Here is a 57671-nt window from a genome sequence, read left to right on the forward strand (position 1 = left end):
TTACCCGAAAATTCTCATACTTCGTAACTCGCTTGGAAAGCGGATGATCACAAGTCGGCGGATTGTTGTCATTAGCTCCATACACGCCACTGCAGCTTGCCAGCACCACCAACAATGGCAGCAGCTTTTTTCCCAATCTCATTCCCATTCCCTTCGCCTTGAGTTGCCCCGTCAATGCATTACTATAATAACATGAAATTTTAAATTTTCCTTCAATCAAAACATTTTTTTCTATTTTTTTCCCATATTCCATGGGCTTTATCGCACTTTTTTCGATAAAAAGGTGGATTTCAAGGTTTAAAATGCTAAATTTATTCCAAGAGAACAATAACAGACTAATAGCTCATTAATTGATAAAATCATAATGCCGCTCCTGCAGTCACTGTTGCGACGCTGAGCCGGCAGCCAAACGGTGACGCAGTGTTGGAAGCCCGGCGAACGGCCTGATGAACCGAATATTCCAATTCATCCTCGCGTATTGGGGAAGCAGTATCGCCGTAAGCCTGATGGAGGCAAGAAGTCCCGCTATCGCGACCAGCTTTATTTTTCGGCCATCGTTTATGTGCTCCGAACCGGGATTATTGGGAATGGCAATCCGCCGACGGTACGCAGAGCAAAGCCCCGCTCGCCTTGGAAGCTGTCGGCCCCAATCCCACGGACAGGGGAAAAAACGAGTCTGCCAGATTCTTTTCTGCCGTTTCCTTTCGGTTTCATGGTTACCACGGTTCGGTTGATCGACAAACTTCAATTGCCGCCCTGCACGACTTCCAGATTTTCCTCTCCGGAACCGCTGACATCCTTCACTTCACGGCGTCCGCCATTGACCGCTATCTTAAATGCGACGGCCGGTTTTCACGCCGGAATTCAACCAGAATATAATCTTTCAAAATGCCGGGCGGCAAGGTCAATTTCAACCAGCCTTCCGCTTCCGTCACCGGCACGGTCAGCGTTTCCGCCCCCAGGCGGTGGAAGCTGGCTTGCGGATATTTGACGGCGGCCAACGCCGCCGGTTTCCGCAGCGCGATTTCGATCGAATTTTCAATCACCGCAAACGGCGCCGGGTCATTTTCTCCGAACAATTCCTCATCCGGCTTCGCCAGCGTACCGGCGGCGTTAACCAGGTGCATGACCAGCGTTCCGGCCGGGTCGTAATAACTTGATGCCAGCAGGCCTTCCGGTGCGCTTTGCAGCCGAATGACCGAACCGTCCGGCAGCCATTCGTCCAGCCGCTCCAGCAGCTGCCGCTGTCTGACCTTGTCCGCTTCGGTCGGCAACTGAAACTCCACCCGCTTGCCGGAACCGTCCCAGGCGACACAGCGGCCGCTGTACGGCGCCAGCAGCCGGTCATATTCTTCCACTGCAATCCTCCCTCTGCCATGCGGCAAAACAGCGGGCGGCGCCGGCAATTCCGTCTCCCCAAGTCCCAACAGCTCAGCCAATACCCGCCCGGAGCGGTGACGCTCCAACGCTTCCGGGTCCTTCATGCCGCTGCCAAGCGTCCACAGCAGCGTGCCGCCGGCAGCGGCAAAACGGCCCAAATCGACGATTTCCGCATCGGTCAGGAATACCGTATCCGGCACGATCAATAATTTGATCTCCTCCAAACCGGCCACCAGCTCGGGGCCGCCCACCACCCGGAACGGCAGATTGCCATGCAGCATGCTGTGCGCCAACCCGCAGGAAAGCACATTGCCGCGCCCGTTGTATCGACTGTAGAGTTCCCGGTTCGCCGCGCTGTCGAACAGCGCCACTTCGGCATGAGGCATCAATTCATTCAACAGTTTGAAATGTTCTTTTTCAAAAGTGCGCAACCCCTTTTCCGACTCGAGCGTCAACTCACTGCCGCCCGGCGCCCCGACGCCGCCGTTCAAATATTTGTGGTTGGAATAGAGCGACATCGCCCAGGTCAGACGCTGCAGATTTTCGGTTCGCGGATACCACAGCGACATCGCCGGAATAGCACGCCGGTCGCAAATCATGCTGCGATGCCGGGCCTCGAACAGGAATTCCGGCCAGGAATAACGCACCGCGCCGCCGAAACACTCCTGGAAGCCCCAATCCAGTTCCGGCAGTTCGTCGAATACGAATCCCCACGGCGCCATCCAGGTAATCGATGTGGCGCTGTAATTCGGCCGCAATAAATCCAGATTCAGCGAACGGTAATGGGCGACCACCGCCCGATGGAAATCGAGGATGCTGTCGTGACGGAATTTTCTCCAAGCTAGATAACGCGGCGCATCGCGGTCGGCCAGAAATGCTTTCCACGCCTCCCCGTCGCCGCCGGGCGGCAGCTCGAAACCGGTCCGTTCATGAAACAATTTCCGGCAGTGCCGGCAGGCACAGGAGTCTTCACTGAGGAACTGGGCATCGTCGGTCATGATGCCGTCGACGCCGGTCGCGTAAACATCTTCCAGATATTTGAAGTAACTGCGGCGGTAATCGGGATTGTTCGTACACATCGTAAAGGCGGTATAGAAGTTATAGAACGGCTTGCCGGTCGATCCGGCATACTGCAGCAAATCCTCAAGCGGTACGCCGTCGATCCGGCTGTCCAGCGCCATATCGGCCGCATAGCCCGGCCACAGTTTGCCCTCGTTGGCCAGATGCGCCTGCCGGCCGGCTTCATCGGCGAAATTGAACAGCAGATTGCAGGAGTGGTGCTCGACCACCCGGATGCCCCGGGCGTGACAGGCGCGCACCACCTGGGCCAGCGCGTCATTGATCCGATCGAAGTGCCGCCGGAAACTCCAGCGGAAATGAGTGTTGCTGAAGGTCATCACGTGGGTGATGCCGGCATCGGCGAACTGCTGCGCCCGTTGGTCGTACCACTCCGGCTGCGCATACCAGATTTCCTGTTCGTTGAACCAGAAAAATCCCCATTGGGCATGATAAGGGCGATTTTCGAAACGCGGAATTTCCGGCCAGACGACATATCCCTCCGGCCGCTGAACCTCCCCTCCGCCCCAAGCGCCTCCGACCAGCAGCGAGCCGGCCAGCAGACCACAACACCATTTTTTGTTTCGTCTCATCAACTTCTCCGAATAGATTTGGTTATCGATTATTTTCCCCGTTCAAATCAACAAAAAAAACAACCCAGCGGCAAGCCGGATTCAGCAGCCTTGACACTGGCGGTCGCAGCAGTGTGCCAGCCGTAGCACACCATGGCCGGCGATTCAACGCCGCCGGCACGGAGCCGGATTTGCGCACCGGCCAACTCCGGAGCGGCCACGACCCACCGGCCGTCGGTACCGGCCACTTCAAAGACGGCGGTTCCGACGCCCGCAACCAGTTCTGCCGTATTATCAAAGGTCATGACCACCTGATCGCCTTCCGTCGCCGCCGTCGAGAAAATAGCTATTCCGGTCGCCGGCCGCCCGGCAGGCCTCGACGGTATTTTTCTGGATATCCCGGTAGCGGATCATCCAGTCACTCAGCGAATTGCCCTCTTCGCACCGCTGGCCGTTGCCGGAAAAGCCGTAATTGAGGAGCGGCCGGTTGAGTTTCCGGCTGAGGATGTTCGTATAGCAACTGCCCGGCCGGGAGGCGCAGCCGCCCTGGGTGATCGAAGTGCCGTAGACGATGACCGGCCGGTCGCTGACATACGGCTGCGGCGCCATATGCGGCATGAATTCGGAAATTCCCAAATCGGCCTTGAGCACCAGCTTGCGGCAGTTGGAGCGGAAACGAATCTGGCCGCCGGCAGTATGGTTGGCCAGATAATCCACCCCTTCGCTGATTTCAACCTCCGGCTTATCGGCCATATTCGGGTCGAGTTCTTCGATTTTCATCTGTTTTCTCTCGCTGCATTTTTTTGTGCGTCGAATCCGGGCCAATGATAAAATCAGCCATTCAAATAAAATGTCTACCTTCTTCCTCGCCACTTCCGGACACATGCGTTCCGGAAGCGGCAAGAATCTTTATTTGCTTATTGCAATTCGATCACCAGATGCGTCTTGAGCGTATCAGCCGGCACGGACAATGTAATCGTTTCCCCCTCGTCCTTTACCGGCAACTCCACGGTTTCACCATACAGCGAATTACCGACTGCTGAAGCAATCACCCGGTCGACCGGCTTGCGCAATGTGACGGAAAACGCCCCGATCGGCGGATACGGAACCGGATCGGTCGACCGGTAAACATCGGAATTTTCCGGATCATTGAACGTATCGACCGCATTCAACAAATGAACCGTCCAGCCGCCATTGTCCGGATTGATCAAACTTGAAATCAGCAAATTTTCCGGCACATCGGCAACAATATCCCTCGGCCCGGTCAGCAGTCCCTGCAAATAGGCGACTACCTCTTTGCGTTTGGCAATCTCTTCCGGCGTCGGCCGCTGCCAATCGGCCAATGGAATCGGCGGCGCCCAGACCACCAGCACCCGCGGGATAAAACGTACGTTCAAAGCGTCGGAATCCAGGAATACGACCTCGTTCTTGTCCGTTTCGAGCAACTGCTCCAATTGTTCCTTCGAACGGCAGGCGTAATGATCGTAGGAGCGAATCCCGGACTCGCCCAGCCACAGCAGTCTGCCGCCCCGGGCGGCAAATCGACGGAAATTCTCGATCTCCTCGTCGCGCAGGAAACGAATCTCCGGCACGATCAACACTTCGTACTGTTCCGGTAACTCCGGAGCAAAATCGCGAAAGCCGACATAGTTGAACGGTACATTTTCAAAAATCAGCGCTTCGCCGATGCCGGCGGACAGGGCGGGAAACTTCAAATCAAGATGGCGCCCCTGCGCCGAATCGTAAATGGCGATCCGGGCCGGCATCTCATAGCCGGACAACGCATCGCCGTGCGCCTTTTCGAAATCACGCATCGGACGTTCCGGAAAACTATCGTTGGCGCGGCTTTCGGCAAAAAACAGATGACCGCTGTACAGACAAAGCATCCAGGCAAATTCGGCCTGCTGCTGGTCTTCCGGATAATATAAACTCATCGTCGGCGCGTTGTTCCAACGGCCGATCATCGTCCGCTGCCGGGCATCGGTGACGTACTCCGGCCACGAATAACGGATCGCGCCGCCGCAACACTCCTGAAAGATGAAATTAAGGTCGGGATATTCATCGACGACATGCGGATTCGGACAACGCCAGGCAACGCCCCAGGCCGAATAGATCGGATCGACCAGCTGCAAGCCAAGGTCTTTGTAGGTGCGGGCGATCTTCCGGCGCGTCTCCAGGATCGAAAGATAACGGAAATGCTGCCAGGCCAGATAAAGTTCGGAATCGGTATCGGCCATCACCTCGTCCCACTGCTCAGGCGGCGGCAGCGTCAGGCCAGTCCTCTCATGGAACAGGCGGCGACAGTGTTCACAGCCGCAACCGTCGTTGTTGTAACCGAGATCGTCGGCCAACAGGCCGTTGATGCCCTCGGCGTAGAGCTGCCGCAGAAAATCAAAATAGATGCGCCGCCAATCCGGATTGTTCGGACACATGTTGAAATTATGATAAATATCAAAAAACACCGGCTCGCCGGTTCGGACGGAAACCTGCAACAGCGAGCCGAGTTCCACGCCGTGGCAGTCGGAATCCAGAGCCATGTCGCGTTCGTAATTTTTCCAATACTGAAGCGCCAAATTTTTGCCGCGTTCCGAATCGTTCTCTCTGAGCGTATAATAAAGAATGATACTGGAATGGTGCTCGGTGAAGCTGACGCCGTATTTGTTGAAAGCTTTGGCAAATTTGCCGCAGACTTCCGCCAGCTTGTCAAAATGGTTGTAATAGTTGAAAACATAATGCCAGGAGTTGAAACTCATCGCATGAGTGGTGCCGTTTTCGGCAAATCCCCGGGCAATTTTATCGAAATCCTCGTCGGTATAACTGAAAGCCTCTTCGGTAATCCAAACGAAACGCCAAGCAGCTTTGAACGGATCGGATTGAATCGGAGTAAACGCTTCGGCCCCAATCGCCCAAAGGCCTGTCAACAACATTCCGCCCGCAATTAATTTTTTCAAGATCGACATACTCTTTCTTTCTATATAATGGATATGCGAAATTCAATCTGTCTCAGACAATTTCTTCTCCGGCAGCCGCCAGTCAACAAACGAAATGCCGGGAGAACCGGCTTTTTCAAGCGGCCGCCAGTCCGGAGAGAAAGGCCTGTTGTTTTTTCCTACGGATACCACAGACCGCCGCGGGTGTCCGGGCGTGGATCGCTGAAACCGGACAGATACGGATTGCGGGAACTCGAATAAGGAAAGTTGCCGCAGGCAGTCTGTTTCGCTTCCGCATGACCATCCAGAAAAGCGGTATTGGCGACGCCGTTATGCCTCCCGTAAACCGTTCCGGCCCAGCCGGCATCCACCCAATAATGATAAATCCAGGTTGTCCGGGTGTTGCCGTCGGCACTGCCGATTGTCGTGGCATCGACGATATACACGGTAGAACTCGGCGACACCGCCGCGGACAGTTTCCGGTCGGGATGATTGCCGGCTTCCGAATTGCGGTACAGAGATTGCGGCGTTCCATAGCTGCTCGCATAGAGAAATTCACCGTTTCCGGTACATGGCGTCTGGGTCCGCAGGTGGGCCAGTGACGGGTAAGAGCCCCAGTCCTGGCTCGGACAGACGAATGCATCGATCGTCAGGCCGTCAGTCATCAACAATTCGTTCCAGTAGGCCGTCGCAGTGCCGCCGTAGCTGCCGACATCACTCAGCGGCGGAATATAATCGCCGTAATCGTTGGCATAAACCATTGTCGCCAGACCGATTTGTTTCAAATTATTGATGCAGGCGACCGCTTGCGCCTTGGCTTTCGCCTTGGCCAGGGCCGGCAGCAGCATCGAAGCAAGAATGGCAATAATCGCAATCACTACCAACAATTCTATCAGTGTAAATTTTCTATTCGCCTTCCAAACATTCCGGGATAGGCTGGAATCGATGGCTTGGTGCAACGTGGTTCTCATGTTTTCTTCCTTTCCTGTTAAAATCTTCGGTCCATGACATCAACATTAACGTTAAAGTAAATAATTTTTAAATCCGCCGTCAGCGGTGTGACAAGGGATAACAATGGTTAATTATAGCAAATTTTTCCTGCAAAGGCAAGAGGCAAAGATAAAAAAAGTGAAAATTATTTCTCCGCAAGGTCAAATCTGCGGCAGAAAATTCTTTTTGTTATTTTAACGTTAAAGTTTTTTATGACAAAAACTGCACCGGGACTTGATTTTATCAGAAAATTTTGGTATAATACTGTAAGATAATTACCGGAAGAGATCATCATAATGAACAAGCACAGTCGCAACGTGACCCTCAAGGATATCGCTCAGGTCCTGGGGCTTTCGGCCAATGCCATCTCAATGGGCCTGAACGGCACCGGCCAACTGGCGCCGCAGACCCGGGCCTTGATCCGGGAGACCGCCAAGAAGATGAATTACCGCCCCAATTCGGCGGCACGGTCGCTGGTTTTGAAAAAGAGCATGCTGATCGGTGCGGTGCTGCCGTATGTCAACCAGAGTTTTTTCTGCAAGATCGTTGCCGGCATCGAGAGCGTCGCCCAGGAGCACGGCTTCGCGCTGCTGCTGTGTAACGCCGACGGCGGCCGCGAAGGCGAAATCAGGGCGCTGGAACAGGCGGTCTGGCGCAAAGTCGACGGCATCATCACCTTCCCGACCTTCGACCTGGCGGAAATTTACAGCGAGATTGCCGATGAACAGAAAGTTCCGCTGGTGCTGCTGATGTCGTCCCTGCCGGGCTTCCGGCGCGACTGCGTCATCGTCGACAACCAGTTGGGCGGCAGCCAGGCGGCCGGTCATCTGTTGAAGCTCGGCCATCGTCATATCGGATTGATTTATCACGGCAATTCTCCGGCCTTCGCCGAACGGCGCCAGGGTTTTCTTGACGTCTGCGCGGCAACCGGCGCCCCGGTCCGCGGCGACCACCAGCGCTGCACCTCCAGCTCGCCGGAGGACGGCGAATCGGCCGCTCTGGATCTATTGACCAATTATCCGGAAATCACCGCGATCGCCGCCTGCAGCGACTATGCGGCAATCGGCGTGCTGCGCGCCGCCTTCCGACTCGGTCGCCGGGTGCCGGAGGAGCTGTCGGTCATCGGCTACGACGATCTGGACGTCGCCGGCATGCAGGCCGGCCACCCGCTGACGACGATCGCCCAGCCGCAAACCAGAATCGGCCAGACCGGCGCCGGAATGCTGATCCGGATGATTGACGGCCAGCCGGGCGAAATCGTCAAACTGAAAACTCAGTTGATCGAACGGGCGACGACCGGCGTCCCGCCGGCTGCCGGGCGCGCCGGCTGATTCGGCTTCGGTTTCACTGCAATTCCGTCTGCCAGGACGGCTCATCCGCCGTTATGGAGGCGTTTTCACCCGGGACGGCCGGGACGACCGCATTGCCGGCCAGCAGAATATTCCGGGTCGTTTCCGGGTCGCAAAGGAGACGCGGTTCCACCCACGGTGAAGCTTCCCAGCGGTTGTTCACCACCGTTACGCCATCGGCATAGGCCGCAAAAATCGCCGCCCGGTAGGGCTGATTGCGCCGGCGGGAGGTCGGGTTGCGGAAGCTGTTGCCGCGAAAGGTCACATTGGCGGCACTCGACACGTAGGCGACCAAACCGAAGGAATCGCTGAAACGATTGTTTTCGAACAGGATATCTCGAATGATCGGATAGTTGGTCCGTTCCAGCGTCGGGTCCTGTTTCAGATAGACGCCGATGTAAATATCGCGTTCTTTGCCGCCGTAGGCGGTCCCGGACGGATTGACCGTATCGAACGAGTTGCCGCGCACGACGATATTCCGCGCGCCATATCCTTCGCTCCAGAGATTGAAGGTATAACCGGTTTCGATCTTGATCGCTCCCATCTGGTTGTGGACGAAGCGGCAATTCTCGACAGTGATGTTCCGGCCGAGCAGCAGCAGGCCGCGCGCCCGGTTGTCGTGAAAAAAGCAATCCCGGATCAGGATATTCGCCGTGTCGTATTTCCAGTTGAACGCCACGAAGCCGTCCGTCGGCTGCGCCGGCAGCTCGCGGTCAAACACCAGATAAGCGCCGGTTTCGTCGCGGCGGGTGCCGGCCAGCGGCGCCCGGAATCCGGTCGGCGCATAATCGGCATGGCGCAATTCAATCGGGTCGCCGATTTGAAATTCCTCCAGCATGCCGTCACGCCACAGCTTCACTTCCCGTTCCGAATGCCGGGTGACGAAGGCGGAATTGTCATGCACGTTCAGGCAGTCGTCGCCGCCGAGGGTGAATTCGCAGCCGATCATCTTGAAATACCCCCGCGAGTTGGCGACATGGCAATGGTCGGCAGTCGAAGTGACCGGCCGGCGGCGCCCTTCCCGCGGCGGCCGCACATGGGTGCGCAGGAACTGCCAGTACTGTTGTTTGCCGCCGATCAGAAAGGCGTGCCCGGGCGCCGAATGAACCGTGACATTCTCCAGCGTCAAGTGACGGTTCTGCCACAGAACGATACCGTTCATATCATAAACGGCATGCCGCATCCGGAACAGTTGCCCGACCCGGAGCCGGTCGAGAAAACCGGGTTGTCCGGCCAGGTTCACCCGCAGCAGATTGCCCGACAGCCATCGCTTGCCAAATGCCGGACTGACACCGCGCGTCCACTCGAAGCCGGCATTCAAACCGTTCTCGACGCCGACCGACATCGTGCCGGGGTCGAGTTCCTCGAGATCGGCAACCCGGACATCGCGCCGCGGAAATTCGTCGTAATCGATAAAATGGAGATCAACCCATCCGGCTGCGGCATTCACCGCCTCCACCCGGACAAAGCTGGCCAGCGGGTCCGTTTCCCAGTCCCAGTCCACCTGGAAATCGGCCAATCTGATCCGTTCGCATTCGTCGACATGAATCAGATCTCCGGTTTTTTTATGCCAGACCAGCGTCGCCCCGTTACCGGCCAGCGTGAAATCCTTCAAGCGTTCCAGATGGATGAAGTCGTCCGACGTAAAGCGGTAGATGCCCGGCGACAACTCCAACCGCGCCGCCCCGGTCTCCCGGCAATAGGCCAGCGCCCGGTTCAAAGCGGCGACATTGTCGGCCGCCGCCGGCGAAACGCCGAAATCGGCGGCCCTGACCGTCGCCGCCGCCCCGCCGGGACAGGGCAGTTCAATTTCAAACTCCGGCGCCCCGGTCGGCAAGCCGGCCAGTTCGCCGGCAAACGGCTCGACCGGAGCCGCCGGGATCGGATACTCTATTTCACAATTTTCCATTTCCGTTATCTCGATTCGATCGATTTGCGCCAGAATTTGTTTCCTGGCATGAAGCTGCAACTGATATCCGGTGCCGTCGGCCGGGACCTCCACGGAAAACTCCAGGTGTTCCAATGGCAATTTGGTATCATAACGTACCAGGTCCGGCCGGTCCGGCTGCCGGACCAGCACCTGCAGCAGCGAATCCTCAGCCGCTTCCAGCACCCGCAGCGACAACGCCACCCGGTAACGTTTGCCGGCACTCAGAACACCGGCGGCAATCCGCCAGACGCATTGCCATTCCCGGTCGGAAGTGCGCGTATTGATTCGCAAATTCCCGTCCTCCGGATTCCGGACGGCAAACGGCGCAATACACTCCTGCATTTCATGATTGGAAGCTACGAAAGCATTTTGCTCCTGACCAGACAGTACTCCCGACCAGAATGATATAATCATTACTCCGTTCAATAACCAATGCCAGCAGTGACTTCTCACGGCAGCAGTCACCATCATTTCAGCCACATGCCTAATTGACCGGCTCCAACCCAATTATTACACGGATTAAAGCTTTCCACTTCAATCATGACCAACGGCTCCACTGCGGCTGCATGACCATCATGAAATACGGCATTGACTCGATTATTATGTCGGGCATGGGCAGCATTCTGATTCTCCATATAGCCCCAACGGGGATAAACTTTACCATAACAAAGAGCATGGCCTGTAGAAGAGCTGCCGGAGGAAATATTCTCATTGACGCTGTCGGCCACCATCACCAGTCTGCTGTCGTTGCCGAAGCCGCTGATGGCGCTGTGCTTGTTCGGGTGCCAGTTCGGCTCATTAAATAGATAGGGATTGTAACCGAAGGTGGTCATATGCATGCCGTAGGTAGCGGTAACTCCCCAGAACCAGTCACTCCACGCCTTGGAATCGTCCGGCTTGACATCGACGGCCAGCAACGGGCACTGCATCGCCTTCCAGGCAGCCAGATAACCGCCTTCATACAGCGCCACCGGCCACGGCTTCGTCCAATCTTTGCTGATATTGGCAGCCAGCGACCAGTCGTCGTTGTCGTCGGCATACATGAAACAGCCGAGTCCGACCTGTTTCAAATTGGAAATACAGTTGATGCCCTGCGCGGCGGCTTTCGCCCGGCCCAGCGCCGGCAGCAGCATGCTGGCCAGAATGGCAATGATCGCGATCACGACCAGCAGTTCGATCAAGGTGAAAACTCTTTTCATCGTTCCGTCCTTTCATTAACTTGGCGAATGAGATTGATAGTGTCGATAAAGAGTAGTATAGCAAAAATAACCGCGAAATGGAATGTATGAATATCCCTTTTTCATGTAAAAACTGGCATTTCTTTATTTTTTGCGATATATTTACCGGCGAAAGGAGCGCGGAGCGATGGATTACAGTGTCAATTTCGAGGTGATGAAGGAACTGATGGGACTGGTCGCCGGCTTGCTGCAGGTCCACATCGGCGTTTTCGGCTTGGAAGGCACCCCGCTGGACGGACTGGGGCTGCCGGGAATGTCTGAATTTTGCGAATCGAACCGGCGGCGCGATCCGGCATTCTGGGAACGCTGCACCCAATGCGACCGGGACCACCTCCAACAAGCCTGCGCCACCGGCACGGCGGTCATCTACCGCTGCCACGCCGGGCTGTACGAATGCGTCATTCCACTGCTGAACCGGCAGAACGTCTACATGGGCGCCATCACGCTGGGCCAGATGCGGCCGGCCGGGCTGGACACCGCCGGCGATCCCCTGCTGCAGCAGTTGCGTCCGACCACCGAGGAACAGATGAGGGCGATGGCGCAACTGCTGAAAATCGTCAGCGAATACGTCATCCGCCACGACCTGATTCAGTTCCGCCGCCGCAACTGGAGCGTACACGCGGAAAAATACCTCGAAGCACACTGGCGGCAGAAGATCACCCTGGCCGAGCTGGCCCGCCACCTGGGCTGTTCGGCCTCCTATTTATCCCATCATTTTTCGAGGGAATTCGGCATGCCGCTGCGCTCCTACCTGCGCAATTTGCGTCTGACCAAAGCCCGGGAGATGCTGAAGAACGGCCAGTCGGTCAAGGAAACCGCGCAGCAAGCCGGTTTTTACGATGAGTTCCATTTCGCCAAGGCGTTCAAAAAGGAGTTCGGCTTTCCTCCCGGCCGTCTCACCCGCGAAGCGCAATACTGAGCGTCCCGCTTTCAACGGTCCGGACGGACGCCCGGCGATATGAAGTGGTCGTTCTCCGGAGCGGAAACGGTATTGCAGAACAGCAGCGTCCCGGCCAGCGTAAAACCGGGCAGCAGAAAGATGGCGGCAAACGGGATCAACAGCAACAGATAGGCGGTCACCCCCAACCCGAGGACTTCCCAGCGGCAGGACTTCATGCGGCGGCGCAAGGCCGGCACGCCGATGCCGTGATTGAAGGAGCTACTGAACAAATAGGTCAGACCGAAACGATAACCGACCACCGTCACCGCCAGCAGCGGTCCGACCACCGGAACCAGCAGCCCGAGAATCCCCAGGCCGATTCCCCAGACAAGCGTGCCGGCCGAAAAGCAGACGCTTTGCAGCATGAAACGCATTCCCTGCCGCCAGCCGGGCACTTCGACCCGGTTCCGGCAATGCAGTTCCTCGAATTTTGCCGCCAACTGGTCGAAAAACAGCGAACCGAACATCTCATATACCGTACTGACCAGCAGCAGCATCAGCAGAATCACCGTCAGCAGCAACGTTCCGCCGACCAGCCAGCGCAAAACGTTGAAAAGCAACTGCAGAAAAGTGCCGGTTTCCCGCCCTTCCGGCAGCAGGGCCAGCACCTCCGGCAATCCCCAGCCGATCAAACCGGCCAGCCCGAGCGTATACAGCAACAGCAGCAATGCCATCGGCCACAGCGCATAAGGCCAGTAATGCCGGTTGCCGTAAAACAGCCGGATGCCGCGCGGCACCAGACCGGCACCTCGACGGAAACGTTCGACAGCAGAATACATGCCATTCTCCTTCGTTGCGTTCTCAAGATGTCCGGGAGATACTATACTCTCAACGGACGGGCAATGCAACGCTGTTTGTCTTTTTCGCGGAACGGAATTATAGTACTTTGCCGTTTCAACATACGAGGACAAGCTTTTGAAAACAATTCTTCAAACCGAACGATTGCGGTTACGCCAACTGGAACAGACCGATCATGCCGCGGCGGCGGCCATGCTGCAGGATATTCGCACCATGTACGCCTGGGAACGCACTTTCAGCGAGGCGGAAGTCACCGGCTGGATCGAGCGGATGCAGAACAACTACCGCCGGTACGGTTACGGCTACTGGCTGGCCGTCGAACGATCCAGCGGTCAGGCGGTCGGCCAGATCGGTCTGCTGCCGGAAACGATCGACGGCCGCCGCCACCTCGGGGTCGGCTATCTCCTCCGGCATGACTGCCGCAACCGGGGCTACGCGACCGAAGGAGCCCGGGCCTGTGTCGATTACGCATTCCGCCAACTGGCGGCCAACCGGGTCATCGCCGACATCCGGCCGGAGAATCACCCTTCCCGCCGGGTTGCCGAACGGCTCGGCATGCGGGTGATCGGTGAATACGTCAAACAGGTTTACGGCAAACCGATGCTTCACCTGATTTATGAAAAATCGACGCCGCTGGTCCGGGTGCTGCCATATGATCCGCAATGGCAAACGGATTTCCGGGCGCTGGCCGATCATCTGGCGCCGTTACTGGCGGGTTGTCCCCTCCAACTGGAACACGTCGGCAGTACCGCGGTCCCGGGCCTGGCCGCCAAACCGGTCATCGACGCCGACCTGATCCTCGCCGACTGGAGCCGGCTGCCGGAAGTCATCGCCCGGCTGCAGGAATTGGGGTTCCGCCATGTCGGCGACTACGGCCTGCCGGGCCGGGAGGCTTTCACCCGAAGCCTGCAGCTTGATTTCATGCACAACCTCTACGTCTGCCGGGCCGGCAGTCAGCCGCTGCTGAATCATCTGCGTTTCCGCGATTATCTGCGCCGGCACCCGGCGGCAGCCGGAGAATACGGCGACCTGAAACGGCAGTTGGCCCGGGAGTTTCCAGACGACATCGACGGCTACTGCCGGCGCAAATCCGATTTCATCGCCGAATGCCTGCTGAACGCCGGCCTCGACGGCGGCGACGTGGCCGAAATCCGGCAACTCAACCTGCAGCCGGCCAACTCCGCCTCCGGCGCCGGTCCGGGAGAAACACGGTGAAGCGCACCGCCATCGATCAAGGCCAACCGTTCGATTTCGGCCGTACCGCTGCCGACTATGCCCGCTACCGGGACATCTATCCGGCCAGCTTGTATGCCAGGCTGCTGCATTTCGGCATCGGGCGAGCCGGCAGCGAAGTGCTGGATCTCGGCACCGGCACCGGCGTCATCCCCCGTTTCATGGTTCAATACGGCGCCCATTTTACCGGCATCGATATTTCTCCCGAACAGATCGACGCGGCCCGGCAACTGTCGGCCGGACTGCCGATCGACTATCTGGTCACTCCGGCCGAACAAACGCCATTTGCGCCGCACGCGTTCGACGCGGCGACCGCCTGCCAGTGCTTCCATTATTTCGACCGGCCGCGTCTGCTCCGGGAATTGCAGCGCCTCCTGAAGCCGGACGGCAGATTCTGCAAAATTTTCATGGAGTGGCTGCCGCGGGAAGACCAAGTGATCGCCGCTACCGAACAACTGGTTCTGACTTACAATCCGGCCTGGAGCGGCGGCGGTTATCAAGTCGATGACTACCGCCTGCCGGATTGGACGGAGGAGGTGCTGGAATTGGAAACCCTGCACCGTTACCGTGAAACGCTGCCGTTTTCGGTCGACGGTTGGTGCGGCCGCATCCGGACCTGCCGCGGCATCGGCGCTTCGCTGCCGCCGGAAAAAGTGGCGGCCTTCGACCGGGACCTCCGGCAACTGTTGCGGCAATTCACCGCCGACACATTGCAATTGCGCCATGAAATTCAAATCGAGATCTTCCGGTTCCGGCCGTCCCCGTAAGAGTATTTCGTCCCGCCCCCCAAAAAAGGCTGCCGGAAATCGCCCCGCCAGGCGGGCGGCGTCATTTGGCCGTCTGCCCCGGCAAAAACTTTTCGACAAAAATCGACAAAAATGCCATTTTTTTTCTCCGGGGTATTGACTTTTTCCGAATTTTTCGCTATAATATCAGCAAGAAGTAATCCATATAAGAATTACAATAACAATTTCTCGAATGGGAATACCGCAATGTTTGGTGAAAATCTGGGCAGGCAAACCGAATCGATCAAACAATCGATTCTCAGTTATCTGTGGGACAACCAACTGGCCGTCGGCGACAAAATTCCGGCCCAGGCGGAGTTGTGCCGGCGTTTCAACGTCGGCTCCACATCGGTTCACCGGGCGGTTCAGGCGCTGGGGGCGGACGGCGTGCTGGAGCCCCGCCGCAATGTCGGCGTCTTCGTCAGGGAAGCCCGGCCGACCAGCCATCCCGGCCGCTCAATCGCCCTGCTGGTTCTTCAATTTGATCAGTTGTATATGTTTCACTGGACTCTGGCGCACATGCTGCAAAATATTCTGCGGCAAAACGGCTGCCTGTGCACGATGTATCCCTGCCGCCATAACTCGACTCCGCCTGAAAATTCAGATTTTTTCCCCGGCCTGAAATCAGCGATCGGCAAAGGGGCGATCGATGGAGTCATTACGCTGCTTGAACTCGATCCGAAATTGTTGGACGAGTTACGGCAAGCGGGACTTGAAGCGTTTTTTGTCGGTTCGCCGATGAAAATGCCATCCGGCGTCTTCATCGATGTCGGCGATTTTATCCGGCGGGCCCTGGAGGAGCTGCTGGACAACCAGGCCAAGCGCCTGGCGGTATTAGGCTGGATCGGCGAAGTCAATTTCCCGCTGGAAACAATCCTGCAGGAGTTCAATTCCCGCCACCGCGACCTGCCGGAAATCATGCTCTACAAGGCTTACGATTTGGAGGGCGGTCAAAAATTTGCCCGTACGCTGCTGAATTTGGCTCCGGAAGAACGTCCCGACGGCGTGGTGCTGTGTGATGACATCATGGCATTGGGATTCACCTCCGAATTGATCAGACAGCAATGGCGGCGGCAGGAATATCTGCCGCAGATCGTTGTAATGCGGAACCGGCAGATCAAAGTGAATATGCCCTATCGGGAAACCGGTATTTATGAAGTGGACATCCAGGCGTTAAGTGAGCTTGCGGTTTCCACTTTGTTACGAAAATTCCGCGACGGCGATCACTCCGATCACACGATCTGGCTTCATACGGAAAGACTGAAATCCCAGGAAACAAACGAATTCCTGATTTTTTAACCATCAACCATCGAAAGGAAACAAACGATGAAAAAACACAAATTCACATTGATTGAATTGCTGGTCGTAATTGCGATTATTGCTATTCTTGCCAGCATGCTGCTGCCGGCGCTGGGCAAAGCGAAAGCCGCCGCCCAGGGAATCAAATGCATTTCCAATTTAAAACAGATCGGACTGGCCGCCCGTTTTTATTCCAACGATTTTGACGACTACGTCATGCCGGTACTGTGTCCGGTCACCTGGTCGTACTGCATCGGGCCGGGGGCTCCCGGCGATAACGCCTCCTACCTGCAGGGATATGTCGGGTACGAGGTCCTGTTCTGTCCGAGCGCTCCGATGAATTACGCCACCATCTGGGAGGCGATCGACGCCTGGAACCCGACTTACGGCATCAATCACTGTTCCGTCGGCATGGGAGAAGGCTTCGGCAATCCCTGCTATCGGAAAGAGTCCGAGTTCATCAATGCCGGCGGACAACTTTCCCAATTGATCAATTTTGCCGATTCCACGAAACAATTGTTCGTTTCGGTCTGGGGCGGCGTTGATCCGCAGGCTCCCGGTACGGCGCCGGAACAGGCGGTCGGAGCCCGTCACAATCTGCGCGCCAACGCGGTCATGTTCGACGGCCACGCCGAAGCGCTCAATGCCGGAGAATTTGCCAGTTGGACCGACGACGATCCGAATTATCACTGGGTGCCGTGGTCCGGCGACGGTTACTCGCGGCCGCTCTTCCTGACCCGGTGGTGGTAAGCGATGAAGAAACTGTTGATGCTCGGTTTGTCCCTGTGCTGTACCACCGGTTTGCTCGCCGCCGTCGAATTCAGCACTGAAAAGTTGAAACTCGAATTCGCCGCACCGGAAGCCGGCATGGGCCTCACCGGCGTTACCGATCTGGCCTCCGGCCAGAAATTCTTTCCGGCGCCGGCGGCAAACGCCCCGTTGTGGCAACTGGAATTCGCCGGCGGCGAACCGGCGGCAATCAGGCCGCATTCCCACACCGCAGCGGTCACGCTGGCCGTCGACAATCACACCCCGGCGGTTTGCAGCAGCCGGGAAACGGCAATCGACGGCCGGCGCGGCCTGGAGTTGGTCTGGGACCAGATTGACCTCGGTCCGGAAAAAGACGCGCTGCAGGTCGTCTGCCGGATTCGGGAAACCGATGACGGCGAAGTGGAAATGACGCTGCACCCCACGTTGAAGAGCAAAGTGCACACCTTCAATTCCCAGTTCTTCCCGCGCTTCGCCAACGCCCTGGCGACACCAGAAGACGAAGTGCTCTTCCCGCGCGGCACCTTCGGCAGCCGGCTGGTCAGGTCAGCGGAACACGGCACTTATCCATCCGTGGAGTCGCAACTGCAATTTTTCGGCTTCTACCGCGACGGCGCCGGGCTTTACCTCGGCATCCATGACGGCGGGGCGGCCTGCAAATATTTCAAGCTGGACGACGACGGCAGTTTGCAGGTGCAGACCTATGCGGAAAATACGCTGCTGCCGGGCCAGTCGCGCCTGCCCGCCTTCGCCGTGCAACTGGCCGGCAGTCCGACGCCGTGGCACGCCACCCGGCGCTACCGGCAATGGGCGCTGCGGCAGCCGTGGACCCGCAAAGGCAAGCTCAAGGAGCGCCGGGACGTTCCCGCCGCCGCCCGAAACATCGCGTTGTGGGTCTTGATCTGGGGCGATCCGGAGGCGGTCGCCGCCGGCTTCCAGGCTGAACAGCAACATCAGGAGGGAACCCTGGCGCTGCACTGGTATTTGTGGAACCGTTATCCGTTTGATCACCATTATCCCGAATATTTTCCGGTCAAGGACCGCTTCACCGACACGGTGGAGCAATTGCAGCAGGACGGCGATATCGTCATGCCGTACATCAACGGGCGGCTCTGGGATACGACGCTGCCCAGCTACGCCGCCACCGGCCGGCGGGAAGTGACCGTACAGGCGGACGGCACGCCGCGCGAGGAGGATTACAATTCCGGCATCCGGCTCGGCGCCGTCTGCCCGACCCAGCCGAATTTCCGCCGGCTGATCCGGGAGACTTTTGCAACGCTGGTCGAACAGCACAAGGTCAAAGCCGTCTATCTGGATCAGATTGCCGCCAGTGCGCCGGTATTGTGCTTCAATCCGGAGCACGGCCATCCGCTCGGCGGCGGCACCTGGTGGGTGGAGGCCTACCGCGAAATGCTTGAACCGCTGGTCGCCGCCTACGGCGCGGATACGCTGATCACCAGCGAATGCGCCGCCGAACCTTATCTGGATGTCATCAGCGGCTACCTGACCTGGTTTCCGGCCTACAGCAACGATTTCCCGTCGCTGATGGGAACTTACCAGCAATACGCCATCTATTTCTGCTCGCCGGTCACCGCCGAAGATCCCCTGCCCACCTTCCGGGCCGCCGTCAGCCGCTGTTTGCTGTGGAACATCCAACCCGGCTGGCTCGGCTGGCTGCATGGCAATCCGGCCACCGTCGACGACAACCCGGAACGCCGCGGCTATCTCAGCCGGGTGATCGCCTGGCGGCGCGCCGCGGCCGATTTCATCCTGGACGGCGAGCTGCTCGATGCCGTTACGTTTACGCCGGCTTCACCGGAACTGGAGCTGGCATTTCAAACGCCCGGCTACCTGTCGTCACTGCCGCCGGATAAAGTCGGAAAACATCCCGCTTATTACGGGACGCTGTGGCGTTCGGAGAACGGGCAACGGCTGGCGGCGGCCATTGCGAATGTCGCCGACCAGGATTACCGGACCACTTTCCGCTTCAATGCCGAAGCATATGAGGTTATGCCGGAAGGCAAAAACGTCTACGAGCTGAACCAGGACGGCAGTAAAAGGCTGCTGGGGCCGGCCGCAGCTCCGGTCGAACTGGAACTGCCGGGCGGGTGCCTGAAGGTTTTTGTCCTGGAATAACCAGAGCGGCAGCCCGGCGGTGCGCCGGGCTGCTTTTGTTTTATTCTTCTACAACTTCAGGCTGAATCCCGAACGTTTGCATAGGATCGTCACCCCGCAAAGCAATATCGTCACGACAACCGACAGCAACGCGGAACTCCACATCGACATATAAGCCGGATTGTGGCGGAACACCCCGACGCCGATCGTCGTCAGCACCGCAAAGAACAGAAACTGGAAAAGATAGGCGGTCAGCGAAACCGAACCCAGTTCGCGCAGCCAGCGGATCAGGATGAAATCACTGTTGCGAATATCGCAGAGATAATAAAACGGCGCCCACAGCAGGGCAAAAATCGCACCGGTCATGAACATCCACCCCAGCGTGGCGACATTCTTGTTCAAGCCGAACAGGAAACAATAATCGGAATATTCCTTGAGTCTGGCGAACTCTTCCGGATTCCGCTCCAGGCCGCAAATCGGCGTCAGCAGGCAGGTGCACAACGCGCAGAGCAGAAAGAAATGCAGCGTCATTTTCAACATCGCCTTATGATCGCCGCGCCGCGCCAGCATCATCACCCCGACACCGACGCCCAGCAGCGTGATGATCGAACAGCCGCCGACGAATCCGTAATATTCATTGACGATCGGAATCGCGCTCAAATGGCCGGCCCGGCCGACCAGCGTCAGGGCGATCATCGCAAACAGCGCCAGATAGATCATTTCCGGATACTTGCGCAGCCACAGGTAAATCAGACCGGCGCTCATGTAGGCCCACCCCAGCAAACCGATGATCTCCCACCAGCCGGGCGTCAGCCAGCCGCCGTCACTGTTCCGGAAAATCGCCATATAGGCAATCAGGATGGCCGCACCGAGCAACCGCAACAGCAGCGACAAATATTTCGGCGCCTTCTCGTTGCGGATGGTTTGAAACAGCAGGATGATGCCGATCATCACCACCACCCGCCACGTCGCCCAGGCCCCTTCCCCCGGTGCCACGCCGAGCCAATTCCAGAAACCGTGCAGCAGACCGAAATCCCCCATCCTGCCGCCGTCCGGCCCGTTGATCAGCAGGACGCCGATAAACAACATCGAACAGCCGCGCAACAGAATATGCCACAGCAGCCTGAGCCTGCCCTGCGGCATCGCATCGTACTTGCGGAACGCCAGCGGAATGGAAATGCCGATCAGCAGCAGGAACATCGGAAAAATGAAATCGACGTAAGTCACGCCGAAAAATGCGTCATACGGATAAAAATGCCGCATATACCACGGCGCGTCCATGAAACCGAAATTGGCGAAAATCATCAGAACCATCGTCAAGCCGCGCAGCAGGTCGATTGATTCCACCCTCGGCAGTTTCGCCGAACTTTTCTTCTCCTTACTCATTGAACTCCCTCCTCCTTGCACTGTTGAATTTCACGGTGCGCAAAGGCGCCGGTTCCGGCGCCTTTGCCAATTATGCCACTCACCTATTTCCGGCACTGTCCCGCTTCAAAATAACGAACCAGCGCTTCCGGCAGCGGCGGAATGTCCCGCCGGCCGTTGTCGGTACGCATCGAATCATGGGCGAGCACGCCGACCGCCACGACATTGCGGGCCGCCACCGGCGAAACGTTGGTCGGTTTGCCGTCGCGGACGAAATCGATGAAATTCTGCACCGCCTCCGGGTCGGAACCGCCGTGATTGCCGCTCTTTTCCTTGAGATTGTAAATGATATCCGGCGTCGAGCGAGGCCCGCGCCGCGTCCAGACATGCACCTGGCAATTGCCGCTGTCGCCGATGTTTTCCACCCGGCCCCGCGTGCCGATAAACGTGTAGTTCCGCTCGGCATCCGGCGCATAATGGCATTGCAGGTAAGCCGCCTGCGCGCCGCTGGCCAACTGCATCAAGACCATGTTGTGGTCTTCAACGTCGATGACCGGCGACATCTCGGTCTGCGCCAGCGGCGGCCAGTTCTCATCCGACCACTGGGCGCAGCCGGGCTGGTCCGGGGAACGGCGCTGACATTTGTCATAAACGGACAATGAACCCATGCCGACCACCGATTGAGTGTAAGAACCCATCAGCCAGTGCATGACATCCATGTCGTGCGCCCCCTTCTGCAGCAGCAGCCCGGTGGTATTGCGCCGTTCCGAATGCCAGTCATGGAAATAGGCGTCGCCGCCGTAATTGATGAAATGACGGCACCAGCCGGCCCGGATTTCACCGATCAGACCGGAATCGATGATCTCTTTCATCTGCAGCACGACCGGGAAATAACGCATATTGTGGCCGACGAACAGCTTCGCGCCGGTCGCCATCGCCGTCTCCAGCAGCCGGTCGCACCCTTCGATCGTAATCGCCATCGGTTTTTCCAGATAAAGCGCTTTCCCGGCATTCAACACCGCCAGGCCGTGTTCCTCATGCAGGAAATCCGGCGACATGACGAAAACCGCATCCAGCGGCAGCGCCAGCATCTCCTGATAATGCTCGAATGCCTGCGCATCCGGAAATTTTTCCCGGAAAGCGGCAAGCGCCTTTGAACTGACATCCGCTCCGGCGACAATTTCCACGCCCTGTTCCGGATGGTGCGCGTTGAATGCGTGCGCGCCGCGGCCGCCGACACCGATGATGCCGATCTTCATCGTTTTCATTTCTGCTGTTTTTCCTTTGCGTTTTCTTTCAATGATATTTTTCATGACGATTGGTCAAACATCCGTCTTTCAAACCGCCGTCACTGCCCCGGCGGCAGCCATTGCAGCACCCCGTCGACATCGCCGGCGCCGATCACCGCGATCACCAGCGGCCGGGCCGGTTCGTCCAGCAGCCGGGCGGCCACCGCCGGCCAGTCATTCGACACCGCCTGCGCCTTGCCGCCGATCGCTTCGGCCAACTGCCGGCTGTCCAGCGGACCGCTTTCGGTCCAGGCGGCAAAGACCGGGGCGATCAGGCAACTGTCGCAATCCCGGCGCAATACTTCGGCAAACTCCCCGAAATACTGTTGCAGTCGGGCAAAGCGGTGCGGCTGGAACAAAATTCGCAGGTGATGCGCCGGATACCGTTGCCGCAACCAGGCCAGCGAAGCCGCCAGTTCGACCGGATGATGGGCGTAATCCTCGATGACCGCCAGCGCACCGCTTTCAAAATGGCATGTCATCCGGCGGGCGACGCCGGGAAAATCCCGCAACGCCGATGCCGCCGTTTCCGGAGGAATGCCCAGCTCCAGCGCGGCGGACAGCGCCAGACCGGCGTTCCAGGCCTGAAAGCCGGCAAATTTTCCGGCCAATCCCAATTCCGCGACCAGTTGTTCACACCGCTCCGGCCGCAATACCAGCCGGTTGGGATGTCCGGCAAACAACCGGGCAGTCAACGCCGATTCCAGGCAGATCAACCGGCCGGCCCGGCCGGCAAAGGTTTGAAAATTGCGATGCAGCGCCTCCACCCCGCCGACGCTCCAGGCATGATCGCTGTCGACGTTGCTGACGATGCCGATTGCCGCCCGGAAACAGGTATGGGTTCCGTCGCTTTCATCCCCCTCGGTGACGAAAATATCGCCATTGCCGGCCGGGGAAGCCGGCGCCGAGGCGTCATGCAACGCCCCGCCGATCAGATAACCGGCCCCGTCGCCGTAAACTTGGCGGACGATCCAACTCAATTGCGCCGTGATGCTCGTCTTGCCGTGCGCGCCGGAGATTGCCACCGGCCGCCGGTACCAGCGGCCGATTTCTCCAAGAAATTCACCGCGCCGCAGACAACGCAGGCGGCGCCGGCGCGCCAACGCCAACTCCGGGTTATCGGCCGTCACCGCCGAGGAATAGACCGCCAAACCGGCATCGGCCGGCAAGTTTCCGGCGGCGTGCCCCGGCGGAGCGATTGCCGCGCCATGCCGTCTCAAATGGCGCGTTTTTTCGTTTTCGACCAAATCCGAGCCGCTGACCGCCGCACCGCGGGCCAGGCAGATTTCCGCCAGCGGCGCCATCCCGGCGCCGCCGATGCCGATAAAGTGAATCTGTTGTTCGCTGAGCGCTTCCATTTTTTCGTCACTGTTGCTGAAATATCTTCCATATACCTAAATAACATACATGACCGCCGCCGATTTAAAAGCGCCCGCCGTGAGGAAAACAGCAAAAAAAGTCAAAGCCGGCCAACCGCCCCCGATCCATATTTCACCTTAAAAATACCTTTTGCCCGGTTGAAAACCGATGAACCGCTGGCTACATTTATTCCGATGATTTGTCAATGACTCATTCACGAGGAAAAAACATGAATAGAATTTTCAAGTTCTTCGCCGCCTGGCTCGCCGTCCTGACCCTGGTACCAGCGGCAATCGCGGCGGACGAAACGACCGCCTGCTGGGCAACGCCGCTGGCCAACGATCCGATCAAAGCGCAAATTTACCGGCTGCCGAACGGTTTGACCGTCTGTCTCTCCGTCAACAAGGAGACGCCGAACCTTTACACCTATATCGGCGTCAGGACCGGCTCGATGAACGATCCGCTGGATAAAACCGGCCTGGCCCACTATCTGGAGCATCTGTTGTTCAAAGGTTCCAACGACCTCGGCACCATCGACTATGCGATGGAAAAACCGCTGCTCGACCAGATCGACGCGCTTTACGACCGGCATGAAGCCACCGCCGATCCGGCCGAACGCGAAGCGATTTACACCGAAATCGACCAACTCTCCGGCGAAGCCGCCCGGTTCATCATCCAGAGCGAATTCGATCAGGCGCTGAATCAGATGGGCGCCACCGAAATCAACGCCTACACCAGCCTGGACCGCACCGTCTACCTGACCAGTTTGCCGGGCAATCAACTGGAAAAGTTTCTCAAACTGCAGTACGACCGGTTCCGCTCACCGGTTTTCCGCGGCTTCCATACCGAGCTGGAAACCGTTTTCGAAGAATTCAATATGGCGGCCGACCGCCCCGGCTCCCGCTTTTACAGCCTGATCGCCGACAAGCTTTATGCCGGCCATCCTTACGCCCGGCCGGTCATCGGCCTGCCGGAACACCTGAAAAATCCGTCGCCGCGCCGGGTGATGGAGTTTTACCGCCAATGGTACGTCCCGAACAATATGGTCATCGTCCTGGCCGGCGACTTCAATCCGGAACAGGCCCTGAAATGGATCGAGGAAACGTTCGGACAATTCGAAGCCAAGCCGCTGCCGGACCGGAATATTCCGATGCCGCCGCCGATCCGGGGCGAAACGGTCACCACGCTGACCGCGCCGGATTACGAAATGTGCGTGCTGGCCTGGCGAATCGACCGGCCGGACCAGCATCAACTCGACCTGCTGTCGATGGTCAATCAGATTTTGTCCAACGGTTCCGCCGGTTTGCTGGACCAGGATATCACCATCCCGCAAAAAGCGGCCGGCGCCTTCGCCTCCGCCGACGGCAAACCCGGTCTGTTCGGCACTCTGATGGTCGGCGCCGTGCCCAATTCCGATATGACGCCGGAAGCGGTCAAAACCCTGCTCGACGCCGAACTGACCAAACTGAAAAACGGCGATTTTCCGGACTGGCTGCCGGAGGCGATCGTCAAACACATGCGCCTCAAGCTGATCCAGGCGGAACGCAACAACCAATTCCGCGCCGACTGGCTGCTCGGCGCTTTCCTGGACAACATCAGCTGGCCGGACGCCGTCGCCGAAATCGACCGGCTCGGCCAATTGACCAAGGCGGATATCGTCGCCTTCGCGCAACAGCACCTGAACGACGACCGGCTGGTCTTTTACCGTACCGCCGGTCCGCTGCCGCCGATGGAGAAACTGGCCAAACCGCCGCTGACGCCGCTGGCCTTCCAGCCGCACCAGCCGTCCAGATTTTTCCTCGAACTGCTCAATATGCCGGTCGAAGAAATCAAGCCGGAATTTCCCGACCTGGTCAACGGCATCGTCCGCAGCGAATTGGAATTCTCCGGTCAAATTCCCTATCAGGATACCGAATTGACGGTCAAACGCCATGTGCCGGTCCAGAGCGTCGCCAACGTCGACAACGACTTTTTCACGCTGCATTACGTTTTCGCCGTCGGTTCCGACAACGACCGCCGCTGGCCGCTGGCCGCCGCTTACAGCGATGTCGCCGGAACGGAGCGGCTGTCCGATGAAGAATTGAAAATCGAGCTGTACAAACTGGCCGGATCGATTTCGCTTGACGCCGGCCGGGAAAAAGTCACGCTGACCGTCAGCGGCCTGCAGGAGAATTTCGACGCAATCCTGGCGCTGGTCAAGGAAAAACTCACCACGCCGCGGATCAACCAGACTGCGCTGCAGCTTCTGGTCCAGAACATCCTGCTGGAACGCAAGGTGGCTACCGAAAAACCGCAGCAGATTCTCTTCGACGGCATGATGAACTATGCCAAATACGGCCCGAATTACAGCAAGGAGTCCGAGTTGTCCGCCGCCGAACTGCAGGCCATGCCGGCCGAAACGCTGACCGGAATGCTGCAGGAGCTGGCCGGTTATCCGGTTCGCATCCTCTATTACGGACCGGAAGCCGACGGCCAGACCAACGACAAGCTGGATGCGCTCCTGGCGGCGGCCTTCCCGCTGCCGCTGCCGGAAAAGCGGCCGCCGGTCCCGGTCGAATGGCCGGAGCTGGCCACCTCGCAGCGGCAGGTGTACTTCTTTCCGCTGCCCAACCTGCGGCAGGTTCATATGCTGTTCATGAGCCGCTGCCGGCCGTACAATCCCGACGACATCGGCACCCGGCAACTGTTCAACCAATATTACGGCAGCGGCATGTCGTCGGTAACCTTCCAGAAGCTGCGCGAAGAAAATTCGCTCTGCTACAGTTGCGTTTCCAGTTACAGCACTCCGGCGACGCCGCGCCGGCGGCATTATTTCTTCACCTACCTGACCACCCAGGCCGACAAGCTGCCGGAAGCGATCAAGGCGGTGGAGGCGCTCGGATTCCCGATGAACCTGACCGCGCTGGAACACGCCCGCAACACGCTGCTCAAAGCGCAGGCCGCCGAACGCTGGCAGGATGAAGCGCTGCTGGAGCTGGCGGAAACCTATCGGCAGATGGGCCTGCCGCCGGACTACCGGCAGGAGACCTATCAGCAACTGCAGGAGGTGTCCGCGCCGGAGCTGGATGAATTTTATCGTCAGGAAATCGGCAGCGTGCCCAACGTACTGCTGATCGTCGGCGATGAAAACATCGTCGACCTCAAGGCGCTGGAAGCCTTCGGCCCGGTCAAGAAACTCAGTGTGGAAGATATTTTCCCGCAATGAATAAAACCGCTTTGTCCAGAATGATTTTGCGCCGGCTGCTGATGATCGCCCTTCCGGCGGCGGCGGCCGGCATCGTCTTCTATTTTACCCAACCCCGGCAATTCCGGCCGGAACCGGTCGCGCCTTCCCGGCCGCCAACCGTGCCGAGCCATACCGAGTTGACCGCCAATCGCCCCGTTTGGCAGCCGGGAATTTATCGGGCAACCGCTGAATTCGAAGGGCGAACCCTGACGGCAACGGTGACCATCGCCGCCGACGGCAAAATTTCCGGCCTCGCTTTCGCCGGATTAACGCCGGAAGAGCAGTCCGAAGAAGCGGTTCAATCCCTGATCCGCAATGCCGTCGACCGGCAGCTGGCGGCGACCGACGTCTCCCGGGCTCCGGCGCTTTCCCAAGCTCTGCTCCAGGCCATTCGGCGGGCGCTGCATCAGGCCCAATACAACCCTGCCCGGGGAAACGCCGCCGGCGGATCGTCCCCAGGCCGCCAGGAAGAGCCGCTCCGGTATTGCCGCCGGAGCGGTCAACTTGACGGTTGAAAGCGAAACCGCATTTCCCGCCCTATAACGCTTGTCCGCCTTTCGGCGCCGCCCGCAATACAATCTCCTGTCCCGGCGCCAAAAACTGCCGCAGGGACAAGTTGCCGTTCTCCTCCACTTTGCCGGCAAGCGGCACTTCACCGCCTGCACGATACCAGTCCCGGCTGAAAAATTCCATCGAGCCGGGCCCGGCCAGCTCCACCACCACCTGAATATTGTTGACCGGAGAATTATTGACCAGCATCAGGTATTCTATGCCGGCGGCGTCGACGAATTCGCCGATCATCAACGAATCGGACAGTTCGGCGCTGCCGTCATGACCGTCAAACCGAATGTTTTTCACCAGATGGTCCGGCTGGAAGGCGTCAAAACCGCCCCGTCCTTCCGGGAAGAACATCACCCGGGTCGACACCAGCCGGTTGAACAAGTCGCCGTAAAGCCGGTGAAACATCCGGTGGACCCGGCGGATATCGTAGAAGCGCGGAGTCGGCTCCCAGAATTCGTCGATCGGAGAAAGGCGGTAATTTTCGTGCGGCGCGCGCATGTAATAGAAAAACCACAATACCCCGCCGGCTCCGGCGCAAACGGTGGTGTTGAACTGCCAGCGCAGATCGTTGTAATCCGGTTCCCGGTAGAACCAGTGCCCCACGCTGCACAAAGTATTCCAGAACGGCACGGCATGACGCATTGCCGCATCGCGACAGAGTTTCAGGTTCCGGAAATAACCGACGACGCCGTTGGCGTCGGTCAATTGCGCATAATGATCGTAGCAAAGCAGTTTGACCTCCCCTTCCCGGACCACCCGGTCGAGGTATTCCGGCCAGTCGGCGGCACCGACCCGCTGTTCGGCGCCGTCCCACCACGGCAGCAGGTTGATGAACGGCACCAGCTCCGGCGCCAACCGGCGCTGTTCCCGGCTCGTCCACAGGAAGCGGGCGTTGGCGGCGGCATCCGGTTCATCGCCGATGTGAAAGCCGAAAACCGCCGGGTGACTGCCGAACTCATCGACCGCTTTTTGAAAGCCGGCCAGATAACTTTCCCGCGCCGCGCCTTCCGCAACCGCTTCGCCGCGCGGGTCGACCAGGATCAACTTGATGTCGCGCTGCCGCGCCCAATCGAGCAACCGGTGCATCTGGGCAAGCTGTCTTTCATCCGCCGGCTGAAAAGACGGCCCGAAGGTCAGCGTGAAACCGGCATCGCGCCACTGTTCGACATCGCTTTCCTGCTGGTGGGCGGCATGCGCCGGATTGGCCAGATCCAGATAATTCCAGAAACCGATCGGATAACCTGTCACCCGCCAGGCTTCCTTCGCCGCCAAAATCTTTTGTTCGGTTGCCGTCACTTCCCGTCCCTCCAGCCGGCCGGCGGCGCCGAGCCCGATTTCCAGACCCAGCAAGCCGATCGCCAGCCATTGTTTTTTATTCATATCATTTTCCCGTCGTTTTTTCAGGTCCCTTTGCCAGAAAGCATCTGATTTTCAAACCCGACTTCTTAAAAGACGATCTTTTCTTCCGTCGCCGTATTGTCCAGCAAATTGATGAGCCGAACCGTCCATTGTCCCGGCCGCGGTTCGATGCCGTCGTCGATGACGATTTCGGATTCGGACCCCGACTCGCTGAGGCGGTTGCCGGTCGCCGGCTTGAACACCGTTCCATCCGGGCGGCTGACTTCCAGCCGGAATATACCGTCCGGACCGGGATTGGCGATCGTCGCTTTCCAGCCCCGCCCGTCCCGCTTGAGGGTCAATTGATAGGGCCGGGTCGGCGCCGGCAGCAGCGCGAAATAACGGACCGCCGATTTTTCCAACGGAAATTCCAATTGGTCGGTTTGACCGACGAACTGCCGCTGCAGCAGGTCGTAACAGTAATATTTCCGGTCGAAACCGAGGTTCGCCACCCCGCTCCGGTCATTCTCGCCGACCGGCCGGGTGAACCCCAGATAGCGATTCCCGCCATGCCGATAGCGGGCCGATTCGGTACCGGACGGCAGCCGGATATCCCACGGTTCCGGGACCCGGGCCGCTGCCAGCGCCTGCCGGAACAACGCCATGACCGGTTCGGCAACGGCGATCTGGCCGCGCACCGTCCGGTACAGATCGGGCAACACGTTGATCAGCACGTGACCGTCGTGAACGAACAGAATCTCCGGTTCCCCGGCGAGCGCCGCCCGCGCACCGGCCGCTTCCAGGTCCGGGTCGGCCAGTTCCACCCGCAAAGTCCGTCCCTGGAATTCGGCCGGTACACCGCCCCGGACCGGGGAACCGGCATTCCGGACGCCGAACAGCTCCGCCAGCGGATTGTCGGCGCGCGGCACGCCGTCGCTGTCATAAGTGCCGGGCAGCGCGTCGGCAATCAGCTGGCCGCCGGCCTGCACGAACCCGACGACCGCCCGGAGCTGCGCTTCGCTCAACGCCTGCGCCAACGGCAGGATCAGATAAGGCGTGACAGCCGGGTCCAGCGTCTCCAGCTCATCCTGCGACAGGACGGTCGGCGCCTGCTGACCGAGGTCGGCCAGCAGACTGGTCCAACTGCCGAAATTGCTGCGATATCGCCGCAGACGCGACTCGCACTCCTTCTGGTCGCCGGCATCGCTCAGCAGCATCGACGGCAGTGAGAACAGGATCGCAAAACGGCTGGGTTCCCGGTTGGCCGGCAGGGTGGCCGCGTCGACGCCCGACGCTTTGATTTCCTGCAATACCTCCCGGAGCGATTCACCGTACGAACACAGCTTCATATCGCCGTGGCGCAACAGATAACCGTTGGCCCAGTGGCCGTTGGCCCGCAAACCGAGCATGATTTCCCGGTAGAATTTCTCCCGCACCTCCCGGATCGGATTCATATAGCCGGTCCAGTCGCCGATCTGGCTGTGCGGCTGAGTCTGGCTGCAACGCCAGAGATCGTCCATACCGCTCTCCGGCTGGTCGTAACCGGTCACCCGGGCCAGGTATTTCAACGTCTCCTTCCAGTCAAAGCCGGTATAGGGATTGGTCATGATCATGCCGGAAGTCGCCAGCCGTCCGGCGGGGTCCGCCGCTTTCATCGCCTCGAACTGCGTTTTGACCACGCCGGTGAACGGCTGAAACATAAAGACCCGGTGAGCGATCCACGAATTGAAATTCCGCCGCTCCACCGATTCTTCATAAGTAAACGGCCGCACCTCGTCCCAATTCTTGAATTCGGTGCCCCAGACGGCATTCAGGCGGTCAACCGAATCGTACCGTTCGCGCAATTGCCGGCGGAACTGATCCAGGCACCACGGCGAAAAACAGTAATCGGTCCGCCAGTCGCCGATGCCGAGCGATGCTTCGTCCGAAACGTAATAGGCGTTCGGATGGAAATCCCGCAGATTCGCCACACCGCGATAGGTCTTGTCGTAGACCTCCTTCAAATGTTCCGGATCGTTCATGCACGGTTCGCGTACCGGGTTGGTCTGAATTTCCTCCACCGACCAGCCGGACTCCTTGAATAAACCGATCGGCAGATAATTCAAACCGGCCCGCAGGCACGACTCCGCCGAAGCCCGCTGCTCGGCCAAATTGTTCAATTCGGCGTTGTAGCCGATCACCTCGTCAAATCCCATCGCGGCGATGCGGGCATGATAGGCGTCGGCAAAATAATTGGACTGGGTTCCCCAGGCGATCAGGACGATGTCGTCGGTCGGCGGCAACGGCGTCGTCCAGCTCTCTTCCCGCCGGTCGACCAGCTTGCCGTCCCAGGACAATTCGGCGGTAATCGTGCTCAGCACCGTTTCCGGCAGCGCTTCCAGCGCCGCGCGGAACTCGAACTCCGGCGACAAATCCTTCAGTACCTGTTTATAAAGCAGCCGGCCGAGACGGTCCTGAATACGAAGCGACAGTTGCGCGCCGGCCAGGTCGCCGCGCAATCGGAACCGCCCGGTCACCGGTTGACCGGAATCGAACGATTTCTGCGTCAACGTGAAATCGGCAATCGCGCAATGCGCCGGCCGGTTTTGAACCGCCGTGTACCAGTCGGCGGTATGGCCGTCCACTTTCAGCCACAGATTGAAGAAATAATCGCCGTCCAGCAACAACTTTTCCGCCGGCAGTGCCAGTTCCAGCGAATTGCTTCCGGCCTGCAAAGCGACCGGCTGACCGAATTCGGCGACCGCCCGGCCGTATTTATCGCGCGCCTGGCAGAACAGCGTTGCGCCGGTCGCCTGCCCGGCTTGAACCGTACCGGTCAGCCGGTCGCCGTCCGCCGTCAATTCAGTGATTTCCGGCTCCGGACGATCCTGTCCCGCCCAGCGCAACGCCCGCAACAACTGCGAAAAGTGATAATCGTAATAATTGAACCGGCAATCGGTTCCGAATTCCGGCCCCGGAATCAGGCCGTAGCTGTCGATCATCCACTCCAGCGGATTCTGATTGAGACAGTAGTTGATTGAAACGACCGTCCCCTTGCCGCTGCGATAGACCGACAACGGCAGCCCGTCCGGCGCCGATTCCCGGATGATGGCCGGCAGCTTCCGGCAGGGAACCGCCCGGTTGAGCGCCTGCGACGCGGCAGGGTCGTATTCCAGCGGCAAACCGGTCTCGGCCAAACCGTCCGGCGGATCGATATAAATGAAACCGGTTCCCGCCGCCACCTTCTGCCGGATCGCCTCCTTGACTTCGTCCGGTACCGCATACCAGCGGATCGCCGAAGAGATGACGATGACGTCGTAGTCGTTCCGGATGACTTCCCCGGCATATTCCTCCGGCGGCGGCGCCATCCAACTGCGGTTGTCGGAGGCATCGAAACCGAACCAGGTCGGATAACCGACTTCGACCAGCTCCAGGTCGATGTTGCCGCGCAGCGCCAGTTGGCCGTTGTCGTAATGGCTCCAGGCGGTGGCGAACAGCAAGACCTTCAACGGCCTGGCGACATCCGCCGCCCAGCGGATGTAATCAGCCGGATAATCGGTAAAAAATTCCGCCGAACCGGAAACCGCGGCGAATATCTTATCCTTTTCGCCCTTGGCGGCCGGCGGAGCGGCCGGATCGAAGTTGTGTTCCAGCGTCGCCACCGGCGCGCCGGACGGATCGCTCAAAACAACCGTCAACGTCTCCTGGGCCCCTTCTGCCGGAAATTCCAGAATCGCCGGCGCCAGCGCCTTCAAGCTGACCTCCCGGACCGTTTCACCGCTCCGGGCAACCAGCCGTTCGTAATCGCGGTCGCTCTGGAGCCGGATCCGCCATTTCCCGTCGGCCAGTTCGAACGCAGCGGCGATGTGGTTGTCCGCCGCGGTGACCGCCGGACAATCATAAAGCGGCGTCAGCGTGTAATAGGTGCGGAAGATGTAATCGAACAACGGATCGGCCCGCTCGCCCCGGTTCTGGGCGAGCGCCCTGCCTTCCGACAACGGTTTGATCTTCAGCGGCGCGGTAAGATGCTCCAGCGTACTCTGGACCGGCGCGCTCTTCGGCATGAAATGATAGAAATTCTGCAATTTGCCATAATCGGTTTCCAGCAGCAATCCTTCGTTGCGGTCATTCAGGGCGGCACACCAGTCGGAGACCGGGGCGTTAACTGTAAAGTCGCCGTTGAGCTGCGGCCATGCCAATGGCGCAGTCAGCGGCGCACCGCCGTAAGCATCCGGCCAGGAACTGCGCAGGGCGTAGGAATGATAATAGCGCATCGCCGCCGTTCCGGCCGGATACGGCGCATTGACGAACCAGAGCTGGCAGAAGAAAGGCTCCTCGCCCGGATTGTCGACGGCATACTCCACCCGCAGGGAAGCGGAACGGTCGTCCAGGCGATAAGTTTTCACCCAGTGGAGCGAGGTCTCGTTATTTTCCAGCGTCAGCGAACTCGCGCCGTCGTCCTCTTCCACCTTGACCACCCGCCACGGTGAAGTTTCCGCCTGGCCTTCGGTCAATCCCATCGACACGGTGGTATTGATCACCCGCTCCAGCCCGCCGCCGCTGCCGCCGGGTGAAACTTCCCGCTCCACCGCCGTCAGCAGGTCGTTTTGGCCGGGCTGCCGGAAACTGACAATCCGGCCGCCTTCCGACGGGTCGATGCGGACACTCACATAAGCGTTGGACAACTCATACAATGTCTTTCCGTCTTTCTCAAGTTCGGCGACGGCGGCCTGGTTTGATCCGGCCATCGCCACCCCGAAGGCCAGAACAAGGAGAGTTTCAAATTTCTTTTTCTTCATCATGACATACACCCTGCGCAAGACTCATTCATCAATAATGGCAAGCATTTTCCCGGAAATCCCATTTCCGGGAAAATGCCAGCGATACAATACCGTTGCCGGCTCCGGCGTCATTCCTCCCCGATCACCCCCCAATGGCAGTCATCGGCCAGCACCCCCCGCGGGTCCGTCTGTTTGTAGGCGAACGGTTCCGCATGGCCATCGACATGGGCAACGTTGAGATGAAGATCATGCCGAAACGCCTCCAGTGCCCAATACCATTCGTCTTCACCGCCGACGCCGATCCAGCCGTATCCGTAGGCGGTGTCGGTAAACATGACCGCCCGGCTCGGATTTTTCACACTGCTGAACTTGCACGGCCGGAAATTTCCGTTCGTATCGACGGGCTTGTTGTTGTCCATGTCCCAGTAACCGCCGAACCACATATTCAATCCATAGGTGAACCAGGTCTTGTCGCCGGAATAACTCGAACAATCCAGCACGCCGTGATCGCCCTGGACATACTCATTCCACGGCACGAGCGTCACTCCGGTATAATTCATCAACTGATAGAGCCAATCCCCATCCGCGCCCCAATCGTAAGCGGCATAGGCAATCGGCGGATAATCTTCATTATCAAGGCCGTACATCGTCGTCGCCAACGCCATCTGCCGGAGACCGCTGGTGCATTTGATCGACATCGCCTTGCTCTTCGCCTTGCTCAAAGCCGGCAACAGCATACTGGCAAGAATGGCAATAATCGCAATTACCACCAACAATTCGATAAGTGTGAATTTAGTCCTCATGTTCTTTCTCCCTTGCTGCTTGTTGTTTTATTTCGAAAACCTGGTAGAAATTCCGGTGACGACGCGGGAATGCAGCATGATTCGCCGCACCGGCACCGGCCGGTGGTCCCGGCAACACTTCACGATTTCAGTGATGATCCGCCGGCCGATATCGACGAACGGCGGCTCGACATGACTGCACATCGGACAGATCGGCGTCGTGCCGATATACATGAAATCCAGATCTTTTCCCGGCTGCATGCACAGCCGGGCCAGCGCATTGTAGAGCAATTCCAGTTTGTCGCCGTTGAAAAAGATGAAATCCGGCTTTTCCCGCTGCAGAAACGTCATGATTCTTTCTTCGGCATCGGACGCATTCAAACTCAATTCGAGGAAGGCGGCCGCCGAAAGCGGCAGACCGGCCTCCCAGCCCAGCCGGCGATATTCGGCAGCGCGCCAGCCGAAAAATGCAATATCATCTTCCACCCCCGGCACAATGATGCAGCCGCAGCGACGATAATCCTGCTGTTTCAGGCAATCGACCAGACATTGAATCGTCTCGGCATCGCTGAAGCCCACTTTCAATTCGTTGCCGTAATTTTTGGCCGGGCGGCCCCACTGGATTACCGCAATAACCGGCACTTCGCTGCGGGCCAGCATCCGCAGTTCCCGGCATTGGTCGCCGTAAAAAACCGCCGCATCATAACCGGCCAGGCGCTGCAGCTGGCTGCTCAGCTCCAGCGAATCGGAAGTTTCCGGGAAATACTCCAAATGAATGCTCGTATTGTTCAAAAAACCAGTATCCAGCATCCCCCGGTAGATATCCGCGTCGGTATACCAGTCGCTCAATGACAGCACCTCCGGTGAAATCGCCGGCTCCGGAAATACCAGAATGACCCGCAACAGCTTGGTGGGAACGGCATGTTTCCGACTGACAAAAATCCCCTTCGCCGGCAGCCGGACGATCAATTGATCTTTCTCCAGCAGATCCAAGGTCTGCATCACCACGGTGTTGCTGACCTTGAATTCGTGGCGCAGGCTTCGTACACTGTCCAACTTGCCGCCGGGCGGATAATGCCCGGAAGTCATGCGCTGAACCAGTACATCGTAAAGCTGCCTGGCAACCGGAGTTGAAATGTCTTTTTCTAACGCGTACATAATGTTAACCTTAACATGAACTGTTCCAGAACGTCTACAATAGAATACTAGCAAAATTTTTTCCTAAAGTCAATCCCTTTTCTCAAAAAACCGGCTTTTTTCCCGTCTTTCGCCTCGAAAGGCAAAAAAAATTTCTCCGCCTTCGCCGATCCGGCCGGAGAAATTTTTCGGAAAATGCGCCGTTCCCGCTCCGCGTACGCGCCCCGGAGCGCGGCAATCGCGCATTTTACGGCTCGTGCATCAGAAGATTTGAAACATAGAGTGGAATTCCCGCCGCACTCTCGGCTTCAGAACCGTCGGGCAGCCGTTGGCTGATTCCGGCGATATGGCCGGCATCGCGGGCTTCGGCGCCGCAGGAAAGGTCTTCAAGCACCAACAGCCGGGGTACGGCTTCGCAGTGGACGATGACCTGCCGGATATTACGGTTGCCGTGGTAGGAAAATCCTTCGGTTATATAAATACTGCCCGACGCCGAGAAGTTATAAACCGGACTCATGCCACAGAATTCACCGCCGTAACGCGAACCGGAACTCTCGAATTTGCCGTAATTATCGAACCAGCGCACGTTGTTGCCCCAGGGCCTGTCCTCGAATTTGCCGGTAGAGACCCGGCCGTCGTTCAATTCGGTGCGGGGCAGAATCGGTACCGCCAGTAAATGCCGGGCCAGCAATTCGCCGCCGAGATTGCCCGCAAAGGCCGAATCGTTCAACCGTGCGTCACTGTAGAGCCAGCTCGCACTGAACTCCTTGTGCGCCAGGTTGCTTTCCAGCGCCCGCATCGTGATGAAGCGACTGCGGGTCAGCTTGAGCCTGGAATCATCCTTCGCCCCATCCGGTCCCATGCCCCGGACGGCGCAGTCGGTCTGGTCGTAGAAAGTGCAGTGGTCAAAGAGATATTCGCCGTCGCCCGGCGACTCCACCGCCACCGCGACCGAACCGTTCACAAAGCCCAAATTTTCCCAGACATTGACCCGGTTGCCCGCCGCCCGGAAAAGCGGCTGCCGGCAATCGGGATCCATCGTGAAAAGATTGGAGCCGCGGCAGGTCAACCGCACTTGATCCGGCACGGAAACGGTACGGGTCAGCCGAATGGTCCCGGCCGGAAAGATCACGGTGGCCGGCGCCCGGCGAGCCGCCTCGGCGAGAGCGGCTTCGACCGCGGAGCACTGATCCGTTACAGACTCCTTCCCTACGCCGAAGGCTTCCGCGTCGATCATCGCCGGGAAAGCTTCATCGAGATCGGAAAATGACAGTTCGACTTCCGGCACCGTGACCGCCGAAAGAACCCCGGCCGGAATCGGCTCCTGCCGGAAAGCCGCTGCGCCTCCGGCCAATTCGGGCGAAATATTGGCGGAACAATCCGAGACCCCGAAACCGAAATTGATCCGGGGACGGTTGAAATGTTTATAATGGCAGAGCTTCTCCCCGAATTCCCGCTCGCTCAGTTCCCGGCCGTAAGCGACGGCCCGTACCGGCTCCCCGGTAGGATCGACCACCCGCCGCAGGCTTAAAATATTGGGCGTCGTTCCCTCCGCCAGATAGACGATTGCCGCTTCGGGCGAACCCGCGCTTCTGACCGTGGTATCGGCAATGCGGATGGCGCTCGGGATATACCCCGGAGTCACCGTCGAGCGGACCAGGCACCACCCCGCGTCGCCGGTGTTGGCAAATTCACATTGGTCCACGAAGAGCAGCGCTTTGTTTTCGCAGGTGACGGAGAGATCGATCCAGTAAGGATGGCCGGCCGGGCGGCCCGAGCCTTCCGCGCTCACCCGGTACAGGTAAAGGTGGTTCTTGACGTTGAAGACCGGCCCGGTCTGATGTTCCGGGGTTCTGATCGTCGAATCCCGGACCACCGTGAGGTCGCACGAAGTATTCATCACCTTACCGCAGTCGTTGAATTCACAGTGTGAAATCTCCAGCAAAGTCGAGTTATAGAATTCCTCCTGCCACGGCAAAAGCACGGGCACGCCTTCCCGCCACCTGACCCGGTAGGGCGCCGGCTTTCCTGCGGTCTCGGCCGGCACCCGGCAGCAGACCGCATCCTGCAAGGCGCCTTCGAAGCGGCAGCGATCGATGAAAATGGTCGTCATATCGACATTATCGGTCCAACAATTCAACTGGATTCTGCCGCCGTCCAGCAACAGCCCGGAAAGGCGCAGCCGCATGATTACATTGAAGAAAAAGATATCCGCCCCGGGGTCACTCTGGATGATCGCCGCCCCCTCTGCGCCGGTCAGGGCAAGTTTGCGCGCCCGGGAGTTTTCGGACGGATAAACCAGGGTGCGGCTGATCCGGTAGGTTCCTGCCGGGAAATAAACTTCACCGAAGCAGCCGTCCCCGCCCCAGCCATGCCAGGCGCCGTCCATCCGTCCCACCATGACGAACGTCTCGTCCCCGGCGGCCGCGTTCAGGGTTTTCTGGATCGCGGCAGTATCATCGGCGACGCCATCGCCCCGGGCTCCGAAGTCCCGCACATCAAAGCGCGCCGCCCAAACAGCTCCCGCCAGGCAAACGGTCAACAGCGCAGCAATCGTTATCTTAACCATGAATCGACCTCCCCGCCATTCATTCATGTTCCGGATTCTGGTAATAATGGATATTATCGGAAACCAATTCATTTTTGGCGTTTTTCATTGCCTCGACGAGCCCGTCCATCCACAGATTGTTGCTGGCGTTATTGTGCGGCGTTTCGATATAACTCCACGGCGAGTTGAACCAGCAGAAGAAGCTGACGCCGTCTCCCCCGTCGCCTTTCACCTCGGAGAGCACCAATTTGCGGGCGGGAGCTTTGGCATTGGAAGCCTTCGCGGTAAACAGATAGCGAACCGGACTGTATCCTTCTCCGCCTCCCAGGTAGGCCCGATTGTATCCGTAGCTCAATCGGCCAAATGTCCACGGATTGTCCAGATCGGCGGCGACGGAAACGTCACAGCCTTCCACTTTGGTCACATTCCCCCAGCCGGTCGGGCAGGTGAACAGCAAATTGGCGGTGACATAAGCGCCATCCCATAAGATCCAGCTCCAGTTGTAGCCGTAGGGATTGTCGCCGTCAAACCATTTCTGCCACGGCACACACTGGTCGTTGTGATCATTCTGGTACATGATGTGGGCAAAGCCCAGTTGCTTCAGGTTCGAGATGCATTTGATCGACTGGGCCGCGGCGCGCGCCCTGGACAGCGCCGGCAGCAGCATGCTGGCAAGTATTGAAATAATAGCAATAACTACCAGCAATTCAATCAAAGTGAAAATTCCTTCCGGCTTTGCGCTCCCCGCTTTGCTTCCCAACGGCATTCTCCGGACATTCATGCTTCAAATCCTCCTGTTAATTGGCGGCCAGTTCGACCTGAGGCCGGACCGGACCGATTGAATTGCGCAACACCACTTCGCTCGACAGAACAATTCGATCGCCAGGCGAACGGGTTGACGGTTTTTTCAGCTTCCTCTGCAGCATCCGGCAGCCCAGAACGGCAGCTTCGCGATATTTGATGTCGATCGAGGTCAGCGGAACCTGACAATAGTCCGCCTGGGCCAGATTGTTCGAGCCTAAAATCGAAATATCCTCCGGCACCCGCAAGCCGGCGGCAAAAACTGCGTGCATGAAACCGATGCCGAAGAGATCGTTGGGACATTCCACCGCGGTGATCCGGGAACGCCTGTCGATCAATTCCCGGGCACAGCGGAAGCCATCCTGCAGGTCGTTGCCGTCCGGAGAATAAAGGAAACGGTACTCCGGGTCCCAGTCGTCGACGCCAGCGGCGCGCAAGGTTTCCACGATTGCCGCATGGCTGTCCTTTTCCGACGGCGTCATCGGCGTATGCACCACGTGGGCGATGCAACGATGTCCCTGCTCCAGCAGCAATCGGGTTGCCGACCGAACCGCCCGGCCGCCGTCGATGCACACTTCCATCACCCCCGAATCGTCCGGCAGATCGTGCGGCGGACCGATTACCACCATCGGCTTCCCCGAATCTACGAATTTCCGGACCAGATCGCGCAACGGCGCATAAGCGTACATCATCACCAACGCCGCATCGAAAATTCCCTGGGTCAGCAGGCCGAAAATCCGGCGCTGATCCTCCAGCTCCGGCGTCAAATTCTGCCACACCACGTGATAACCGCTGGCCAGGCATTGCTGCTGGATAGTCAGAACCAGTTCACTGGACGGCTGCGCGTTCAACGGCATCACCGCCGCAATGATCTTGGTGTCGGCACTTTTCAAGCCGCGGGCAAAAAAATTAGGCTGGTACCCCATCGCCTCCGCCAGCGCCCGCACCCGCAGCCGGGTAGCCTCGCTGACCCGGGTCGAGCCGCGCAACGCCATACTGACCGCCGAATGACTCAGATTCGCCCGCTGGGCAATGTCATAAATCGTAACCGCCATCGTTCTTCCCATAAGTTTATCGAGAAAGCATGTGAAAAATCGAAGCGGATTATTTCCAGATGAAACGTCTTCCCCCTGTTTTGCAAGCAAACGGCGGCCTGTGCCGCGATGTCGAAGACGAAAAAAGCCGCGGCCGGCTCGTCAAGTGAGCCGGCCGCGGCATGAACGCCCGCCAACTGCGAGCGGCGATTTCCATCAGAAATCGATGACCTCCTCCATCGTCGTGCCGTCCAGCAGGTTGATCACCCGGAACGTCCATTCGCCCGGCGACGGCGTCAAGCCGGGATCGACGACAATTTCACCCCGTTCCCGGATGCCGTGATTGCCGGTGGAAGGCCAATAGGGCGTACCATTCGGCTCAAACACTTCCAGGCGGTAGATCCCGGCCGGTCCCGGACTGGTAATGACGGCCTTGACGCAGCGGCCATCCCGTTCCAGCTCCAGCGAAAACGGCTGCGTCGGCTCCGGCAGCAGCGCCAGCACTTTGACGCCGAGCGGTTCCAGCGTCAAATCCAGCCGGTCGGCAACCGCCAGTTCCTGGTGCGCCAGCAAGTCATAAATATAATACTGGCGGTCGAATTGCAGCACGGCATCGTTGCGTTCCCGTTTGTCGCCCTCCATGCGGGTCAGACCGAGGTATTCATTGCCGTCGAGCCGGTAGCGCATCGCTTCCGTCGCCGGCGGCAACCGCAGCGACCAGTCATCCGGCACGCCGGCAAGTTCGAAAGCCTGCCGGAAAAATTCGACGGCAGGATCGGCTTTCCGGCCGTCGGCCCGGATCGCTCCGTAATTGCCCGCCAGCACATTCAACAGCAGATGGCCATTCCGGCCGATCAAAATACGCTTTTCCGCCGCATCGGCCGGCACTCCGCCCTTCAGGACGATGGCCGGATCGGCCAGTTCCAGCACCGATTGACTGCCGTCAATCTTCAAGTTTTCCCCGGCGGCAGCCGGCCGGAAGGCGGCTTCGACGCCGAAAAGTTCCGCCAGCGGATTGTCTTCCCGCCTGGTCCCGTCGTCGTCGCAGACGCCCGGCAGGGAATCGGCAATCAACCGGCCGCCGCGCTCGACAAACGTCAGGATATTCTGCAAATCGGCATCGCTCAGTCCCTGGGCCAGCGGCAGGATCAGGAACGGCGTTTCCGCCGGGTCCAGCTTGTCCAGGTCAAGCGGATCGACGACGCGGGGGCCCTGGAAACCGATATTGCCGATCAGCGCGGTCCAACTGCCGAAATTCCGCGGATAAAGGCGGAAACGCGATTCCGTCTCCTTCGTATCCCCCGCGCCGCTGATCACCAGCGACGGGATCGAAAAGAGGATGGCGAACGGCGACGACCGCCGGTTGGCCGGTTCGGTGATCACGTCCAGACCGGAGGACTTGATCTCGGCGATCATCGCCGCCGTTTCCTTGCCGTAATCGGTCAATTTCATATCGCCGTGGCGCATCAGGAAACCGGAGGCGAAATTGCCGTTGCCGGACAATCCGGACAGAATTTCCCGGTAGGTCATCTCCCGGACATAAGGAATCGGACGGTTGTAACCGGTCCAGACGCCCAACTGCGTTCCCGGCCTTTCAAAGCTGCGCAGCAGATCGTCAGTGCCGGAATTGTCCTGGTCGTAAGCGATGACCCGGGACAGGTACTTCATGCTGTCGTGCCAGTTGTAGCCGACATACATATTGGTTATCGTCATGCCGGAGATCGCCAGATTGCCGGCCGGATCGACCGCCTTCATCGCCTCATACTGATTTTTGACCGCGCCGGAAAAAGCGCCGAACATAAAAATCCGGTGAGCGATCCACGGCAGAAAGTTGTCCTGCGCCGTCGCTTCGGCATGGGTGAACGGCCGTACCGCTTCCCAATCGGCCAATCGGGTATTCCAGGCCGCGTTGAGCACTTCAACCGTACCATAGCGTTTCTGCAGCATTTCCCGGAAGGCGGCCAGACACCACGGCGATTGGCACAGATCGTGCGACCAGTCGCCGATTCCAAGCGAATTTTCATCGGCGATGAAATAGGAATTCGGTCGATAGTCGGCCAGCAATTTCACGCCTTCGCCGACGTTATGGTACATTTCAGTCAGATACTCCGGATTGCGGAGGCACGGATTGCGTTCGACCCATTTCAACTCTTCGAGATTGTGCAGCGTCAGCCAGTGAATCCCGAGCGGAATATAATTCAAACGGCTCCGCAGCGCCGATTCGGCGCTTTTTTTCTGCTGTTCCGGATTGGTCAGCAACACATTGTCGCCGATCACCTCATCGAAACCGGCATCGGCCAGAATCCGGTAGTATTCATCACTGTAATAATTGGCATTGCACCCCCAGATGGTAAAGGTCAGCCGCGGCCGCTCCGGCAGCGGCAAGGTGACGCTGGCGGCGGCCCGGTCGAGCATGACGCCGTCGCGCCGCAATTCCGCCGTCACTTCACTGAGCACGGTCGCCGGCGCCGTTTCAAACTCGATGGCGACCTTCTCCTCCGGCCCGGCAGGGATGATCTTCTGCGTACCCAGCGTCCGGCCGTAACGGTCTTTCGCCACCAGGCTGACTTCCGTATTGTTCCAATCGCCGCGCAGCCGCAACCGGCCGGTGACGGTTTCTCCCGGCTGCCAGGCCAGTTTATCCAGCGCGAACTCCTCCATGGCGCAAACGGCCGGACGGTTTTCCACCGCGGAGAACCAGTCGGCGGTATGGCCGTTCCGTTTCAGGAAAACATCGTAAAAGTAATCGCCGTCCAACTGCATTTTTTCCGGCAGCAATGCCAACTGGAATTGCGATTCCGGCGCCTGAAGCGTCACTTCCTGCTGCTGTTCGGCCACTTTCCGGCCGAATTTATCGCGCGTTTCCCAGACCAGTTCGGCCGGAGCGGCCTCATCTGCCGCCACCGTTACGGTCAAAGTGTCTTTTTCCGGCGCCACCGCCACCAGCCGGTCCTCCGGACGGTCGCCGGCAGCCAGCCGCAACGCCCGCAGCAGTTGAGAAAAATGATAGTCATAGTAATTGAAGGTGCATTCCGTCCCGAACTTCGGAGCCGGGATCAGACCGAAACTCTGAATCTGCCATTCACGCGAATTCTGATTCAGACAATATTCTACCGAAATGACCTTGCCCTTGCCGCTGGAGTAAACTTTCAACGGCATCGCCTCCGGCGACGGATCGCGACGGATCGCTTTCAAATGGTCGAACGGCACCGCCCGATTCAGTTCCAGCGTCGCCGCTTCATCGTATTCCAGCGGCAAACCAAGCTGGTCGACGCCATCGAGCGAATCGACATACACCAGTCCGGTTCCATCCGCCACCTGCTGCAGGATCTGTTCCCTGGTGTCCTCCGGAAACGCATGCCAGCGGCACGACGCCCCGATCAGGATGACATCGTGCTCCTTCTGGAGAACCCGGCGCAAATATGACAGGGACTCCGGCGCGACCCAGCCGCGGTTGTCGTGCTGATTGAAAACGAACCAGTCCGGATAACCGACCTCCACCAAATCCATTTCCAAATTGCCGCGCACTTCCAGTTCGCCGATATCGTGATGGCTCCAGGCGGTGGTGACGATCAAAATCTTCAACGGCCGTTCGGTATCGGCCGCCCAGCGGACGATTTCCGGCGAGAATTCCTTGAAAAATCCGGCATGCTCCACGATATTGACAAAAAGTGAATTCTTGGCCGTCTTCGGCTGCTGCCGGACGGCGGGATCGAAATTCTTCGTCAATTCGGCCACCACGACTCCGGACGGATCGTTCAGCGTCACCGCCACCTGGTCCTCCTCGGTCAGCGGCATGGCAAATTCGGCCGGCTCGAGCGCTTTCAACGCGATATTCCGCTCCGCACCGCCGCAACGCAGCGTCAGCGCCGGATAATCGCGGTCACTCAGCAGCCGTATCGTCACCGTCTCCCCGTCGCGCCGGAACATCGCCGCGATGCGGTTGTCCGCCGCGTCGACCGTTTCCAGACCGGCCAGCGGCATCACCGTATAACCGGTCCGGTAGATGAAATCGAACAGCGGATCCTTCATTTCCGGCCGGGTATTCATCATCGCTTTGCCGACCGACAGCGGCCGGATCTTCAATTCGGGCGTCAGGAACTCCAGCGTGCTCTGGCCGGGGCCATCGTTCGGCAGAAAGTTGTAAAAACTCAACAAATCGGCGTAATCCGGCTCCAGCAATATACCGATCCCGGCGTCATTGATGCCGGCAGCCCAGCCGGCGGCGGTTTCGTTGGTCAAGATATCGCCGGTCTGTTCCGGCCAACGGACCGGCTCCAGCGCCGGACGGCCGGTGAAGAAATCCGCCCAGCCGGCCCGCAAGCCGCGGGGATAATAGTAACGCATCTGCTCCGTACCGGCCGGGAACGGCACGGTAACAAACCAGAGTTTGCCGAAGAAATTCGTGTCGGTCGGATTGTCGACCGCATAATCCACCCGCACCGAGGCGGCATCGTGGGGCAGACGGTAAGTCTTGACCAAATGCAGCGGCGAATCATCATTTTCCAGCGTGATGGAGCTGTACACACCATCGTCCGCCGTCGCCGTCACCCGCCAGGGAGCGGCTTCGGTCTGCCGGACGTTGCCGTGCCCCACCATCACCAGCCGTTCCTGGCCGATGCCGCTGCCGGCCGGAGTCCGTTCCGGCGTATCCGCCGAAAGCAATTCCGGATGCCCCGGCTGCTTCATCGATTCGATCCTGCCGCCGCAGGCCGGATCGACAATCACTTCCAAATATTCGTTGGCCAGACGATAACGCGGACCTTCCGCCGTTTCGATCTTCGCAACCTCCGCCCGGCCGGTCAGGCAAAGGCCCGACAGGCCGAGCAGCAAGATAGTAATTTTCTTCATAACCCCTCTTGAGATTCCTTTCAAAACGAGCCGGGCAGCTTGCACTGTCCGGCTCGTTCCGGTTGTCTTGTCATGCCGTAATCCGGTCACTTTCAGCGAATGTCGTAGCTGCCCCACCACAACGGCGAATATACATACATTGCCGCGGTTTCCGGCGATTTCGCCAGCCACTCGTTGTACGATAGGCTGCGGGCCGAGGCGTCCAAAAACACCGCGCAACGATTCTTGCCGTGTTCCAGCGTCTGCCAGCGATCGTTGTCGCCGCCGTACGGAGAATCGGCAATATACTGATTGTAGCAGAGAAAATGAGCGGTATTGCTCGGCTGCTCGATATAGGAAGCGGTCAACTTCTGCGGCTCCGGCTCTTTCCAGCCTTTCGTCTGGTGAATATGATAGTTCAACCCGTAACCGACCCAGTACTTGATGCCGCCGATATCGGTGCCGCCGGTGATGGTGCTGGCCGGGCAAACGAAAACATTGTCGCGATTGTTCTTCAGGTCTTCCATCCCGCCGGTATATTCCGCCAGCATCATCTGAGCAATCTGGTCAGCCGGCGCCACCCAGTTGATCGTAAAACTGTTCCACGGCCGGTTGACGAAATAATCGTCGTAATCGCCGGCATAGAGCTGATTCGCCAAACCGATCTGCTTGAGATTGCCGACACATTTGATTTCCAGCGCCTTGGCTTTCGCTTTGGCCAGCGCCGGCAGCAGCATGCTGGCAAGAATCGAGATTATTGCGATTACGACCAAGAGTTCAATCAACGTAAAATTCTTCTTCATTTTGTTCCTCCTTGGATAGTTTGTTTTTTCAACTATTTATCGACCAACCGGTTGAATTACCGGAGACAATTCGCGGCGGCAAAAATATTCTTTCCGACGGTATCGGCCGTTCCCGGCGGCAGTAATCGACGATCCGGCTGATCATCTCCCGGCCGATTTCCCGGTAGGACGGCGCCACATGGCTGCAGACCGGGCAGAGCGACGACGCTCCGATGTACATGAAATCGATATCCCTGCCGGGCAGCAGACTCAATTTCGAAACCGCGTTGTACAACAATTTCAGATCATCGCCGTTGTAGAACAGGAAATCAGGCTTTTCCCGCCGCAGGAATTCGACAATCTCGTCCTCCGCCGTCACGGTCGGCAAAGCCACCTCCAGCAACGCGTCCTCCGGCATTTCCAAACCGGCCGCCTGCCCCAACCGGCAATATTCCATCATCCGCCAGTGGAGAAAGGCGACGTCATCTTCCCAGGCCGGCACCGAAATACATCCGCATTTGCGATAACCGCGCCCTCTTATACCATTGACCAGGCATTCGACCAGTTCCTCATCACTGTAACCGACCGCCAGCTCATGCTCATAATACTCCGCCGGACCGCCGAACTGGACCGCCGCCACCACCGCCACCTCGTTGCCGGCAATGGAACGCAGCTTGCGGCGCTGGTCGCCGTAGAAGATCGCCGCATCGTAGCCGGACAGCCGCTGCAACTGGCCGTTCAGCGCGAAGCTGTCTTCCGGCTCCGGAAAATATTCCAGATGGATATGGGTGTTGTTCGCAAACCCGACCTCCAGCATGCCGCGATAAATTTCATTGTTGGCATGCCAGTTGCCGACCGGCAGCACTTCCGGCAGAATCCCCACTTCCGGGAAAACCACGATCACCCGCAACGGCTTGTTGGCCACCGTATTGCACCGGCTGATGAAGATTCCCTTGGCCGGAACCCGGACGATCAGTTGATCGCGTTCCAGCAAATCCAGCGTCTGGTTGATCACCGTGGTGCTGACTTTGAACTCATCCCGCAGATTGCGGACGCTGTCCAGCTTGCGGCCGACCGGATAATAGCCGGAAGCGATACGACCGGTCAAAATATCGTACAACTGCCTGGCCAACGGAATGGCGATGTCTTTTTCCAAAACTTCCATCATCAATCTACTTCTGTTTTTTCTGTAACGAACTGTTCCGATACAGCTTTCATGCACATAGTATATCAAAAAATTCGGTAAAAGTCAATCCCCCCTTGACAGAAAAATCGAAAATTACCTGAAATTATATTTGAAATCGAGTAGGAGCCCGGTCATTAGTTGGCCGGGCGTCCTCTCACACCACCGTACGTGCCGTTCGGCATACGGCGGTTCAGCAGCTTGAGTGCAACGCTTTGTACCGAAGTAGGATATCGTCATACCCTATTTCGGCAATGCGTTGAGACGGCAATACACGATGTAAAATCCAACTACGGGCAATATGCCAGTAGCCTTTCCTCGTATTCGCCCATTCCCACGCTTTTCCCTCGGAAATACCCAACGATTGCAGTCGCGTAAATCGTGTCCGTACTCGTTTCCACTGTTTCCAAACATACGTCCGAATTTTCCGTTGAATCCATTCATTCATGTTTTGCATAAACATCTTCATGTCCGCAATCGCATAGTATCCGAGCCATCCGACGGTATATTGCCGAAGTTTGTACAGCATATATTCCACCGAATTTCCCTGATTCCTTCGGGTCAGCTCGCGAACCTTGGCTTTGAAGCGGTCTATAGACTTCTCGTGTATTCGAATTCCGGCCTGTCCTTTCGTCGTACTTCGCAGTGCGAAGCCGAGAAACTTCAGCTTCAGCGGACTTCCCGCTTTACTTTTGGATTCGTTTACTTTGAGTTTCAATTTCGCTTCAAGAAACCGTCTGCTGCTCGCAAGTACGCGTTCGGCGGCGCGTTGACTTCTGACGTAGATGTTGACATCGTCCGCATATCGTACGAACTTGTGTCCACGGCGTTCCAATTCCCGGTCGAAAGCGGTCAGGTAGATGTTGCTCAGCAATGGCGAAAGATTGCCGCCCTGTGGACTGCCTTCTTCCGTTCGCGTCACCACGCCATTGATCATGACTCCGCTCTTCAAGTAGCGTTTAATCAGGCACAAAACTCGTTGATCAGAGATTTTGGCCCGCAACATTTCCATCAACAGCTCATGGTTCATGGTGTCGAAATACTTGCTCAAGTCAAGATCGACAACCCGCCGATAGCCTTGATTGTAGTATTTCCGTGCTTGCCGGATGGCCTGATGAGCGCTACGCCCCGGTCGGAAACCGTAGCTGTTTTCTGAAAATTCCTCCTCGAATATCGGGCAGAGGACCTGCGATATTGCCTGTTGAATCATCCGATCCATGCCCGTTGGAACACCAAGCATCCGTATCCCCCCGTCCGGTTTCGGGATTTCAACCCGGCGCACCGGTTGCGGGCGATACGTTTCGGTTCGGAGATTTTCAAGGAAACTTTCCTTGTGTTCGCACAGATACGCCAACAGGTCGTCAACGGTCATTCCGTCCACGCCCGGCGCTCCGCCGTTTCTCTTGACTTGCTTGTACGCACGGTTGAGGTTGTTACGCTCAAGGATGCGTTCAAACAAATCAGCACCGTCTTTCGCTTCAGTTTCCCGCGTAAGCATGCTCCGCACTCCCGGATTCTCTTCGGCTTCCAGCCTATCCATCCCCGGGCAGTTCCGTTTCCGGATTTTCTGCTCTCTACACATGCTGCACCTTTCACTTGCGAAAGATCGACTACTGTTCGGCCCTTCCCGTAAAAAAAAAAAAAAAACACGGTACTATGGCCTCTGCTGACTTCTCAACGTTCAGCCGCACATCACTGTACGGGTTGAAATTACCATGCATTCACGGCTTCATTCATACCGTTGAGATCTCCCCGGATAAGAGCGATAACTTTCATCCCAGGCGCCTGGTACATCTACACCACAAGGTTCGGGCAGTATTGGACTTCGCTTTGTTGTGCAAGCTCGTCCGCCTTGCAAATGCCTTATATGTACTTTCTGTTCGTCAGGCCGGGAATTTGCCGCCGACTTCCTTCAGATTCCACCTCGCGGTGGACACCCTTGCCTTAAGCTAACAGTTCCTACTGCCAAGTCTGTAACGGACTTTCACCGTCAAGTTATCACCCATGCCGGGCGTACATAAAAAGATTCTCCGGCCAAATTTCCATTGGCCGGAGAATTCGCGTTGAAAACATTCCCTCAGAAACCGGTTGCCGCTTCCGCCGTCGTATTGTCCAGAAGATTGATCACCTTGAATTTCCACGCGCCCGGCATCGGTTCCAACCCGGGATCAACGAGGATTTCAGTCCTGTCCCTGCCGGCGTGGTTGCCGGTCGCCGGCCGGTAGAGCGTGCCATCCGGCTGATAGACTTCCAGCCGGAACAGCCCGGCGACGCCCGGATTGGCGACCACCGCCCTGACGCGGCGGCCGTCCCGTTCCAGGGTCAGCGAATACGGCTGCGCCGGTTCCGGCAGCAGCGCCAGCAGCCGGACGCCGTACGAGTCCAGCGCCGTTTCAAACCGGTCGGCCCGGCCGAGCGGCCGCCGTTCCAGCAGATCGTAGAGATAATACTCCCGGTCGAACTGCAGAACGGCATCCTTGCGTTCCTCCCGGCCGACTTTGGCGCGGGTCAAACCGACGTATTCATTGCCGTCGAGCCGGTAACGCCCCAGTTCGGCGTTCGGCGGCAGCCGGACCAGCCAGTCAGCCGGTACGCCGGCATATTGCAGTGCCGTCCGGAACAGTTCGACCGCCGGGTCGCCGGCCGCCGCCTTATCCCGGATGTAGCGGTAATTGTTCGGCAGGAAGTTCAGCAGCAGATGGCCGTCCTTGCCGATCATCAGCCGCCGGTCGGCGGCGAACTGCGGCCGGCCGTCAAGCACTTCGAGGTCCGGGTCGCCGATTTCCAGCTCGACGGTCCGGCCGTCGATGGTCAGGAATTCGCCCGGCTTGCCGCCGAAAGCGCTGCGAAACTTCGCATCGACCCCGAAAATCTCCCGGAACGGATTGTTTTGCCGTACCGTGCCATTTTCGTAGCAGCCGCCCGGCAGCACGTCGGCGATCAATTTGCCGCCGGCAGCGACATAACGCTCGATCGCCTCGATGTCGGCGTCGCTCATCGCCTGGGCCAGCGGCAGGATCAGGTACGGCGACACCGCCGGATCGAGTTCCGGCAATTCCTCCGGTCCGACCACCAGCGGGCCCGGATAGCCGAGGTTGGCCAGCACGGCGGTCCAGCCGCCGAAGTCGCGATGGTAATTGCGTTTGTGGGCGACGATATAACCGAGAAAATCGGAAGCGTCGCTGGTCAGCATCGCCGGGATCGAAAAATACAGCGCAAACGGCGAAGCGACCCGGTTGGCCGGCCCGGTGATGACGTCGAGGCCGGACTGCCTGATTTCGGCGATCATCGCCTTGAGCTGCAAACCGTAATCGACAATCTTCAAATCGCCGTGGCGCAGCAGATAGCCGTTGGCCCAGTTGCCGTTGGCCCGCAGGCCGTTCAGGATTTCCCGGTAATTTTTCTCCCGGATTTCCGGAATCGGCATCAGATAACCGGTCCAGTCGCCGAGACCGGCGCCCGGGGCGGCAAAGCTGCGCAGCACGTCGTCCAGGCCGGTATTGAGCCGGTCATAAGCCACCACCCGGGTCACATAATTCAATGCGTCATGCCAGTCGAAGCCGGTGTACAAATCGGTCAGCTCCATGCCGGAAATCGCCAGCCTGCCGTCTGGATCGGCGGCTTTCATCGCCTCATACTGGGTTATGACTGCGTTGGTGATCGCCGAAAACATGAAATGGCGATGGTCGATGAACGAGGCGAACCGCTGTTTTTCAATCGCTTCGGCTGCCATATCCGGTTTCACCTCGTCCCAGGCGGCGAACTCGGTCCGCCAGGCGGCGTTCAACTCGTCCAGCGACGCATAACGCTGCTGCAGCCACTGGCGGAATGCCGCCAGGCACCACGGCGACCGGCAGTAATCGTGCGGCAGATCCCAGCGGAACAACGAATTTTCATCGCCGACAAAGTAGGAATTGGGATGGTAATCGGCCAGTTGTTCGACGCGTTCACCAATGCCGTCCGACAAATATCGCAGGTATTCCGGATCACGCAGGCAGGTCGGCCGAACGCCGTTGCTCTCCGGCTGGTCCGCGCCGGTCCAGCCCAGCAACCGGCAAATTCCCATCGGAATATAATTGATATTGCTGCGCAGCGCCGCTTCAGCCGCGGTCCGCTGCAGATCAAGATTGGCCAACTCGCCGTCATAACCAGTCACTTCGTCGAACCCCATCTCGACCAGCGCCCGATGGTATTCGTCGGCGAAATAGTTCGAACAGGACCCCCAGCAGGTGAAAGTCAAGCCGGACCGCGGCGACAGCTTCGTCGTCCAGGTCGCTTCGGCCCGGTCCAGCACCCGGCCGTCCCGGCGCAGCGTCGCCGTCAGGGTGCTCATCGTCGTTTCCGGCCGCACTTCCGGCTCAACGGCAAAGGGCAATTCCGGCGGCAAGTCGTCGAACAGCCGGCGATACAGCACCCGGCCGTAACGGTCCACGCTTTTCAGTTCCAGCTCGGCCCCGGCGACGTCGCCCCGGAACCGGATATTGCCGGCGACCGGTTCGCCGCTGCCGAAAGATTTTTTCACCAACGCGAACGCTTCCAGCGCCGCTGCCGCCGGCCGGTTCTGCACGACGGTATACCAGTCGGCGGTATGGCCGTCGACTTTCAGAAAAACGTTGTAAAAGTAATCGCCGTCCAGCGTCATCTTTTCCAGCGGCAGCGCCAGCGGCAATTCGTTGCGGCCGGCCGGCAGCGCCGTTTCCGATTCGGCGCGGTCGACCACTTCGCCGTATTTGTCCCGGACTTCCAGCGTCACCGTTCCTTCGGCGGCGGCGACTGCCGCGACTTCCAGGGTCAGTTGATCCTCCCCGGCGGCCAGGCCGGTGATTTCGGCCGGCAGAGCCGTCTGCGCCGCCAGCCGGACCGCCCGCAGAATCTGCGAAAAGTGATAGTCGTAGTAATTGAACCGGCTGCCGACGGCGAAATCGGGATTCGGGATCATTCCGTAGCTGTCGATTTCCCACTCCAGATCGTTCTGATTCAAGCGATAATCGACCGAAACCACCTTGCCTCTGCCGCAGTCGTACACCTTCAACGGCATCGCCGCCGGATCCGCGTCGGTCCGGATCGCCGCCAGCTTGTCATAGGGCACCGCCCGGTTCAATTTGACCGTCTCCGCTTCGTTGTACCGCAGTTCCAGGCCGGTCGAATCGATGCCGAACGGCGGATCGACGAAAACCAGACCGACGCCCGATTCAATTTTCGCCTTGATCTTTTCCTTGACTTCGTCCGGCAGGATTTCCCAGCGAATCGCCGAGGAAATCATGATGACGTCATAATCGGCGTCGATCACCTGCCGCGCATAGGCGGCCGGGTCCGGCGCGATCCAACTGCGGTTGTCACTGATATCGAACGCCAGCGAGAACGGATAGGCGACTTCGACCAGTTCGAGGTCGAAGTTGCCGCGCACCGTCAGCTCGGCGCTGTCGTGATGGCTCCAGGCGGTGGCGAACAGCAGCAATCTGGTTTTCGCTGCCGCGTCGGCGTCCCAGCGGATGATTTCCCGCCGAAAATCGGTGAACAATGCGGCATATTCCGGCGTGAAGGTGAATATTTTGTCCTTCTCCGCCACCGGCGCCGGCCGGTGGCCGGCATCGAAACTTCTGGTCAGAACGGCGATTCGGCGGCCGTCGGCCGCCGTCAGCTCCAGAGAAACGACCGGCTCATCATCCGGGCACGGCAATTCCACTGCGACCTCCCGCAATGCCGGCAGCGTAATCCGCCGGCTTTCCTCGCCGCAGCGCACCGTAATTTCGCCGTAATCGCGATCGCTCCGCAACGCCGCCGTCAGTTTTCCGTCCGCCCGCTTCAAACCGGCGGCGATATGGTTGTCGGCCGCCTCCACCGACCGGCAGCCGTACAGCGGCGTGACACAATAAGAGAAGCGGAAGATGAAGTCGAACAACGGGTCCTCCCGTTCCGGCCGGGCCTGTGCCAGCTCCCGGCCCTCCGCCAGCGGCCGGATTTTCAGATCGGAAGTCAGAAATTCCAACGTACCCTGGTTGTTGCCGGCCGGCAGCCAGTTGTAGAAATTGCGCAAAGCCGGGTAATCGACTTCCAACAGCACTCCGTCGCCGGCGTCGTTCAGCGCCGCCGCCCAGCCGGCCGCCGGCTGATTGGTGACGATATCGCCGGTCGTCTCCGGCCAGCGGAGCGGCTCCAGCACCGCTTCGCCGCCGCTGAAATCCGGCCAGTTCGAACGCTGCGCGAACGGATAATAGTAGCGCATCGACGTCGTGCCGGCCGGGAACGGCACGGTGACGAACCAGAGGTTGCCGAGAAAGTCCCGGGAGCCGGGGTTGTCGGCCGCATAAGCGACCTCCAGGCTGGCGGCATCCTCCCGCAGGGTGTAGGTTTTGACCAGGTGCAGCGGAGAATCGCCATTTTCCAGCGTGATGAAACTGCCGCCGTCCCGGTCTCCGAAGTCGACGACCTGCCAGGCCGCGCCGGAAGTCTGTTCGGCATCGACGGTGACGCCGTGATCCCGTAGCCGTTCGAGCCCGAAGCCGCTGCCGCCGGGCGACGTTCCCTCCGAACCGGGTGAAAACAAATTCGCTTTGCCCGGCTGGCGAAAGCTCTCCACCCGGCCGCCGGCCGCCGGATTGACGACGGCGGACAAATAATCATTGGATAATTGATAAAGAGTCTGCTGGCCTTTTTCCAGACGGGTTACCGCCCCCTCCAGCCAACCGGCAGCCAGGAGGAAAACCGCCGTCAAAGAGAAAATTTTATTCATCACATTGTCTCAGTAGTTACTTCGTTCTTCTTTCTTCATCGCTGAAAATATCGAAACAAAACCCGGCCCCGGAAGGGGCCGGACACACGCAACGCTTCCAAGTTGAATCGGCCTCGAACCTTTACGGAATATCAAGGCCGTACACCGGATAATAGCACAAGTCATACAGGCGCTGCTGCGGTTCGATCGCCTGCCGATACGAGATCCCCTCGCAGTGGCCGTCCGCAAAGACGGCATTCAGAAAACTGGCGTGACGGAACGCTTCCAGCGGCCACATCCATTCCCGCTCGCCCCACTGGCCAACCCAACCGTAACCGTTGTGAGTGTCGGTAAACAACAATGCCTGGGCGGGATTTTTCACATTGGAGAGTTTGCACGGTGGAAAATCACTTGAAAGAGTGCCGTCTTCGTCCATACCGCCGCCAATAAACATATTCAACCCGTATGTGTAGTAGGTCCGATCTCCGTTGTAGCTCGGACATTCCAATGCGGCGTGGTCTCCCTGCTTGAAATCATCCCAGTTGACAATCCTGACTCCCATATAATCCGCCAATTTATCAAACCAACCACTATCCGATCCCCAACTGTAATAAATGACGGCAAGCGGAGCGGAATCGTTATCGTCGCCGGCATACATGACGGTCGCCAACCCTGTCTGTTTGAGGTTGCTGGTACATTTGATCGCCACCGCCTTGGCTTTGGCCTTGCCCAGAGCCGGCAGCAGCATACTGGCAAGAATGGCGATGATCGCAATCACTACCAACAGTTCAATCAACGTAAATTTCGTTCTCATGGTCTTTCTCCTTGTTTTCCGGTGTTTTTTATTTTGGAAATCCCGTCGATATTCTTTATAAAACCGCAATGGCGGCTCACCAGTCGATTTCCTTTCCGGCGATCATCGGGAAGCAATACTCGCCCTGCAGGACGTGCAGCGGGTCCACCCCCTCTCCCTGGTCGTAGCTGAACGGTTCGACATGCCCGTCCACACAGGCGATATTCAGCCGCCGGTCATGCCGGAAGGCTTCCGACGGAATCGTCTCCGCCATGAATTCCCATTGCCCGATATAGCCGTTCTGCTGCACGTCGGCATATGCCGCCAGCCGGCTCGGATTGCCGATGCTGCTGGTCCGGCAGGGCCGGAAGGCGCCGCCGGTCACATCTTCCATCGTATGGGCGTCGCCATCCCATTTGCCGCCGAACCAGGCGTTCATGCCGTAACTGTACGGTTGAACTTCTCCGAAATAATCCGGACACTCGAGCACGCCGTAATCTCCCTGGCGATATTCGTCAAGCGGCACCCGCTTCACCCCGACATAGGCCATCAATCCATAAATCCATTCGGCTTCGCCGCCCCAACTGTAACTGGTGAAGGCCAGCGGCGGATAATCCTTGTTGTCGATGGCGTACATCGCCGTAGCGGCGACCAGTTGTTTGCTGTTGCCGGTACATTTGATCGTCATCGCCTTCCCCCGCGCCTTTCCCACCACCGGCAGCAGCAAACCGGCCAGGATCGAAATGATCGCAATCACCACCAGCAATTCGACAAGTGTAAATTTCCGTCTCATTTTTCTCCCTTTCCTGTTTCGGCACTGCCGTTCAAACACCGGTGGAACTGCCGCCGATGATTCGTGACTTCAAAAAAACCGGCTCTTTCGGCAGCGGCCGATGCTGGCGGCGGCAGTTGACCACCTCGGCGATGATCCGCCGGCCGATCTGCACAAAAGGCGGTTCGACATGAGTGCACATCGGGCAGATCGGCGTCGTGCCGATATAGATGAAATCCAGATCCCGGCCGGGCAGCAGGTGCAGGCGGGCCAGCGCATTGTACAGCAGTTCCAGCTTGTCGCCGTTGAAAAAGACAAAATCCGGCTGCTCCCGACGCAAAAACGCCATGATCCGCTCTTCGGCGTCGGCCGGATTCAGGCCCAACGCCAGCACCGCCGACTCCGGCATCGCCAGCCCGGCCGCCCGGCCCAACCGGCGATACTCGGCAGCGCGCCAGCCGAAAAAGGCGATGTCATCCTCCATCCCCGGCACGATGATGCAGCCGCAACGGCGGTAGTCGCGCTGCTTCAGATAGTCGACCAGGCAGCGGATCGTCTCGGCATCGCTGAAGCCCACTTTCAACTCCTCGCCGTAGCGTCTGGCCGGACGCCCCCACTGGACCACCGCGATAATCGGCACTTCACAACGGGCCAGCAGCCGCAGATGGTGACACTGATCACCGTAAAAGACCGCCGCGTCATAGCCGGCCAGCCGCTGCAACTGACTGTTCAGCTCCATCGAATCCGCCGTTTCCGGGAAATATTCCAGATGAATACTCGTATTGTTCAAAAAACCGGTGTCCAGCATGCCCCGGTAGATATCCGCATTGGTGTACCAATCGCTCAGCGTCAGCACCTCCGGCGAAATGGCCGGCTCCGGAAAGACCAGAATCACCCGCAGCGGCCTGGTGGCGACGGTATTTTTCCGGCTGATGAAGATGCCCTTGGCCGGCAGTCGGACCACCAGTTGGTCTCTCTCCAGCAAATCCAGCGTCTGCATCACCACCGTGTTGCTGACTTTGAACTCATTGCGCAGCGCGCGGACGCTGTCCAGCTTCCCGCCGGGCGGATAGTGCCCGGCAGCAATGCGTTGAACCAGTACATCATAAAGCTGCTCGGCCATCGGCGCGGCAACGTCTTTCTCGAGAACATCCATAAGAGTTCAACCTCAACTTAACTGTTCCGGAACGTCCTTTTGTAGGAATAATAGCAAAAAAATTACTGAAAGTCAATCCCCGAAACCGAAAAAAACAGAATTTCATGAATAAATTCTGTCAGAATACCCAGATTTCCTGCCTTTTTCCCATTCCGGCCGGCAAACAACGCCGGCTTTCCCCGCCGGACCGGGAAAATTTCCCCGGTCCGGCCAAAATTTTCTACCACCGGATGCTCCGCTCCGTCACCTGATCATCCAGCAGATTGATGACCCGTACCCGCCATTCACCCGGATGCGGTTCGATTCCGTCATCGACGATGATTTCGATCCCGGCAGAACCGGCGCCGAAATGGTTGCCGGTCGCCGGTTTGAACAGCGTTCCATCCGGACGATAGACCTCCAGCCGGAAAATTCCATCCGCCTCCGAACCGCCGATTCTGACCTTCAGCAACCGCCCGTCCCGCTCCAAATGCAGCGAATACGGCTGCGTCGGCTCCGGCAGCAGCGCCAGCAGCCGCACGCCGTACGATTCCAACGCCGTTTCGAGGCGGTCGGACCGGGCGAGCAACCGCCGTTCCAGCAGATCGTAGATATAATACGGCCGTTCGAACTGCAATACGGCGTCTTTCTTTTCCTCTTTGCCGGCCGCCATCCGGGTCATCCCGACAAAGCGGCAGTCGCCCCGCCGGTAACGGCCGGCCTCGGCCGCCGCCGGCAACTGCAGTTGCCACTCATCCGCCACCCCGGCGGCCTTGAACGCCGTCCGGAACAGCGCCAATACCGGTTCGGCCAAAGCGTCCCTGGTACGAATCCGTCCGTAACGGTTCGGCAGAAAATTCAACAGCAGGTGGCCATCCCTGCCGATCATGATCCGCCGGTCGGCGGCGAACAGCGGCCGGCCGCCGGTCACCGTGACGGCCGGGTCGCCAAGTTCGATTTCCACTTCCCGGCCATCGACGGCCAGCAACTCGCCCGGCTGACCGCCGAACCCGCTGCGGAACTTCGCATCGACGCCGAAAATTTCCCGGAACGGATTGTTCTGCCGCACCGTGCCGTTGTCGTAGCAGCCGCCCGGCAGCACATCGGCAATCAACCTGCCGCCGGCAGCGACATAACGTTCGATCGCTTCGATGTCGGCATCGCTCATCGCCTGCGCCAGCGGCAGAATCAGATACGGCGATATTACCGGATCAAGCTTCGGCAGTTCTTCCGGCCCGACCACCAGCGGCCCCTGGTAACCGAGGTTGCCCAGCACGGCGGTCCAGCCGCCGAAATTGCGGTGATAGTTCCGCTTGTCGGCGACGATGTAGCCGAGAAAATCGGAGGCGTCGCTGGTCAGCATCGCCGGAATCGAGAAATAGAGCGCAAACGGCGAAGGCTCCCGGTTGGCCGGTTCGGTGATGACATCGAGACCGGACTGCTTGATTTCAAAGATCATATCCCGGAGCTGTTCGCCGTAATGGTTCAGCTTCAGGTCGCCGTGACGCATGAAATAGCCGTTGGCCCAATTGCCGTTGGCCCGCAGACCGGCCAGAATCTCCCGGTAGGTCTTTTCCCGGATATCCCGGACCGGCATATTGTAACCGGTCCAGTCCCCCAGGCCGGTGCCCGGCCGGGCGAAACTGCGCAGCACGTCGTCGACGCCGGTGTTCGGCTGATCGTAGGCCACGGCGCGGGTCAGATACTTCAACGCTTCGTGCCAGTCGAAGCCGGTGTACAAGTTGGTCAACACCATGCCGGAAATCGCCAGATTGCCCTGCGGATCGCCGGCTTTCATCCCGTCGTATTCCGCTTTGATCGCCCCGGTGACCGTCGTGAACATGAAATGGCGGTGGTCTATAAACGACGCGAACCGTTGTT

The 57671-nt window shown here is 58.6% G+C and carries 37 protein-coding genes and 1 pseudogene (1 of these 38 running past the window's edge); 10 read left to right on the plus strand and 28 right to left on the minus strand.

Going from position 1 to position 57671, the window contains the following annotated elements; genetic code table 11:
- Nucleotides 1-253: hypothetical protein (locus tag HWX74_RS00005; RefSeq protein WP_176011563.1), on the minus strand; the 253-nt coding region annotated here is incomplete at its 3' end.
- 204 nt (nucleotides 254-457) lie between these two features.
- On the opposite strand from HWX74_RS00005, the pseudogene HWX74_RS20590 reads away from it, so the two are divergent.
- Nucleotides 458-669: pseudogene (locus HWX74_RS20590) on the plus strand (hypothetical protein); the annotation flags it as partial.
- Between the two features lie 158 nt (nucleotides 670-827).
- Here HWX74_RS20590 and HWX74_RS00015 read toward each other — a convergent pair.
- From HWX74_RS00015 to HWX74_RS00035, 5 genes are all read right to left on the minus strand, one after another.
- The gene (locus HWX74_RS00015; protein ID WP_176011564.1) at nucleotides 828-3029 is read right to left on the minus strand and encodes a hypothetical protein; all 2202 of its coding nucleotides are present in this window, start codon (nucleotides 3027-3029) and stop codon (nucleotides 828-830) included.
- Between the two features lie 47 nt (nucleotides 3030-3076).
- Nucleotides 3077-3313, minus strand: a complete 237-nt coding sequence (locus tag HWX74_RS00020; RefSeq protein ID WP_176011565.1) for a hypothetical protein — start codon at nucleotides 3311-3313, stop codon at nucleotides 3077-3079.
- On the minus strand, nucleotides 3303-3788 hold the full coding sequence (locus HWX74_RS00025) for an SGNH/GDSL hydrolase family protein (RefSeq protein WP_217704801.1): 486 nt from the start codon (nucleotides 3786-3788) through the stop codon (nucleotides 3303-3305). The genes HWX74_RS00020 and HWX74_RS00025 overlap by 11 nt, the downstream gene beginning before the upstream one ends.
- A 137-nt stretch (nucleotides 3789-3925) precedes the next feature.
- Nucleotides 3926-5929, minus strand: coding sequence for a hypothetical protein (locus HWX74_RS00030; RefSeq protein WP_176011567.1), 2004 nt, complete (start codon nucleotides 5927-5929; stop codon nucleotides 3926-3928).
- A gap of 188 nt (nucleotides 5930-6117) precedes the next feature.
- A complete protein-coding gene (locus HWX74_RS00035) occupies nucleotides 6118-6909 on the minus strand; it encodes a prepilin-type N-terminal cleavage/methylation domain-containing protein (protein ID WP_176011568.1) in 792 nt (263 codons plus the stop codon).
- Nucleotides 6910-7224: 315 nt separating this feature from the next.
- Here HWX74_RS00035 and HWX74_RS00040 point away from each other — a divergent pair, with 315 nt between their 5' ends.
- Nucleotides 7225-8259 (plus strand): LacI family DNA-binding transcriptional regulator, encoded by a 1035-nt coding sequence (locus HWX74_RS00040; RefSeq protein ID WP_176011569.1) that lies wholly within the window; start codon nucleotides 7225-7227, stop codon nucleotides 8257-8259.
- 13 nt (nucleotides 8260-8272) lie between these two features.
- Here HWX74_RS00040 and HWX74_RS00045 read toward each other — a convergent pair whose 3' ends face one another.
- Together HWX74_RS00045 and HWX74_RS00050 are read right to left on the minus strand one after the other, a co-directional pair.
- Complete coding sequence (locus HWX74_RS00045) at nucleotides 8273-10498, minus strand: right-handed parallel beta-helix repeat-containing protein (RefSeq protein WP_176011570.1); 2226 nt, start codon at nucleotides 10496-10498, stop codon at nucleotides 8273-8275.
- Nucleotides 10499-10674: 176 nt separating this feature from the next.
- Nucleotides 10675-11406 (minus strand): prepilin-type N-terminal cleavage/methylation domain-containing protein, encoded by a 732-nt coding sequence (locus tag HWX74_RS00050; RefSeq protein WP_176011571.1) that lies wholly within the window; start codon nucleotides 11404-11406, stop codon nucleotides 10675-10677.
- A 166-nt stretch (nucleotides 11407-11572) separates the two neighbouring features.
- Between HWX74_RS00050 and HWX74_RS00055 the strand changes: the two genes are divergently transcribed.
- On the plus strand, nucleotides 11573-12364 hold the full coding sequence (locus HWX74_RS00055) for a helix-turn-helix domain-containing protein (protein ID WP_176011572.1): 792 nt from the start codon (nucleotides 11573-11575) through the stop codon (nucleotides 12362-12364).
- Nucleotides 12365-12375: 11 nt separating this feature from the next.
- On the opposite strand, the gene HWX74_RS00060 is transcribed toward HWX74_RS00055, so the two are convergent.
- Entirely contained in the window at nucleotides 12376-13164 is a 789-nt protein-coding gene (locus HWX74_RS00060; protein ID WP_176011573.1) for an EI24 domain-containing protein, read from the minus strand.
- Between the two features lie 136 nt (nucleotides 13165-13300).
- Between HWX74_RS00060 and HWX74_RS00065 the strand changes: the two genes are divergently transcribed.
- The 5 genes from HWX74_RS00065 (at nucleotide 13301) to HWX74_RS00085 (ending at nucleotide 19404) form a co-directional block, all read left to right on the plus strand.
- The gene (locus HWX74_RS00065) at nucleotides 13301-14398 is read left to right on the plus strand and encodes a GNAT family N-acetyltransferase (RefSeq protein WP_176011574.1); all 1098 of its coding nucleotides are present in this window, start codon (nucleotides 13301-13303) and stop codon (nucleotides 14396-14398) included.
- Nucleotides 14395-15183 (plus strand): class I SAM-dependent methyltransferase, encoded by a 789-nt coding sequence (locus HWX74_RS00070; RefSeq protein WP_176011575.1) that lies wholly within the window; start codon nucleotides 14395-14397, stop codon nucleotides 15181-15183. Before HWX74_RS00065 ends, HWX74_RS00070 begins: the two co-directional genes overlap by 4 nt.
- Before the next feature lie 225 nt (nucleotides 15184-15408).
- Nucleotides 15409-16500: a GntR family transcriptional regulator gene (locus tag HWX74_RS00075; protein WP_176011576.1), complete on the plus strand. Its 1092-nt coding sequence runs from the start codon at nucleotides 15409-15411 to the stop codon at nucleotides 16498-16500.
- Nucleotides 16501-16527: 27 nt separating this feature from the next.
- The gene (locus HWX74_RS00080) at nucleotides 16528-17250 is read left to right on the plus strand and encodes a type II secretion system protein (protein WP_176011577.1); all 723 of its coding nucleotides are present in this window, start codon (nucleotides 16528-16530) and stop codon (nucleotides 17248-17250) included.
- Between the two features lie 3 nt (nucleotides 17251-17253).
- A complete protein-coding gene (locus HWX74_RS00085) occupies nucleotides 17254-19404 on the plus strand; it encodes a DUF6259 domain-containing protein (protein ID WP_176011578.1) in 2151 nt (716 codons plus the stop codon).
- A gap of 48 nt (nucleotides 19405-19452) precedes the next feature.
- On the opposite strand, the gene HWX74_RS00090 is transcribed toward HWX74_RS00085, so the two are convergent.
- The 3 genes from HWX74_RS00090 to HWX74_RS00100 form a co-directional block, all read right to left on the minus strand.
- Nucleotides 19453-20769, minus strand: coding sequence for a DUF5009 domain-containing protein (locus tag HWX74_RS00090; protein WP_176011579.1), 1317 nt, complete (start codon nucleotides 20767-20769; stop codon nucleotides 19453-19455).
- An 83-nt stretch (nucleotides 20770-20852) separates the two neighbouring features.
- The gene (locus HWX74_RS00095; RefSeq protein ID WP_176011580.1) at nucleotides 20853-22016 is read right to left on the minus strand and encodes a Gfo/Idh/MocA family protein; all 1164 of its coding nucleotides are present in this window, start codon (nucleotides 22014-22016) and stop codon (nucleotides 20853-20855) included.
- An 80-nt stretch (nucleotides 22017-22096) separates the two neighbouring features.
- Nucleotides 22097-23395, minus strand: coding sequence for a Mur ligase domain-containing protein (locus HWX74_RS00100; RefSeq protein ID WP_176011581.1), 1299 nt, complete (start codon nucleotides 23393-23395; stop codon nucleotides 22097-22099).
- Between the two features lie 230 nt (nucleotides 23396-23625).
- On the opposite strand from HWX74_RS00100, the gene HWX74_RS00105 reads away from it, so the two are divergent.
- Together HWX74_RS00105 and HWX74_RS00110 are read left to right on the plus strand one after the other, a co-directional pair.
- Nucleotides 23626-26601 carry a pitrilysin family protein gene (locus tag HWX74_RS00105; RefSeq protein WP_176011582.1) on the plus strand — a complete coding sequence of 992 codons (2976 nt, stop codon included), beginning with the start codon at nucleotides 23626-23628 and terminating at the stop codon, nucleotides 26599-26601.
- The gene (locus HWX74_RS00110) at nucleotides 26598-27137 is read left to right on the plus strand and encodes a hypothetical protein (protein ID WP_176011583.1); all 540 of its coding nucleotides are present in this window, start codon (nucleotides 26598-26600) and stop codon (nucleotides 27135-27137) included. Before HWX74_RS00105 ends, HWX74_RS00110 begins: the two co-directional genes overlap by 4 nt.
- A 22-nt stretch (nucleotides 27138-27159) precedes the next feature.
- Here HWX74_RS00110 and HWX74_RS00115 read toward each other — a convergent pair whose 3' ends face one another.
- The 16 genes from HWX74_RS00115 to HWX74_RS00190 form a co-directional block, all read right to left on the minus strand.
- A complete protein-coding gene (locus HWX74_RS00115; protein WP_176011584.1) occupies nucleotides 27160-28563 on the minus strand; it encodes a hypothetical protein in 1404 nt (467 codons plus the stop codon).
- 65 nt (nucleotides 28564-28628) lie between these two features.
- Nucleotides 28629-33302: a beta-galactosidase gene (locus HWX74_RS00120; RefSeq protein ID WP_176011585.1), complete on the minus strand. Its 4674-nt coding sequence runs from the start codon at nucleotides 33300-33302 to the stop codon at nucleotides 28629-28631.
- A gap of 107 nt (nucleotides 33303-33409) precedes the next feature.
- Nucleotides 33410-34084, minus strand: coding sequence for a type II secretion system protein (locus HWX74_RS00125; RefSeq protein WP_176011586.1), 675 nt, complete (start codon nucleotides 34082-34084; stop codon nucleotides 33410-33412).
- Nucleotides 34085-34111: 27 nt separating this feature from the next.
- Nucleotides 34112-35221: a GntR family transcriptional regulator gene (locus HWX74_RS00130; RefSeq protein ID WP_176011587.1), complete on the minus strand. Its 1110-nt coding sequence runs from the start codon at nucleotides 35219-35221 to the stop codon at nucleotides 34112-34114.
- 226 nt (nucleotides 35222-35447) lie between these two features.
- A complete protein-coding gene (locus HWX74_RS00135; RefSeq protein ID WP_176011588.1) occupies nucleotides 35448-37769 on the minus strand; it encodes a glycosyl hydrolase family 28-related protein in 2322 nt (773 codons plus the stop codon).
- A gap of 19 nt (nucleotides 37770-37788) precedes the next feature.
- Nucleotides 37789-38529, minus strand: coding sequence for a type II secretion system protein (locus HWX74_RS00140; protein WP_176011589.1), 741 nt, complete (start codon nucleotides 38527-38529; stop codon nucleotides 37789-37791).
- A gap of 16 nt (nucleotides 38530-38545) precedes the next feature.
- Complete coding sequence (locus HWX74_RS00145) at nucleotides 38546-39604, minus strand: LacI family DNA-binding transcriptional regulator (RefSeq protein WP_176011590.1); 1059 nt, start codon at nucleotides 39602-39604, stop codon at nucleotides 38546-38548.
- A gap of 195 nt (nucleotides 39605-39799) precedes the next feature.
- The gene (locus HWX74_RS00150; protein ID WP_176011591.1) at nucleotides 39800-44434 is read right to left on the minus strand and encodes a beta-galactosidase; all 4635 of its coding nucleotides are present in this window, start codon (nucleotides 44432-44434) and stop codon (nucleotides 39800-39802) included.
- A gap of 92 nt (nucleotides 44435-44526) precedes the next feature.
- Nucleotides 44527-45216 (minus strand): type II secretion system protein, encoded by a 690-nt coding sequence (locus HWX74_RS00155; RefSeq protein ID WP_176011592.1) that lies wholly within the window; start codon nucleotides 45214-45216, stop codon nucleotides 44527-44529.
- 28 nt (nucleotides 45217-45244) lie between these two features.
- Entirely contained in the window at nucleotides 45245-46363 is a 1119-nt protein-coding gene (locus HWX74_RS00160) for a GntR family transcriptional regulator (protein WP_176011593.1), read from the minus strand.
- A 208-nt stretch (nucleotides 46364-46571) separates the two neighbouring features.
- Nucleotides 46572-47918, minus strand: coding sequence for a group II intron reverse transcriptase/maturase (gene ltrA / locus HWX74_RS00165; protein ID WP_217704802.1), 1347 nt, complete (start codon nucleotides 47916-47918; stop codon nucleotides 46572-46574).
- Between the two features lie 537 nt (nucleotides 47919-48455).
- Complete coding sequence (locus HWX74_RS00170; RefSeq protein ID WP_176011595.1) at nucleotides 48456-53111, minus strand: beta-galactosidase; 4656 nt, start codon at nucleotides 53109-53111, stop codon at nucleotides 48456-48458.
- Nucleotides 53112-53232: 121 nt separating this feature from the next.
- Nucleotides 53233-53904 carry a type II secretion system protein gene (locus HWX74_RS00175; protein WP_176011596.1) on the minus strand — a complete coding sequence of 224 codons (672 nt, stop codon included), beginning with the start codon at nucleotides 53902-53904 and terminating at the stop codon, nucleotides 53233-53235.
- Nucleotides 53905-53980: 76 nt separating this feature from the next.
- Nucleotides 53981-54676: a type II secretion system protein gene (locus HWX74_RS00180; protein WP_176011597.1), complete on the minus strand. Its 696-nt coding sequence runs from the start codon at nucleotides 54674-54676 to the stop codon at nucleotides 53981-53983.
- Between the two features lie 31 nt (nucleotides 54677-54707).
- Nucleotides 54708-55811, minus strand: coding sequence for a GntR family transcriptional regulator (locus tag HWX74_RS00185; protein WP_176011598.1), 1104 nt, complete (start codon nucleotides 55809-55811; stop codon nucleotides 54708-54710).
- 220 nt (nucleotides 55812-56031) lie between these two features.
- Nucleotides 56032-57671, minus strand: the final stretch of a protein-coding gene (locus tag HWX74_RS00190; protein WP_176011599.1) for a beta-galactosidase. 3019 nt of this gene lie beyond the right edge of the window; the window shows 1640 of its 4659 coding nt (coding positions 3020-4659); the start codon falls outside the window, past its right edge — the gene reads right to left on this strand; its stop codon occupies nucleotides 56032-56034.

This window comes from Victivallis sp. Marseille-Q1083, assembly GCF_903645315.1.
Lineage (GTDB): Bacteria > Verrucomicrobiota > Lentisphaeria > Victivallales > Victivallaceae > UMGS1518.

What these genes read in the sequence shown, in the direction of transcription:
- HWX74_RS00125 (WP_176011586.1), bottom strand. Translation starts at nt 34,084, where the DNA reads ATGAGGACTAAATTCACACTTATCGAATTGTTGGTGGTAATTGCGATT.
- HWX74_RS00110 (WP_176011583.1), top strand. Translation starts at nt 26,598, where the DNA reads ATGAATAAAACCGCTTTGTCCAGAATGATTTTGCGCCGGCTGCTGATG.
- HWX74_RS00015 (WP_176011564.1), bottom strand. Translation starts at nt 3,029, where the DNA reads ATGAGACGAAACAAAAAATGGTGTTGTGGTCTGCTGGCCGGCTCGCTG.
- HWX74_RS00025 (WP_217704801.1), bottom strand. Translation starts at nt 3,788, where the DNA reads ATGAAAATCGAAGAACTCGACCCGAATATGGCCGATAAGCCGGAGGTT.
- HWX74_RS00170 (WP_176011595.1), bottom strand. Translation starts at nt 53,111, where the DNA reads ATGAATAAAATTTTCTCTTTGACGGCGGTTTTCCTCCTGGCTGCCGGT.
- HWX74_RS00060 (WP_176011573.1), bottom strand. Translation starts at nt 13,164, where the DNA reads ATGTATTCTGCTGTCGAACGTTTCCGTCGAGGTGCCGGTCTGGTGCCG.
- ltrA (WP_217704802.1), bottom strand. Translation starts at nt 47,918, where the DNA reads ATGGATAGGCTGGAAGCCGAAGAGAATCCGGGAGTGCGGAGCATGCTT.
- HWX74_RS00145 (WP_176011590.1), bottom strand. Translation starts at nt 39,604, where the DNA reads ATGGCGGTTACGATTTATGACATTGCCCAGCGGGCGAATCTGAGTCAT.
- HWX74_RS00095 (WP_176011580.1), bottom strand. Translation starts at nt 22,016, where the DNA reads ATGAAAACGATGAAGATCGGCATCATCGGTGTCGGCGGCCGCGGCGCG.
- HWX74_RS00105 (WP_176011582.1), top strand. Translation starts at nt 23,626, where the DNA reads ATGAATAGAATTTTCAAGTTCTTCGCCGCCTGGCTCGCCGTCCTGACC.
- HWX74_RS00100 (WP_176011581.1), bottom strand. Translation starts at nt 23,395, where the DNA reads ATGGAAGCGCTCAGCGAACAACAGATTCACTTTATCGGCATCGGCGGC.
- HWX74_RS00115 (WP_176011584.1), bottom strand. Translation starts at nt 28,563, where the DNA reads ATGAATAAAAAACAATGGCTGGCGATCGGCTTGCTGGGTCTGGAAATC.
- HWX74_RS00020 (WP_176011565.1), bottom strand. Translation starts at nt 3,313, where the DNA reads ATGACCTTTGATAATACGGCAGAACTGGTTGCGGGCGTCGGAACCGCC.
- HWX74_RS00180 (WP_176011597.1), bottom strand. Translation starts at nt 54,676, where the DNA reads ATGAGACGGAAATTTACACTTGTCGAATTGCTGGTGGTGATTGCGATC.
- HWX74_RS00175 (WP_176011596.1), bottom strand. Translation starts at nt 53,904, where the DNA reads ATGAGAACGAAATTTACGTTGATTGAACTGTTGGTAGTGATTGCGATC.
- HWX74_RS00130 (WP_176011587.1), bottom strand. Translation starts at nt 35,221, where the DNA reads ATGTACGCGTTAGAAAAAGACATTTCAACTCCGGTTGCCAGGCAGCTT.
- HWX74_RS00085 (WP_176011578.1), top strand. Translation starts at nt 17,254, where the DNA reads ATGAAGAAACTGTTGATGCTCGGTTTGTCCCTGTGCTGTACCACCGGT.
- HWX74_RS00040 (WP_176011569.1), top strand. Translation starts at nt 7,225, where the DNA reads ATGAACAAGCACAGTCGCAACGTGACCCTCAAGGATATCGCTCAGGTC.
- HWX74_RS00080 (WP_176011577.1), top strand. Translation starts at nt 16,528, where the DNA reads ATGAAAAAACACAAATTCACATTGATTGAATTGCTGGTCGTAATTGCG.
- HWX74_RS00140 (WP_176011589.1), bottom strand. Translation starts at nt 38,529, where the DNA reads ATGAATGTCCGGAGAATGCCGTTGGGAAGCAAAGCGGGGAGCGCAAAG.
- HWX74_RS00160 (WP_176011593.1), bottom strand. Translation starts at nt 46,363, where the DNA reads ATGATGGAAGTTTTGGAAAAAGACATCGCCATTCCGTTGGCCAGGCAG.
- HWX74_RS00185 (WP_176011598.1), bottom strand. Translation starts at nt 55,811, where the DNA reads ATGGATGTTCTCGAGAAAGACGTTGCCGCGCCGATGGCCGAGCAGCTT.
- HWX74_RS00050 (WP_176011571.1), bottom strand. Translation starts at nt 11,406, where the DNA reads ATGAAAAGAGTTTTCACCTTGATCGAACTGCTGGTCGTGATCGCGATC.
- HWX74_RS00150 (WP_176011591.1), bottom strand. Translation starts at nt 44,434, where the DNA reads ATGAAGAAAATTACTATCTTGCTGCTCGGCCTGTCGGGCCTTTGCCTG.
- HWX74_RS00055 (WP_176011572.1), top strand. Translation starts at nt 11,573, where the DNA reads ATGGATTACAGTGTCAATTTCGAGGTGATGAAGGAACTGATGGGACTG.
- HWX74_RS00090 (WP_176011579.1), bottom strand. Translation starts at nt 20,769, where the DNA reads ATGAGTAAGGAGAAGAAAAGTTCGGCGAAACTGCCGAGGGTGGAATCA.
- HWX74_RS00035 (WP_176011568.1), bottom strand. Translation starts at nt 6,909, where the DNA reads ATGAGAACCACGTTGCACCAAGCCATCGATTCCAGCCTATCCCGGAAT.
- HWX74_RS00075 (WP_176011576.1), top strand. Translation starts at nt 15,409, where the DNA reads ATGTTTGGTGAAAATCTGGGCAGGCAAACCGAATCGATCAAACAATCG.
- HWX74_RS00155 (WP_176011592.1), bottom strand. Translation starts at nt 45,216, where the DNA reads ATGAAGAAGAATTTTACGTTGATTGAACTCTTGGTCGTAATCGCAATA.
- HWX74_RS00120 (WP_176011585.1), bottom strand. Translation starts at nt 33,302, where the DNA reads ATGATGAAGAAAAAGAAATTTGAAACTCTCCTTGTTCTGGCCTTCGGG.
- HWX74_RS00135 (WP_176011588.1), bottom strand. Translation starts at nt 37,769, where the DNA reads ATGGTTAAGATAACGATTGCTGCGCTGTTGACCGTTTGCCTGGCGGGA.